At 59.9% G+C, this 57,671-nt stretch carries 45 protein-coding genes and 1 tRNA gene (2 of these 46 only partly in view); 17 read left to right on the top strand and 29 right to left on the bottom strand.

Annotation, left to right across the window (positions count from 1 at the left end; genetic code table 11):
- Together fabF and B5F90_RS03425 are read right to left on the bottom strand one after the other, a co-directional pair.
- Nucleotides 1-98 carry the 5' end (the start) of a beta-ketoacyl-ACP synthase II gene (gene fabF / locus B5F90_RS03420; protein ID WP_087361168.1) on the bottom strand. It extends 1,150 nt beyond the left edge of the window, so the window shows 98 of its 1,248 coding nt (coding positions 1-98); its start codon is at nt 96-98; the stop codon falls past the left edge of the window.
- A 45-nt stretch (nt 99-143) separates the two neighbouring features.
- Nucleotides 144-380 carry an acyl carrier protein gene (locus B5F90_RS03425; RefSeq protein WP_087361170.1) on the bottom strand — a complete coding sequence of 79 codons (237 nt, stop codon included), beginning with the start codon at nt 378-380 and terminating at the stop codon, nt 144-146.
- A gap of 178 nt (nt 381-558) precedes the next feature.
- Between B5F90_RS03425 and pepE the strand changes: the two genes are divergently transcribed.
- The 3 genes from pepE (at nt 559) to B5F90_RS03440 (ending at nt 3,811) form a co-directional block, all read left to right on the top strand.
- Nucleotides 559-1,260 carry a dipeptidase PepE gene (gene pepE, locus B5F90_RS03430; RefSeq protein WP_087361172.1) on the top strand — a complete coding sequence of 234 codons (702 nt, stop codon included), beginning with the start codon at nt 559-561 and terminating at the stop codon, nt 1,258-1,260.
- Between the two features lie 686 nt (nt 1,261-1,946).
- Nucleotides 1,947-2,315, top strand: a complete 369-nt coding sequence (locus B5F90_RS03435; protein WP_087361174.1) for a YraN family protein — start codon at nt 1,947-1,949, stop codon at nt 2,313-2,315.
- Between the two features lie 254 nt (nt 2,316-2,569).
- The gene (locus tag B5F90_RS03440) at nt 2,570-3,811 is read left to right on the top strand and encodes a glycosyltransferase N-terminal domain-containing protein (protein WP_087361176.1); all 1,242 of its coding nucleotides are present in this window, start codon (nt 2,570-2,572) and stop codon (nt 3,809-3,811) included.
- 142 nt (nt 3,812-3,953) lie between these two features.
- On the opposite strand, the gene B5F90_RS03445 is transcribed toward B5F90_RS03440, so the two are convergent.
- Nucleotides 3,954-5,243 carry an L-serine ammonia-lyase, iron-sulfur-dependent, subunit alpha gene (locus B5F90_RS03445; protein WP_087361178.1) on the bottom strand — a complete coding sequence of 430 codons (1,290 nt, stop codon included), beginning with the start codon at nt 5,241-5,243 and terminating at the stop codon, nt 3,954-3,956.
- Between the two features lie 102 nt (nt 5,244-5,345).
- Between B5F90_RS03445 and B5F90_RS03450 the strand changes: the two genes are divergently transcribed.
- The gene (locus B5F90_RS03450; protein ID WP_087361180.1) at nt 5,346-5,927 is read left to right on the top strand and encodes an NUDIX hydrolase; all 582 of its coding nucleotides are present in this window, start codon (nt 5,346-5,348) and stop codon (nt 5,925-5,927) included.
- Between the two features lie 83 nt (nt 5,928-6,010).
- Here the strand turns inward: B5F90_RS03450 and B5F90_RS03455 are convergent, their stop codons facing one another.
- Nucleotides 6,011-6,700: a SagB/ThcOx family dehydrogenase gene (locus tag B5F90_RS03455; RefSeq protein WP_087361182.1), complete on the bottom strand. Its 690-nt coding sequence runs from the start codon at nt 6,698-6,700 to the stop codon at nt 6,011-6,013.
- A 159-nt stretch (nt 6,701-6,859) separates the two neighbouring features.
- On the opposite strand from B5F90_RS03455, the gene B5F90_RS03460 reads away from it, so the two are divergent.
- On the top strand, nt 6,860-7,696 hold the full coding sequence (locus B5F90_RS03460) for a 4Fe-4S binding protein (RefSeq protein ID WP_087361184.1): 837 nt from the start codon (nt 6,860-6,862) through the stop codon (nt 7,694-7,696).
- Nucleotides 7,697-7,788: 92 nt separating this feature from the next.
- On the opposite strand, the gene B5F90_RS03465 is transcribed toward B5F90_RS03460, so the two are convergent.
- The 6 genes from B5F90_RS03465 to B5F90_RS03490 form a co-directional block, all read right to left on the bottom strand.
- Entirely contained in the window at nt 7,789-8,982 is a 1,194-nt protein-coding gene (locus B5F90_RS03465; RefSeq protein ID WP_087361186.1) for a transglutaminase-like domain-containing protein, read from the bottom strand.
- Entirely contained in the window at nt 8,979-9,713 is a 735-nt protein-coding gene (locus tag B5F90_RS03470) for a copper homeostasis protein CutC (protein ID WP_087361299.1), read from the bottom strand. The genes B5F90_RS03465 and B5F90_RS03470 overlap by 4 nt, the downstream gene beginning before the upstream one ends.
- Nucleotides 9,714-9,789: 76 nt before the next feature.
- A complete protein-coding gene (locus B5F90_RS03475) occupies nt 9,790-10,365 on the bottom strand; it encodes an LUD domain-containing protein (RefSeq protein WP_087361188.1) in 576 nt (191 codons plus the stop codon).
- Nucleotides 10,358-11,743, bottom strand: a complete 1,386-nt coding sequence (locus B5F90_RS03480; RefSeq protein ID WP_087361190.1) for an LUD domain-containing protein — start codon at nt 11,741-11,743, stop codon at nt 10,358-10,360. The genes B5F90_RS03475 and B5F90_RS03480 overlap by 8 nt, the downstream gene beginning before the upstream one ends.
- Complete coding sequence (locus tag B5F90_RS03485; protein ID WP_087361192.1) at nt 11,740-12,480, bottom strand: (Fe-S)-binding protein; 741 nt, start codon at nt 12,478-12,480, stop codon at nt 11,740-11,742. Before B5F90_RS03485 ends, B5F90_RS03480 begins: the two co-directional genes overlap by 4 nt.
- 449 nt (nt 12,481-12,929) lie before the next feature.
- The gene (locus tag B5F90_RS03490; RefSeq protein ID WP_087361194.1) at nt 12,930-13,367 is read right to left on the bottom strand and encodes an Hsp20/alpha crystallin family protein; all 438 of its coding nucleotides are present in this window, start codon (nt 13,365-13,367) and stop codon (nt 12,930-12,932) included.
- 217 nt (nt 13,368-13,584) lie between these two features.
- On the opposite strand from B5F90_RS03490, the gene B5F90_RS03495 reads away from it, so the two are divergent.
- Nucleotides 13,585-14,112, top strand: a complete 528-nt coding sequence (locus B5F90_RS03495) for a GNAT family N-acetyltransferase (protein ID WP_087361197.1) — start codon at nt 13,585-13,587, stop codon at nt 14,110-14,112.
- A 225-nt stretch (nt 14,113-14,337) separates the two neighbouring features.
- Here the strand turns inward: B5F90_RS03495 and B5F90_RS03500 are convergent, their stop codons facing one another.
- From B5F90_RS03500 to B5F90_RS03525, 6 genes are all read right to left on the bottom strand, one after another.
- Entirely contained in the window at nt 14,338-15,222 is an 885-nt protein-coding gene (locus tag B5F90_RS03500) for a discoidin domain-containing protein (protein ID WP_087361199.1), read from the bottom strand.
- Nucleotides 15,223-15,266: 44 nt separating this feature from the next.
- The gene (locus B5F90_RS03505) at nt 15,267-16,409 is read right to left on the bottom strand and encodes a DUF1735 and LamG domain-containing protein (RefSeq protein WP_087361202.1); all 1,143 of its coding nucleotides are present in this window, start codon (nt 16,407-16,409) and stop codon (nt 15,267-15,269) included.
- A gap of 18 nt (nt 16,410-16,427) precedes the next feature.
- Complete coding sequence (locus B5F90_RS03510) at nt 16,428-17,555, bottom strand: glycoside hydrolase family 18 (RefSeq protein WP_087361204.1); 1,128 nt, start codon at nt 17,553-17,555, stop codon at nt 16,428-16,430.
- Between the two features lie 27 nt (nt 17,556-17,582).
- A complete protein-coding gene (locus B5F90_RS03515) occupies nt 17,583-19,124 on the bottom strand; it encodes a SusD/RagB family nutrient-binding outer membrane lipoprotein (protein WP_087361300.1) in 1,542 nt (513 codons plus the stop codon).
- 15 nt (nt 19,125-19,139) lie between these two features.
- On the bottom strand, nt 19,140-22,166 hold the full coding sequence (locus B5F90_RS03520; RefSeq protein WP_087361206.1) for a SusC/RagA family TonB-linked outer membrane protein: 3,027 nt from the start codon (nt 22,164-22,166) through the stop codon (nt 19,140-19,142).
- Between the two features lie 573 nt (nt 22,167-22,739).
- A complete protein-coding gene (locus tag B5F90_RS03525; protein ID WP_087361208.1) occupies nt 22,740-24,785 on the bottom strand; it encodes an alpha-L-fucosidase in 2,046 nt (681 codons plus the stop codon).
- Nucleotides 24,786-25,039: 254 nt separating this feature from the next.
- Between B5F90_RS03525 and B5F90_RS03530 the strand changes: the two genes are divergently transcribed.
- From B5F90_RS03530 to B5F90_RS03560, 7 genes are all read left to right on the top strand, one after another.
- On the top strand, nt 25,040-27,367 hold the full coding sequence (locus tag B5F90_RS03530) for a family 20 glycosylhydrolase (protein WP_087361210.1): 2,328 nt from the start codon (nt 25,040-25,042) through the stop codon (nt 27,365-27,367).
- A 17-nt stretch (nt 27,368-27,384) separates the two neighbouring features.
- Nucleotides 27,385-29,421, top strand: a complete 2,037-nt coding sequence (locus B5F90_RS03535) for a family 20 glycosylhydrolase (RefSeq protein WP_087361212.1) — start codon at nt 27,385-27,387, stop codon at nt 29,419-29,421.
- An 855-nt stretch (nt 29,422-30,276) separates the two neighbouring features.
- Nucleotides 30,277-33,321 (top strand): SusC/RagA family TonB-linked outer membrane protein, encoded by a 3,045-nt coding sequence (locus B5F90_RS03540; protein WP_087361214.1) that lies wholly within the window; start codon nt 30,277-30,279, stop codon nt 33,319-33,321.
- 14 nt (nt 33,322-33,335) lie between these two features.
- Nucleotides 33,336-34,865 (top strand): SusD/RagB family nutrient-binding outer membrane lipoprotein, encoded by a 1,530-nt coding sequence (locus B5F90_RS03545; RefSeq protein ID WP_087361216.1) that lies wholly within the window; start codon nt 33,336-33,338, stop codon nt 34,863-34,865.
- A 24-nt stretch (nt 34,866-34,889) separates the two neighbouring features.
- The gene (locus B5F90_RS03550; RefSeq protein ID WP_087361218.1) at nt 34,890-36,008 is read left to right on the top strand and encodes a glycoside hydrolase family 18; all 1,119 of its coding nucleotides are present in this window, start codon (nt 34,890-34,892) and stop codon (nt 36,006-36,008) included.
- Nucleotides 36,009-36,030: 22 nt separating this feature from the next.
- A complete protein-coding gene (locus tag B5F90_RS03555; RefSeq protein WP_239307734.1) occupies nt 36,031-37,209 on the top strand; it encodes a DUF1735 and LamG domain-containing protein in 1,179 nt (392 codons plus the stop codon).
- Nucleotides 37,210-37,298: 89 nt separating this feature from the next.
- Nucleotides 37,299-38,195: a discoidin domain-containing protein gene (locus B5F90_RS03560; RefSeq protein WP_087361222.1), complete on the top strand. Its 897-nt coding sequence runs from the start codon at nt 37,299-37,301 to the stop codon at nt 38,193-38,195.
- Between the two features lie 122 nt (nt 38,196-38,317).
- Here B5F90_RS03560 and B5F90_RS03565 read toward each other — a convergent pair whose 3' ends face one another.
- Together B5F90_RS03565 and B5F90_RS03570 are read right to left on the bottom strand one after the other, a co-directional pair.
- Nucleotides 38,318-39,367, bottom strand: a complete 1,050-nt coding sequence (locus tag B5F90_RS03565) for a hypothetical protein (protein ID WP_143256095.1) — start codon at nt 39,365-39,367, stop codon at nt 38,318-38,320.
- Nucleotides 39,368-39,371: 4 nt separating this feature from the next.
- Nucleotides 39,372-40,412: a nucleoid-associated protein gene (locus B5F90_RS03570; protein WP_087361226.1), complete on the bottom strand. Its 1,041-nt coding sequence runs from the start codon at nt 40,410-40,412 to the stop codon at nt 39,372-39,374.
- Between the two features lie 156 nt (nt 40,413-40,568).
- On the opposite strand from B5F90_RS03570, the gene B5F90_RS03575 reads away from it, so the two are divergent.
- Entirely contained in the window at nt 40,569-41,510 is a 942-nt protein-coding gene (locus B5F90_RS03575) for a nitronate monooxygenase (RefSeq protein WP_087361228.1), read from the top strand.
- 206 nt (nt 41,511-41,716) lie between these two features.
- Here the strand turns inward: B5F90_RS03575 and B5F90_RS03580 are convergent, their stop codons facing one another.
- The 4 genes from B5F90_RS03580 to B5F90_RS03595 all read right to left on the bottom strand — a co-directional run bounded on the left by B5F90_RS03580 (nt 41,717) and on the right by B5F90_RS03595 (nt 49,576).
- Nucleotides 41,717-42,907, bottom strand: coding sequence for an FprA family A-type flavoprotein (locus B5F90_RS03580; protein WP_087361230.1), 1,191 nt, complete (start codon nt 42,905-42,907; stop codon nt 41,717-41,719).
- 231 nt (nt 42,908-43,138) lie between these two features.
- Nucleotides 43,139-44,713: a hypothetical protein gene (locus B5F90_RS03585; protein WP_087361232.1), complete on the bottom strand. Its 1,575-nt coding sequence runs from the start codon at nt 44,711-44,713 to the stop codon at nt 43,139-43,141.
- Between the two features lie 29 nt (nt 44,714-44,742).
- On the bottom strand, nt 44,743-46,350 hold the full coding sequence (locus B5F90_RS03590) for a RagB/SusD family nutrient uptake outer membrane protein (protein ID WP_087361234.1): 1,608 nt from the start codon (nt 46,348-46,350) through the stop codon (nt 44,743-44,745).
- A 22-nt stretch (nt 46,351-46,372) separates the two neighbouring features.
- Nucleotides 46,373-49,576, bottom strand: a complete 3,204-nt coding sequence (locus B5F90_RS03595; protein ID WP_087361236.1) for a TonB-dependent receptor — start codon at nt 49,574-49,576, stop codon at nt 46,373-46,375.
- Nucleotides 49,577-50,696: 1,120 nt separating this feature from the next.
- On the opposite strand from B5F90_RS03595, the gene B5F90_RS03600 reads away from it, so the two are divergent.
- Both B5F90_RS03600 and B5F90_RS03605 read left to right on the top strand, forming a co-directional pair.
- Nucleotides 50,697-50,769, top strand: a tRNA-Phe gene (locus B5F90_RS03600).
- 249 nt (nt 50,770-51,018) lie between these two features.
- On the top strand, nt 51,019-52,248 hold the full coding sequence (locus B5F90_RS03605; protein WP_087361238.1) for a site-specific integrase: 1,230 nt from the start codon (nt 51,019-51,021) through the stop codon (nt 52,246-52,248).
- A 69-nt stretch (nt 52,249-52,317) separates the two neighbouring features.
- On the opposite strand, the gene B5F90_RS03610 is transcribed toward B5F90_RS03605, so the two are convergent.
- The 7 genes from B5F90_RS03610 to B5F90_RS03640 all read right to left on the bottom strand — a co-directional run bounded on the left by B5F90_RS03610 (nt 52,318) and on the right by B5F90_RS03640 (nt 56,865).
- A complete protein-coding gene (locus tag B5F90_RS03610; protein ID WP_087361239.1) occupies nt 52,318-53,259 on the bottom strand; it encodes a HipA domain-containing protein in 942 nt (313 codons plus the stop codon).
- A 3-nt stretch (nt 53,260-53,262) separates the two neighbouring features.
- A complete protein-coding gene (locus tag B5F90_RS03615; RefSeq protein WP_087361302.1) occupies nt 53,263-53,592 on the bottom strand; it encodes a HipA N-terminal domain-containing protein in 330 nt (109 codons plus the stop codon).
- The gene (locus B5F90_RS03620) at nt 53,592-53,807 is read right to left on the bottom strand and encodes a helix-turn-helix transcriptional regulator (protein WP_044054011.1); all 216 of its coding nucleotides are present in this window, start codon (nt 53,805-53,807) and stop codon (nt 53,592-53,594) included. Before B5F90_RS03620 ends, B5F90_RS03615 begins: the two co-directional genes overlap by 1 nt.
- A 372-nt stretch (nt 53,808-54,179) precedes the next feature.
- Complete coding sequence (locus B5F90_RS03625) at nt 54,180-54,476, bottom strand: helix-turn-helix domain-containing protein (protein ID WP_087361243.1); 297 nt, start codon at nt 54,474-54,476, stop codon at nt 54,180-54,182.
- A 67-nt stretch (nt 54,477-54,543) separates the two neighbouring features.
- The gene (locus B5F90_RS03630; RefSeq protein ID WP_087361245.1) at nt 54,544-54,855 is read right to left on the bottom strand and encodes a helix-turn-helix domain-containing protein; all 312 of its coding nucleotides are present in this window, start codon (nt 54,853-54,855) and stop codon (nt 54,544-54,546) included.
- Nucleotides 54,846-55,184: a DUF3408 domain-containing protein gene (locus tag B5F90_RS03635; RefSeq protein ID WP_087361247.1), complete on the bottom strand. Its 339-nt coding sequence runs from the start codon at nt 55,182-55,184 to the stop codon at nt 54,846-54,848. The genes B5F90_RS03630 and B5F90_RS03635 overlap by 10 nt, the downstream gene beginning before the upstream one ends.
- Nucleotides 55,185-56,388: 1,204 nt before the next feature.
- Nucleotides 56,389-56,865 carry a hypothetical protein gene (locus tag B5F90_RS03640; RefSeq protein WP_087361249.1) on the bottom strand — a complete coding sequence of 159 codons (477 nt, stop codon included), beginning with the start codon at nt 56,863-56,865 and terminating at the stop codon, nt 56,389-56,391.
- A 491-nt stretch (nt 56,866-57,356) separates the two neighbouring features.
- Here B5F90_RS03640 and B5F90_RS03645 point away from each other — a divergent pair, with 491 nt between their 5' ends.
- Nucleotides 57,357-57,671 carry the 5' end (the start) of an AAA family ATPase gene (locus B5F90_RS03645; protein ID WP_087361251.1) on the top strand. Its footprint extends 3,393 nt past the window's final position, so only the first 315 of its 3,708 coding nucleotides appear in the window; its start codon is at nt 57,357-57,359; the stop codon falls past the right edge of the window.

Here is a 57,671-nt window from a genome sequence, read left to right on the forward strand (position 1 = left end):
CTCACGCCCTTTTCAAGGTTGGAAAAATACTCCTCAACATTATTACCGAGCGGGTTGATAGTACCGATGCCCGTAACAACTACTCTTCTTTCAGTCATAAATCTAAGTTTAAAGCTTCCGTGAAAATCCCTTTTCGGGGCAAATTATTTCTTGTGCTCCTCGATGTACTTGATGGCGTCGCCAACGGTCGTAATCTTCTCAGCGTCCTCGTCCGGAATCTGGATGTCGAATGCCTTCTCGAACTCCATGATGAGCTCTACGGTGTCGAGCGAGTCTGCTCCGAGGTGGTTGGTGAAGCTTGCTTCGGGCACAACTTCCGACTCCTTAACGCCGAGCTTGTCAACGATAATCTCGACAACTTTGGATTGAACTTCTGACATAACTTTAAGTTTTTAGTTAAACAATTATTACTAGAAATAGTTCACGTATTTCCAACATAATTTCGCGCAAAAGTAACATTTTTTTTATTACTTTTGACAAAAGGAGCGTTTTTTTTATTCACAACATTTTCGACATTTAGCACAATTGCATTCGCAACAAATTAAAGAACAGATTTTTATGAAATTGCTTCTCATCTCCAACTCGACCAACGCCGGCGAGGAATACCTCCGCTACCCGCTGCCCGAAATCGGCCGTTTTCTCGACGGCGTGCGTGAACTCGTCTTTGTCCCCTACGCGGCCGTGACCTTCTCCTATGCGGCCTACGAAGCCAAGGTGCAGGCGCGCCTGGCCGAGCTGGGCATCCGCGTGCGGTCGGTGCACCGCAGCAAGAACCCCGCCCGTGAAATCCGCAACGCCGAGGCCATCTGCGTGGGCGGCGGCAACACCTTCGCCCTCGCAAAAAAGATGCAGGAGCAGGGGCTCATGCAGGCAATTCTGCGCAAAATCAAGGCCGGAACGCCCTACGTCGGGTGGTCGGCCGGCAGCAACGTCGCCTGCCCCACCATCTGCACCACCAACGACATGCCCATCGTCCAGCCCGAGTCGTTCCGGGCCATCGGCGCCGTGAAGTTCCAGATTAACCCCCACTACCTCGACGCCAATCCCGAGGGACATGCCGGCGAGACGCGCGAGCAGCGCATCTTGGAGTACATCGCCGCCAATCCGCGCCGCTGGGTGGTCGGCCTGCGCGAGGGATGCATGCTGCGCTACGAGGAGGGACGCCTCGAACTGCTCGGCAAGCGTCCGATGCGGATTTTCAAACACGGACGCGACCCCTTCGAGGTCAATCCGGGCGAGGAGCTCGACTTCCTGCTGTAGGCTGAAGAGGGGCGGAGGCAAGGCTTCCGCCCCCTCTTTCTGTCGTTCCGGTCGTTTCCACCCCTTCCGCAGTCCCTGTCACAGACCTCGCCGTCGTTCCGGTCGCTTCCTTCGTCCGCGAACCTTGCCGCCGACCCCGCCTCTTCCGCCGGCCCCGACGCCCCCGGGCCATCTCCCGTCACCGCTCCGCCACCACTTCCGCCACCGCTCCGGCTCCGGCCGGAGAGAGCCGCTCAACAAGGCACCGATGCAACAGCGCCCGCAGGGTTATTCTTCCGAGCCGCCCGAACCGGGAAGAGCCCCCGGCCGATGGCTGCACCCGGCAAACGGCGCGAACGCCCGCTTGCGACAATCGCCCCACTGCCCCTACGTATTTGAGGAATGTCTCTTCCCATCCGCGGAAGCACACCTTTATTATAGGAGCTATACGGATATTATAGGAGCTATACGGAGCGTCAGCGCGGGCACCGAAACGGCCCGGGCTGCATCGGACATCGGACATCGGGCAATCGTTCCCGGTGCGGAAACGGAAGCCGACCGCGGAGCCAAAGCCCTCTGCGGAACTGGAACCGGACTGTGGAACTCCCCCCCAACTGCGGAACCGGAAGCGGAAATTTGCTTTTCGGCAAAAAAATGCCTAACTTAGAGGTGCATTTCGAACCCCACTACCCTTCCGAAAGCGCACCATGGAATCGAAAACGAGCGAAACAGGACGCCAGGGCGAACGGGCCGCCGTCGACTACCTCCGCCGAAGGGGGTACGAAATCTGCGCCCTCAACTGGCGCGAAGGGCGCTACGAGCTGGATATCGTCGCCCGCACGCCGGGCGTGCTCCACTTCGTCGAGGTGAAGACCCGCCGCGAGGGGAGCCTCACCACCCCCGAGGAGGCGATTACACCGGCCAAGTTCCGCGCGCTGAGCCACGCCGCCCGCAGCTACATGGCCGCCTACGCCGTCACGGAGGAGGTGCAGTTCGACCTGGCGGCCGTCACAATGCGTCGCGACGGAAGCTTCGACGTCCGCTTCGTCGAGCAGGCCATGGAGTACAACTGGTGACCGCACGCGCACACCCGTCCGACGGCACGGCAACACTCCGGCCGACCCTTCCGACGGCACCGCCGTGCGAATCAGGCGGATAAACGGCCGGCAATTTTGCATTTCCGCCAAAATATGCTACCTTTGCCGGACTGAAACGGTTGCTTGCGAACCGAAACCGCTCCACCCGGCCCGGATTGCCTCGGACGACGGACGAACGGAGCCCCGCACGGGAGCCAAGGGACGCAAACACAACATCGCAAACGAAGATACCGATGTGGCTCTATAATTTCGGACTCATGCTCTATGCACTGGCCATCCGGCTGGTCTCGCCGCGATACCCCAAGGCGAAGCTTTGGATTGAGGGGCGGAAAAATCTCTTCGAACGGATGGCCGACGCCATCGACCCCAAGGCGCGCATCGTCTGGATACACGTCGCCTCGCTGGGCGAATTCGAACAGGGGCGTCCCATCATCGAACGGCTCCGCAAGGAGTACCCCGAGTACAAAATCCTGCTCACCTTCTTCTCCCCTTCGGGCTACGAAATCCGCAAGAACTACAGCGGCGTGGACTACATCTTCTACCTCCCGATTGACACGCCGTCGAACGCCCGCCGCTTCCTCGACATCGCCCACCCCGAGATAGCCATCTTCGTCAAGTACGAATTCTGGATTAACCTGCTCACCGAGCTGCGCCACCGCTCGGTACGCACCTACATCGTCTCGGCCATCTTCCGCCGCAACTCGATTTTCTTCCGCCCCTACGGCAGCATCTGGCGCCAGGCGCTGGAGAGCTTCGACACGATGTTCGTCCAGAACGAGGAGTCGAAGAGCCTGCTGGCCGAACTGGGCTTCGACAACGTGGTGGTTGCGGGCGACACCCGTTTCGACCGGGTGGCCGAAATCGCCTCGGCGGCCAAACGCATCGAGATTGTCGAGCGCTTCCGCGGCGACGAGCGCCTCTTCGTGGCCGGCTCGACGTGGGGCCCCGACGAGGAGCTGCTCATCCGGCTCATGAACGACAATCCCGACGTGAAGTTCGTCATCGCCCCCCACGAGATGGACGAGGGGCGCATCGCCCGCCTGCTCGGCGAAACGCGCGGCGGAGGCATCCGCTATACGCGCTGCACGCCCCAGAGCGACTTCAAGGGGACACAGCTGCTGGTGCTCGACACGGTCGGCATCCTCTCGTCGGTCTACGGCTACGCCTCGTGGAGCTACATCGGCGGCGGATTCGGCGTGGGCATCCACAACACGCTGGAGGCCGCAACGTTCGGCCTGCCGCTGGCATTCGGGCCCAACTACCAGAAGTTCAAGGAGGCGCGCGACCTGGTGACGCTCGGTGCAGCGCAGCCCGTCACCACGTACGAGGAGCTGCGCGACTGGTTCACCCCGCTGCGCACCGACGAGGAGCTGCTGCGCAAGACGAGCCGCATCGCCAAGGACTACACCACGCGCCATCAGGGGGCCACGGGCATCATCCTCCACACGATTTTCCGCAAGAGCGGCACCCGGTAGCGCTCCGTCCGCCGGAGGGGGGGGGAAAAAAAAACAAAGTCAGCTGCGACAAAGGGCGAAAGCTACAGAGACAAACAAAACAAGGGGACTTCCATACGGGAAGTCCCCTCGCTCTTTTTCTGTCCGGAGGCACACGGGCTGCTCAGCACTTGTGCGTCATGATGTCGAGCACCAGATGGTCCGTCTCGTTCATGCCGTCGCGGCCAATGGCGGTCAGGTTGCGGATGCAGCGGTCGACATCCTCCTCGATGATGCCCTCGACGGGGGTCACGCAGTGGCCGTCCATCGCCATCATGGCCGACAGCACGGCCGTCGAGACACCGCTCGTCAGCTTCATCGCGCAGCTGGGCTTCGCCCCGTCGCATATCATGCCCGTCAGGTTGGCAATCATGTTCTTGACGGCGGCCACCACCTGCTCGTAGCTGCCCCCCATCAGATAGGTGATGCCGCAACTCGACCCCGTGGCCGCCACCACGCAGCCGCAGAGGGCCGACAGCCGGCCGAGGCTCTGCTTGATGTAAATCACCGTCAGATGGCTCAGCACCAGCGCCCGGATGGTCTGCTCCTCCGTGGCGCCACTCTCCTCGGCGTAGACCACCACGGGAAGCGTTGCGGCGATGCCCTGGTTGCCGCTCCCCGAGTTGCTCATCACGGGAATCATCGCCCCGGCCATCCGCGCGTCGCACGCCGCCGAGGTGTAGGAGAGGATGTGGCTGAAGATGCTGTCGCCCATCACCCGCCGCTCGCGTTCGCGGCGCAGCGTCTGTCCCACGCAGTGGCCGTACTCGCCCGTGAAGGCCCGCTCGGCTGCCGCCTTGTTCAGACGGCGCGTCTCGAGGATGAAGCGCACCTCGTCGAGCGGCGCCGTCATCGCAAAGTCCCAGACGCGGCGCAGCGTGAGGGGCACCTCGCCCTCCTCCGCCTCATCCGAGGCGGCGCGTCGGTTGTCGAGCAGCACCTCGCCGTCGTGCTCCACGTAGACGAAGTTCGTATGACCGCCCGCGATGACCGCCACGGCCCGGTGCCCCGAGGCTTCGACCTCGACCTCGATGTAGAGCTTCTCCGTGATGCCCTCCTTCAGACCGATGGAGATGCACTTCCAGTCGATATACTCCCGGCCACGTTCGACCGCCTCGGGCGTCGTGTCGCGAAGCACCTCCAGCTGGTACTCCGAGCGGCCGACCAATGCGCCGAGCGCAATGGCGATTGGGAGGCCTATCATGCCGCCCGTGCCGGGGATACCCACGCCCATGGCGTTCTTGAGGATGTTGGCGCTCAACCGCGCCGTGATTTTTTCGGGCAGGGAGCCCAGCGTCTCGGTGGCACGCGCCACACACAGCGCCACGGCCATCGGCTCGGTGCATCCGATGGCGGGAACCACCTCCCGCTGGATGAGCGCGATGATGCGCTGACGTTCGGACTGAGGAATCATACGGTGTGTTTTTCAGGTTGGTGGGCCGGACCGCGTCCGGCATTCATACAAACAAAGATAGGAAATTTTCCGTATCTTCGCACCACACCCTGCGACACACCGATGAAAAAGCCCGAAAACCGACCCTGGAAGGTCATCACCAGCGAATACCTCGCCCGCCTTCCCTGGTACACCGTACGCCACGAATGCGTCGAACTGCCCAACGGACGCCGCATCCCCGACTACTACGTCTTCGAATACCCCGACTGGGTGAACGTCATTGCCATCACGCCCCGGCGCGAGTTTGTCTTCGTGAGCCAGTACCGCCACGCCCTGGGCGAGACGGACTACGAACTGGTGGCCGGCGTGAGCGAGCCGACGGACGCCTCGATGCTGGAGACCGCCCGGCGCGAGCTGCTCGAGGAGAGCGGCTACGGCGGCGGGCAGTGGCGCGAGCTGATGGTCATCGCCCCCAACCCCGCCACGCAGAACAACCTGACCCACTGCTTCGTGGCCGAGGGGGTCGAGCGCATCGGCGAGCAGCACCCCGATGCGACGGAGGATCTCAGCGTGCACCTCTTCACCGAGGCCGAGGTGCGCGAACTGCTCGACGAGGGGGCCATCCGCCAGGCGCTCATGGCGGCACCGCTGTGGCGCTACTTCTGCGAGTTGGGCGAGCAGCGCTGCGCCGCCGCAAGGCGATAGCAGAGGAGCGGTCGGCAGCACAAAACAGACGAGGAGCACCCCGAAAGAGGCGCTCCTCGTCTTGTTTACGTCAATGTGGACTGCTACCTGCCCACGCTCTGGGCCAGTGCGAAGCAGTAGCGCGCCGGGTCGAGCTCCAGCACCGAGAGCAGCTCGGGCGAGACGCTGCCGCGCGTAATCGAACGCAGGCCGTGGCCCGCCGTATAGAGGTTGACATTCTCGGCATAGCCGGCGGCATCCTGACCGCAGAGGTAGTACTGATGCTCCTCCGGGATGTTGCGCCCCTCGTAGACCGAGCGGTCGCCCACATAGACCAAATTGAGCGGTGCCGTCTCGACGAAGGGCTGCGCTCCCGACACCTTGCGGAAGTCACCCTCCTTGACGCGCACCAGCCGGTGCGCCTTGGCATCGTAGAGGTAGATGCCCTCGGCAAAGAAGGCATAGACGCGCAGCGGATAGAGACCGAGCGCCGAGGGGGCGGTCAGATGGTCGTTCTCAGGACGGTTGATGCCCGCAGCAGCCCACAGCACACCCGACAGCTCCTCGAGCGAGAGGGCTTCGGGGGCATATTCACGCCACGAGCGGCGGTTCTGCAGCGCCTCGTTGATGGTGAGGCCGCCCTTCAGTTCGGGCTTCACGAGGGCAATCGTCTCGGCCATCTCCACCGGAGTACGCACCTCTTCGGGTGCCGTCCCGGAGGCGGCGTTGCCGGCGGAACGCGGGCCGCACGACACGAAGAGTGCCGCTACGGCCAAAGCAAGAAGTTCTTTCATACGTTTTTCGAGTATTGAGGTTCTCCAGCAAAGATACGAATTTCATCCGTTTTCTCGCCTTCGCGGCGTTTTTTTTCGCCGGAACGGGAAATCGCCGCACCTGCAGCGGCCGGCTTCCCTCCAAAAAGGCTACCTTTGCATCAACGACACACAAACGACATGAAACCCGACAAGCTCGTCACCCTCTATTTCTCACCCACCGGCACCTCGCGGCGCATCGCCGAGGCCATCGCCGGCGGAATCCGCACGGCGGAGGAGCCCGCACCCCGCTGCTGCGACATCACCTTCGGCGCCGCTCCCGCCACGGAGCTCGACGCCGACGCTCTGCTCGTCGTCTCCGTTCCGGTCTATGGCGGGCACCCCGCACCGCTGGCGCTCGAGCGCATGGCGGCACTCCGCGGCCACGACACCCCCGCCGTCGCGGTGGTCCTCTACGGCAACCGCGCCTTCGACCATGCCCTCCGCGAACTCGACGCCTTCCTTGCCCAGCGGGGCTTCCGCACCGTAGCGGCAGGGGCCTTCATCGGCGAGCACTCCTACTCCTCGCCCGCCACGCCCATCGCCGCCGGGCGTCCCGACGACCGCGACCTGGGCGAAGCCCGGCTCTTCGGCGAGCGCATCCACGCTAAGCTCTCCGGTGCAGGGGCCGCATCCGTCGACGTCGCACGGCTCCGCACGCCCCACACCCCGCTGCTGCCGCTGCTGCGCTTCATCGCCTTTGCCCTCAGCTACCTCCGCCGCCAGAAGCGGCACCCCGTCGTGCTGCTTCCCCGAACCGACGCCGCACGCTGCATCCACTGCGGCCGCTGCGCCACAGGCTGCCCTACGGGGGCCATCACCCGCGGCCGCGAGGAGGAGACCGACCCTTCGCGCTGCATCCGCTGCTGCGCCTGCGTGAAGGGATGCCCCGTCGGAGCCCGCAGCTTCGAGACCCCCTTCGCCGCCGCACTTGCCCGCAGCTTCGGACGGCCGAAGCCCAACGTCACGCTGCTCTGAGACGCCGGCACGAGGCGCCGCAAACGCCGTAAAAAAGGGAGGCCCGCACGATGCGGAGCCTCCCTTTATCGTTGGCAGCCGGTGACTGCACGCTACTCCCAGTAGCCGTCGACGGTCATCGGAGCGTCGCCCACCTCAACCTTCATCTCGACCGGACGGTCGGCGCCGTTCGTATAGCGGAAGAGGTAGCTGTGGTTCTTCTCGAGCAGGAACTTCAGCACGTCGTTCATGTCCTGCGTCGGGCCTGCGGTCCGGCCGCCGCCCACCTGCAGCCCGTCGGCGTTGAAGACGTCGACGTTGGCCGCCACGCGGTCACCCGACTCCGCGGCGTGGCGCGCATCGCGGAACATGCGGAACGAGACCCACACGTGCGTTCCCTGCTTCACCTGCTCGCTCTCGCGCGAGGCGCTCAGGTCGATGTAGCGCTGCGAAACATTCACCGCATGCACCTCGCGCGACGACTCGCTCCACACCATGGGGAACCAGTCGCCCGTCGGACGGAACGAGACGGCATAGACGGCATGCGCACGGTCGTCGGGCGAAGCCTTGCCGGCGTCGGCGAGGAACCACGCCTCGTTGAGCCCCGCATAGTAATACTCGGCAAAGTGCCACTCGCCGTCGAGCCACACCTCGGTCCAGCTGTGGTTGCCGCGGTTGTCGTGCCAGGCTGCCGTGCCGGCAAAGCGCGCCGGTACGCCCACCGCACGCAGCGCATCGACCAGCAGCACCGAGAGCCCCGTGCAGGAGGCCATGTGCTGGCGCATCGATTCGGCGGGGCTCTGGTTGGTCTTCTCGCGCAGGGTGTTGTAGTCGACCTGCACCTCGTCGCGCAGGCTGCGGTTGACCGCCTCGAAGGCCTCGCGCAGGGTCTTACAGCCGGCCACGCGGGGAGCGAAGCGCCGGTAGAAGTCGGCGCGCCAACTGTCGCGCACCTCGTCGACGGCCGCATAGGGAAGCACCTCGTTCAGGAAAATCGAGTCGGGCAGCTTCTGCGCCCACTCAAACTCGCTCCGCGCCCGGCAGGCGTAGTGCACATCCTCGCGCAGCAGGTCGAGCGACATCGTGTCGCGGTCGCCCCGCGGCATCCAGGCAATCAGGTAGGCCATCGCCTCGCGCTCTTCACAGGGCGTGTCGCTCAGCAACGCACGCAGCGAGTCGGCACGCGGCGTCTCTTCGAACGCCGCATCGAGCAGCGGGACGTAGGAGGCGGGAACACCCCGTCCGTAGGGATTCGGCGTACAGGCGCAGAGCACGACGCCGAGCAGCAGGAGCAGTTGTCTTTTCATGGTTCAAGTTGGGTTAGTATCTGACGGACGAGCTCTTCGTCCGCATCGGTTACCACATATTCGGGCACCTCGGCGCAGCCCCCCATCGAGACGGCAGGGTTGCGGTAGCGCATCGCGCTCTCGCGGCTGCGGCGGGCGCTGAAGTGTAGGGCATCGACCCCCGTTGCGGCCAGCAGGCGGGCATTCGAGGCGTTGACGCCGCTGCCGGCCATGACCTCGATGCGGCCGGCCGCCCGGGCGACCAGCGCACGCAGCTGCTCGATGCCTTCGAGCGCCGTATTGCGGCCTCCCGAGGTGAGCACGCGGCGGCAGCCGCAGGCGATGAGCGCCTCGAGCGCCCGCTGCGGGTCGCGCACCATGTCGAATGCGCGGTGGAAGGTCACCTCGAGGGGTCCCGCCTCGCGCACCAGGCAGGTCGTACGCTCCACGTCGACCTCGCCGTCGGCCGTCAGCAGCCCCAGCACCACACCGTCGGCTCCGCACTCGCGGGCGAAGCGTATCTCGGCGGCCATCAGCTCGACCTCGTCGTCGGTATAGAGAAAATCGCCGCCGCGCGGGCGAATCATCACGCTCAGCCGCACGCCCCCGAGCGAACGGGCGTAGCGCAGCAGTGCGGCCGAGGGGGTGGTGCCCCCCTCGAGCGGGGCGGAGCAGAGTTCGATGCGCGACACGCCGCAGCGGCGGGCCACGTCGCACGCCGCACGCGTATAGGCACACAGTTCGGTTGTAATCATCGGAAAAAGGGTTGGCGGTATTCGGTCGATAAAGGTACGAAAAGCGCGCGAGAAATCCAATCCGCGCGGCGCACTACCGCAGCAGCACCGTCACCGACATGGGGCCGTGGGCGCCGAAAACCAGCGCCTGCTCGATGTCGGCCGTCTTCGAAGGACCCGAGACGAAGCAGCCGTAGTCGAAGTCGGCCACCTCGGGCCGCACGACCGCCTCGTGCATCGTATCGACCAGCGCGTCGCGCGGAATGACGATGAGCAGCGCCGTGGCACCGAAGTAGAGCGCCTTGTGGCGGATGTTCTGGCGAATCCATACGGCACCGTTCTCGGCCACGCCGAAGCAACCCTCGACAACGGCCAGCTCGACGTCGACCAGCGAGCGGGCATCCTCCGCCTCGTCGGGATTCATCGTCGCTCCGGCATCGGGCATCGTCGAGGCAATCTGCCGCACCTCGGGATAGCAGCGGCGCACGGCAGCGGCGAGCGATTCACCCTCCTCGACCCATACGGCCCGGCCCCCGGCAGCGGCGAGCCGCTCGGCGAAGGTGGCCGCACGGTCGTCGAAACGCTGCGGCGTGAAGTCAAACTGGGGATAGGGGTATTCGGGCATGCCGTCACGGGCGATGCGCTCGAGAATCTTCGCTTTGCTATTCATGGTCGGTCGTTTTTTCGATTCCGCCCCGCTTCCAGAGGGCATTGAAGGTATGGGGTGCGAAACGGGGCATGGCACGTCCCGGAGCACACCAGGGATTCAACCCGTTGTCGAGCATCCACGCCGGGAGGTGTTCGGCCACGCGAGCCAGCGCAATGCCGCCGTAGAAGCAGCGCGGCGAGCGCATGATGACATCCATCACCTTGACGGCCGCCTTCTTGGCGGGGTCGGCCAGATGGTCGCGGTCGAGCTGCTGGCGCCAGAGGTAGATTTGTTCGCCCAGGTCGATTTTCGCCGGGCAGACGTGCGAGCAGGAGTAGCAGAGCGAGCAGGCCGAGACGTTGCCGTGGTGGAGCTTGGGCGAGCGCAGCATCGAGAGGTTGATGCCCAGCGGTCCGGGGATGAAGTAGGAGTAGGAGTATCCGCCCGAACGGCGATAGACCGGGCAGGTGTTCATGCAGGCGCCGCAGCGCAGGCACTTGAGCATGTTGCGGTGCGCCTCGTTGGCCAGCCACTCCGTACGGCCGTTGTCGACGATGATGACGTGGATGCGCTTGCCGGGGGCGGGACGGCGGTAGAGCGAGGTGTAGGTGGTCACGGGCTGTCCCGTACCCGAACGGGCCAGCAGCCGCGTGAAGACGCCCAGCGACCGCATGTCGGGAATCACCTTCTCGAGCCCCATGATGGCGATGTGCAGGTCGCAGAACGAGGTGCCCAGGTCGGCATTGCCCTCGTTCGTGCAGACGGCCAGGGCGCCCGTCTCGGCGACGGCGAAGTTGACGCCCGTCATCGAGATGTCGGCCCCGAGGAACTTGGCGCGCAGGTTGCGCCGCGCCGCATGGGTCAGGTAGGTCGGGTCGCTGTTGCCCGGTTCGGTGCCCATCTCGCGGGTGAAGAGCGCGCCGACCTCCTCGCGCCGCACGCCGATGGCCGGCAGCACGATGTGGCTCGGGGGAAGCTTCAGAAGCTGCATGATGCGCTCGCCCAGGTCGCTCTCGACGGCATCGACCCCGCGCTCGCGCAGGTAGGGGGTCAGGCCGCACTCCTCCGAGAGCATCGACTTGCTCTTGATGAGGTTCTGCCCGCCGTGCTCCTGGACCAGGCGCCACACCGTGGCGTTCATCTCGGCGGCATCCTCGGCCCAGTGGACCTCGATGCCGTTGGCCGTGGCGTTGCGCTCGAAGAGTTCGAGGTAGTGGCCCAGACGGCTGAGCGTATGTCGTTTGATGGCGGATGCCGTCTCGCGCAGCGACTCCCACTCGGGAACCGAATGCGCCATCCGGTCGCGCTTTTCGCGCACGGCGTAAAGCGCCCGGTCGTGCCACGCCATGCGTTCGGCGTCGGCTACGAACCGCTTTGCTGCTTTGGAATGGCTGCTCATGAGTGCGAATTGAGAATTTCGACAATGTGGATGGTCTTCACGGGGAGCTTCTCGTGGTCGATGACCCCCTGCATGTGCATCAGGCAGGAGGAGTCGGCGCCCGTGATGTATTCGGCGCCCGTTGACATGTGGTCGCGCACCTTGTCGCGTCCCATGGCGCACGACACGGCGTTCTCCTCGACGGAGAACATGCCGCCGAAGCCGCAGCACTCGTCGCGCCGCGCGGGTTCGCGGACCTCGATGCCGTCGACCATCTCGAGCAGGTCGCGCAACTTCGAGAGGTAGGGCTCGTGCCGCTCGCTGGGCGACGAAAGGCCCAGCCGGCGCACGCCGTGGCAGGAGTTGTGGAGGCTCACCCGGTGGGGGAAGCGGGCGTCGAGCCGCTCGGGGCGGACGACGTCGTGGATGAATTCGCAGATTTCCCAGATGCGCGAATCGACGCAGGCATGCTCGTCGTAGTGCTCCAGCAGCCGGGGATAACCCTCCTTGACGAAGACCACACAGCTGGCCGAGGGGGCCACCACGTAGTCGAAGCGTGCGAAGAGGTCGTTCATCCGTTCAGCCAGCGGTTTGGCATCCTGCTCGAACCCGGCGTTGGCCATCGGCTGGCCGCAGCAGGTCTGGTCGAGCGGATACTCCACGTCGCACCCCAGCCGAACGAGCAGCTCGTAGGAGGCGCGCGCCACCTGAGGGTAGAGCGCGTTGATATAACAGGGGATAAAGAGTCCGACTTTCATCGATTGTTCTTTGTAATGTTACGGATATGTTTGTCTGTATGGCGCAAAAACCGGCCTCAAAGATAGCGTAAATTGCGCCAACTTGGTATCGAACGGCCCGATTTTCGCCGTTGCCGGTCGATTTTTCCCGGCACTGCGCCGCCATCGGAAGCAACCGTCGGGCACGGGCGCCGGATGCCGCAGGAGCGCTTCCGGCCGAAGCGCGCCAGGCGGTCGACATCCCCGCCGCCGCGCTCAATTCCGCCCCCGGTGCACCACCCCGCTACCCCGAGGCGGCAATGAGTCGGTTCGTGCCCCAGCCCAACTCCGCAGCGACCTCCCCCTCCTCCGGCCCGGTCCGCATCGACAAAGGCGCGGCAACCGCCCGCTCCCGGTCCGGCCCCGCAGGGCACAAAAAAAGGGAGAATCCCCTTGCAGGAATTCTCCCTCGTTCGGCTTGGCTGCGACGATTATTTGATTTCGATGCGACGCGATGCAGGAGCCTTCTCCTCGACCTTCTTCTTGGGAATGTCGATGGTCATCACTCCGTGCTCGACCTTGGCCGAAATCTTCTCGGTCTCGACGTTGTCAGGCAGCAACAGGCTCTGCTGGAAGCGGCTGTACGAGAACTCGCGACGCAGGTAGGTACCCTTCTTCTTGGGATCCTCCTCCTTCTCCTCGTTCTTCTTCTCCATCGAGATGACCAGCTCGTTGTCGGGGTTGACGTCGACATGGAAGTCTTCCTTGGTCATGCCCGGCGCTGCCACCTCAATGCGGAACTCGTCCTCATTCTCGATGATGTTGACGGCCGGAGAGGTCGTGTTGCGCTTCTCAAGCCACTCATTGTCGAAGAAATCATTGAAAATACTCGGCAACCAATTCTGATTGTTACGTCTTGCAGGTACCATAGTTTTGTCCTCCTATTTATTTTAGTTCAACATTTGCTTTTTTGGACCCGCCCCTTTCGGAGCGGCTTCGCCCCCAATATGGTCAAATGCCGTGCCAGAAGGCCAAAGCGCACAGTGTGTCACAAATTGTCACAAAAGCGGACGATTCGTCATGACAAAGGGAGACTCTGCACGCCATTTCGTCGCAACTTGGCCGAAGAATCGCTACCTTTGCGGCATGACACACGACCAACTTCTGTTCCGGCCCGCCGCGGAGGCCGACCTCGGGCGCATCATGGAGATTATCCGCGCGGCGCAGGCCCGCATGCGGGCCCGCGGGAGCAGCCAGTGGCAGAACGGCTACCCCGCTGCGACGGACATCCGGCGCGACATCGAGCGGGGCTACGGCCATCTGCTTGCGGAGGCGGAGACGGGGCTCACGGTGGCCTACGGCGCCGTGCTCTTCGAGGGCGAACCGGCCTACGAGGCCATCGAGGGGCGGTGGCTGACCACAGGCCCCTACGTCATGGTCCACCGGCTGGCCGTGGCCGAGGAGCGGCTCCGACAGGGCGTGGCGCGCCGGTTCATGCAGCGCGTCGAGGCACTGGCCCTCACGCGCGGCATCGGCAGCTTCCGCGTCGACACCAACTTCGACAACGCCGGCATGCTCGCACTGCTCGCCGAGGCGGGATTCGTCCGCTGCGGCGAAATCCGCTACGGAGCGGAGCACCGCGAAGCCTTTGAGAAGGTGCTGCGCCGACAATAGCCGCCCCCCCACACCAACAGCCGCCTTCCTTGCCGTCAGACAGGGCGCCAAGGCCCCAAACAGGCGATTCTGCCGCCGCTGCCGCCTCCGGCCGTCGCTTCCTGCCGCCACGGTGCAGAGGTCGTACAACAGCCCCATACGGCCGCCTGCGGGGCACCTGCAGGGTAACAAAAAAGGAACCGTCTCCCGTTCGGAAGGCGGCTCCTTGAATGAATGCCCGATTGGCTACTGGGCCTCGTAGAGGAACATGCCGGTGATGTCCGTGCGCGAATTCGGAGCAAGAGCCGTATAACGGAGGTAGCGGCACGTCACGGGCTCGATGAAGCTCCAGTTCTGCGTTCCGCCCCAGACGTCAAGCACACCGTGGCTCGTCCAGTTCGTCCCGTCGGCCGAGGTCTCCACCTCAATCTGCGTGGGAGCGAAGGCCGAAGCCCAATGGGTGGTCTTGGCACCGATGAGGGTGTGGGTTGCCGCCATGTCGACCATCACCCACCAGGGTGCGGAGTTCGAAGCCACATCGCCGCCGGCCGTGCCCTTCAATACGTTGGCGTCACCCTCGATGCCATCCATCTTCGAGCATACCCAGTTCGTACGGTCAATCTGCTTGGGGTTGGCCGGAGCCTCGGCCTTGAGATTCAGATAGGCGTTCTTCGTGATGTCGAGCGTCAGCAGATTCTGACGCCCCAGCTCCACGCCGGGGGTCTGCGCAAGGGAGACGGCAATCGAATACTCCGCCTTGTCGCGCATATCGGCGGCAAAGCTCCAGTCGGAAACGGAGAGTGTCACGGGAGCCGAGACAAGCTCGCCGGCCGGAACGGTCACCTCCTGTTTCGAAAGGGCAACCGCATTTTCAGGCAGCGTCTCACTGGCAACAACATCAAACGAGAAGGTCAGGTCCTTCGCCGCGGCCTTGTTCAGGCCGACGCTGAAGACCAGCGACGCGTCGCCCGTGATGCCCGCAGCCGTATGGCTGAGCGTCACCGACTTGTCGAGGATACCAAGATGCTCAGGCACCAGGTAAGCGTATGTTTCAAACCACGAGGTGTCCCCTTCGTCGTCGCTGCAGGCCGCAGCCCCCACACCGAGGAGGGCTACAGCTGCAAACGCCATGTATTTCTTTCATATCCGTTTTCAATTTACATTACCGTTAATGACTATTTGCCGTCGAAACGCTGGTTCTCACGCCACGTCAGCGGAGCGCTGGCATGGGCATGACGACCGTTCGAGGTGCAGTCGCTGCAGATGTCGCCGCTGCCCTCGTCCATGCGCCAGTAACCCACCATGTCGTCGGTCGGCGCAATCGAATAGTAGCGGTTCGACTCAATCTGGCTGGCCGAGATGCACTTCTTCCAGAAGCGGACCTGCGCCATCATGCAATGGTTGCGGAAGTAGGTGGCACCCGAGCATACCATCTGGAGGTAGTCCACGGGAACCGAACCGCCCTTGGTCTGGAGCGTCACATCCTTCACACCGTTGACATAAATCGTCAGCAGACCGGCCGTATCGAAGGTAATGGCCACATGCGTCCACGTCTCGGGCGTGAAGTGCGATACGGTATTCACCTGCGTGCCGAGCGTCTTGATTTGCAGCAGGTCGAAGTCAATCATCGCATCGCCGAAGCGGATGTAGATGTCGTTCGAATCGAAGAGCGCCTGGTTGTTGATGGCAAAGCCGTCCATCCATACCCAGAATTCGAGCGACCACTCGTTGAGGCTGAGTCCCCAGTTGCGGGCCATCTCGCCGCTTCCGTCAAGCGGCTCGCACTTGAGGTGCGACGTGTAGTCCATGTAGGGAACCGACTGGACAAGAGGCTGGTCGCAGAGCACCAGGTACTTCGACGAAGAGGGCAGCGAGTTCATCTGCGGCGAAACGACCTTGAGCGGCAGGGCATACTGGGCGCCATCCTCCGCCTCGAAGGGCTTCACCGTGATGACCATCGCGTCACCGCTGGTGAATCCGGCCTGGATGACACCCTCGGCCGGCATCTCATAGTACTCGGCCGGAAGCACCTGATAGCTGCTTGCATTGGCCGCATTGTAGGTTTCGAGCAGCGTCGGGTCAATCTCCAGCTTCACCGTGACATCCGACGAGAGCGGACGCGAAAGCGACGGGGTAAGCGTCACCGTCACATCCTCGGCATCGACCGTAATCTTGCTCGACGTGAGGCCCTTGGAGCTGAATGCCTCCTTGATGTAGAGCCCGTTGTCAATCGTATCGTAATTGGCATCTTCGCACCCCGTACCCAGCACGGCCGCCAGGCAGAGGGCTAATCCGATATAGATTCTGTTCTTTTTCATAACCTTTTGCTCGCTTTGTTATTTCATGGGAGGATTCATGATGGCCGAAGCCTCACGCAGATAGGGGTACTCAATCGAGTGGCCGGCAAGACTGTACTCATACTCCATGTGGTAGGTTCCGACACCGCCCTTGCGGTAGCCGTACTGCGACTCCCACATGGCCATGCCCTTGAGCGAATTGACCGTCTGGCCGTCGCGCGTGGTGTGGGTCACACCGCCGTCGGCAGCGTAGCTCTCGAAGTTCTCGCACCAAATCAACCGCTCGGTCACCATCTGCTTGAGCGCCTCGTCGTCCCCGACCTCAAGACCCCGGAGCAGCTTCTCGTAGCGGGAGTCCAGATTCGAGTAGGAGTAGCAGGCGTAGGCCTGGATGATGTAGTAGTCGAAGTAGTCGCGCGCATCGGGATGCATGTTCTGCGGTTCGCCGTCGATGACCAGCAGGCGGTCCGTTCCCGATTTGGGTCCGAGGTACTTGCCCAGCTCCTTGACGAAGGTCAGGAAGTTCGTGCGCTGGCGGTTCGTTTCGGGGTCGCCCGAGTCGCCGAGGTACGGACCGGCAATGTTGCCCGGCGAACCGTAGTTGGCCTCGTAGTCGAAGTCGAAGCCGTCCCAGTCGTACTTGTCAATCGTATCGACAATCGACTTTGCATATTTGGCGATGGCGGCATCGATGGCGGCCTGGTCGCCGTCCACCCAGCCCCAGAAGTCCTTCACCGCCGCATCCTCGCTGGCAAAGCCGTTGGCCTGCCAGTTGTCGCGCACCGACTGGGGAGTCGTCTGGTCACCGCAGTTGGCCACGATGAAGCAGATGGTCACACGCGTGCCCTTCTTGCTCTTCACTTCGCGCTTGTCGGCCCACTTCTCGGGCGAAAGGCCATACCAGTTGCCCCACATCGAGACGAAATCGACGCTGTCGGGCAGACCCATCAGACAGTTGACGGGCGACGCACCCTGACCGGTCCAGTTGCCGAACCAGCCGAAGGTCACCGAATGGTCGGTCTTCTTCCACTCGCGCAGCTGCTCGTAATACTCGGCGGGGCGAGGTTCGAAGTAGTTGTTGGGCTCCGCTTCGGTCCAGTCGCTGCAGCCCGCCACAAGCGCCGCGGCAAATGCCAGGATGCCCAGATTCAATATCTTCTTTTTCATAGTCTTGTTCGAATCTAAGGTTTATACTCAATTCTTCTTGGCCCACCACAGGTCGGTGTTGTCCGAATCCTGACCGTTGCTCAGCATGCCGACGGCCGCCGTCACGTTCGCGTTGTTGGTCTGGTACTCCGAGAGCGAGAAGCGCAGACGGCGCTGCTGGCGCTCGTTGGTCACGCCCTGCGTCGACTGGTTGTTGTAGGCCGGGAAGAGGTAGGGATAACCCGTGCGACGGAAGTCGCACCACCCTTCGAGTCCGTTGGGGAAGTTGGCAATCCACTTCTGGGTGATAATCTGCTCGAGGTGCTCCTCGTTGGACGAAACGGCGCTCCAGGCAATGGGTATCGTACTGCGGTTATTGTAGTTGTAGGCGCTGTTCTTCGGGTCGACGTAGTTGCCCGGCTTGGCCGTGCTGTTGGCGATGTAGTCCTCGGCACCCTGGGCTCCCACCTCGGAGAAGGCCAGACGGATACCCTCCTCATACCAGTGCTGTGCCGTGCCGCCCATGTCCCAGCCCAGCAGCGCACCCTCGGCACGCAGGAAGGCCACCTCGGCGGCAACGAAGAAGGGGATGGGGGTGGTCGAGGTTACGTTCCACTGGGAGTACTCGGCAAAGTCGGCCTTGTTGGCGCCGGCGATGCCCGAACGCACGCCGATGTAGCCGGAGGTGTCGGCAACGGTAGCCTCGGTGAAGAGCTTCTCGCGACGCGGGTCCTCGTAGCCGTTCATGTAGGCGGTGATGGAGGCATTCAGACGAGCCTCGCCCCAGCCCGTACCCACCTGGTAGAAACCGTTCGGGAAACGACCGTTGAGGTTGTCATAAGCGCTGTCGCTGTTCGAGGTCATCACGCCAATGGGATGGTTGATGGCCGACAGGGCCTGCTGCTTGGCGTACTCGGCATCGACGCCCGAGATGCGGATGGCCATGCGCAGCTTGAGCGAATTGGCGAACTTGACCCACTTCTCATAGTCACCGTTGTAGACACGGTCGTAGCCCGACATCGGACGGTAGTTGGGGTCGATGGCGTTGGAGAGCTCGGCGATGGCGAAATCCAGGTCGTCGAACATCTTGTGCCAGGCCGTCTTCTCGTCGTCGTAGGGGACGGCATACTTGCCGTTGGTCACCTGCGAATAGGGCAGCGGGCCCTGGAGGTTGAGCACATACTGCATCACGGCCACGCGGTGCAGCACCGCCAGCGCATAGTACTGGCCCTGCTTCTCGGTGTAGTTCTCCACCTGGAAATAGGAGGGATAGAACTTGGTGTAATACCAGTCGACGGTCCACTTGTTCCAGTCGTCGTCGATGTTCCAGGTCGAATAGAGCGTCGAACGCGACCAGCTGTGCGGCGCGGTGATGTATCCGCCGAAACAGGCCCAGAAGGTAGCGTTCCGCTGGTAGGGGTTCTCTTCGGGCGACGCGAAGCAGTCCTGCATCTCCGCGAAGAACTGACGGACGTCGAGCGTCGTCGGTTCGTAGGGGTTGGTGTTGTATTCGTCGAAGTTGCTGGTACATCCGGCTAAGGCAAGCGGCAGCAAAGCAACGCCTACAATATATTTCAATACCTTTTTCATAATCGGGAACATTTTTTAGAATTGGAGTTTGACGCTGAAACCTAAATTACGCGTGCTCGGGAGCATGAAGTAATCGTAGCTCTGGTAGTAGTTGTTCGTCGTCGAAGCGGTCACCTCGGGGTCGAACGGAGCCTTGCAGTAAATCATCCACAGGTTGCGGCCCACGAACGAAACGGTCATCCGCACCTTGTCGCGGAACCACTTTGCGGGAAGCGTATATCCCAGCGAGAGCTCCTGCAGACGGACGTTCGTCGCACTGTAGGCGTAGTAGGCGCCGTAGCCGGCGATTCCCTGATAGTAGGTCTTGGCATCGACCTTGCCGTAGTTGACCGGCACGCCGCCGTTGTCGCGCGCCCTGCCCGAACGCTCCGATACGCCGTACTGGTCGAGGAACGATTCGGTGCTCGAGAGGGCGATACCGCCGATGCGGGCCGAGAAGGTCACACCCAGATTGATGCCCTTGTAGTCGAAGTTGTTGCTCCAGCCCATGTTGAAGTCGGGAAGAATCGAACCCAGCTTCACATCCTTGGCCATCATCGAGATGGCTCCGGTCTGCGGGTCAACCTTGATGTTGCCGTTCGAATCGGTGGCCAGCACGTGCGCGGCATAGACGTCGCCCATCGAGCCGCCCTCCTTGAGGATGACGCGGGCGTCGAGGTTGCCGAAGTTGCCCTGCTCCCAGGTCTCCATCTCGACCACTTCGCCCGTTGCGGGGTTCACGACGCCGCCGCCCAGGCGAATCACCTTGTTCTGGTTCCACGTGAAGTTGTAGTTGGTGCTGAAGGTGAAGTCACCCCACTTGTTGTTGTAGCCGATGCCCATCTCGATACCCTGGTTCTGGATGTCACCGCTCTGGATGGGCACGTAGTCGTAACCCGACGATGCCGACAGCGGCACGTTGAAGGTCTGGTTGGTGGTGTGCGAACGGTAGTAGGTGAAGTCGAACGAAATCTTGTTGAGGAACTTGGCGTTCACACCGACCTCCCACGACTTGGTCTTTTCGGGCTTCAGCTCGTAGACCGGATAACGGGCAAGCGTCTCCCAGTTCTTCGACTCCTCGTTGAAGGGATACGACGAACGCGTCAGGAAGCGGTCGAAGGCGCTACCCACCTCGGCATACGAACCGCGCACCTTCAGGAAGGAGAGCCAGCGCGGAGCGTCGAACATGTTCGAAACGACGGCCGAAAGACCCACCGAAGGATAGAAGAACGACGACTCCTTCGAACCGGCCAGGCGCGAATCCCAGTCGTTGCGGCCCGTAACGGTCAGGTAGAGCATCGAGCGCCAGCCCACCTCGACGTTGGCGAACACCGACTGAACCTGGTCGTGCCAGCCGGCCTGCTTGGGCTTGTACTTGGTCGTGTAGTCGAGGTTGTGGACGGCGAAGAGGTTGGCGTCGCGCAGGTTGCCCGCATGGCCAATCATCTGGTAGCGCTGGTCGTTAATCGAGCCGCCGATGTTGGCCGACAGCGACCAGTCGTTCCACGTCTTGTTGATGTTGAGCATCACGTCGCCGTAGAAGCTCTGGTAGGTGCTCTGCTCGTCCTGATAGCCGCCGTTCTCGCTGGCCCAGATGGCATCCGTCGTGGCGTACTTCTTGAACGTGTAGCGGTTGGTCGTGTTGTCGACCTTGGCACGTCCCGAGATGTCCATCCAGTCGGTAATCTGATACTTGAGCGTGGCGTTGTACATGTAGCGCTTCTTGTTGTTCTCGCGCACCATGCGGTAGGCCACCCAGTAGGGGTTCTGCAGACCGATACCGGCCGTGGTGTAGGGCCAGTACTGCTCGTAGACCTCACGTGCCGCTTTGTAGCGCTCGAAGTTGCGCACCTCGTCGAAGTTGTCGCCGCGCGGGAAGAGGTAGAGCGACGTCAGCGGGTTGTAGTACTGTCCCTGGGCCGTAAGGTTGCGGTCGTTCTGGATGATGTAGCTGCCGCCCACATCGAGCGTCAGCTTGTCCTTGAGGAACGATGACGTGTTGCGGAAGGTGAAGTTGTAGCGCTCGTACTTCGTGTTGGGCAGCAGACCCGAGGTATTGGTCGTCGAGGCCGAGACGTAGGTCTGGTTCCGCGAGGTACCCGTCGTGAAGACCACCGAGTTGATGACGTTGGTTCCCGTGTTGAAGAAGTCCTCGGGGTTGTAGCTGCTGTGCTGTCTGGCGCCCCAGCTCTCGAGTGCGCCGGCCGCATTGACGTAGCTGTTCTGGAACTTCGGCATCATGTAGGGCAGCGAGAAGGTCGTGTTGTTCGAGTAGGTGACCGTCGTCTTGTCCTTCGTTCCGCGCTTGGTGTTGATGAGCACCACGCCCGAGGCGGCATCCGAACCGTAGAGGGCGGCTGCCGAGGGACCCGTCAGCATGTTGATGGACTCGATGTCCTCGGGGTTGAGGTCGGCAACGGCGTCCGAACCGGGCTGGTCGGAGAGCACCGAGATGTCGGAGGCGCCGGTCGAGGTGTTGAACATCGGGATACCGTCAATCACGTAGAGGGCGTTGTTGCTCTTGGTCAGCGACTTGGTACCGCGCATCACCACGCGGGCCGAACCGCCGGCGCCGACGGCCGACGAGTTGATGGTCACACCGGCCACCTTGCCCACCATCGAATTCATGAAGTTGGCATCCTTGACCGTCGTGATTTCATCGGACTTGACCTGCTGCACGTTATACGACAGCGCCTTCTCCTCGCGCTTGATACCCATGGCCGTTACGACGACGGCGTTGAGGGCCGTAGCCTCCTCCTGGAGCGTCACGTCGAGCATCGTCTGTCCGACGTAGGGAATCTCCTGGGTCTGGTAGCCGATGAACGAGATGACAATCACGTCGCCCGGCTTGACCCGCGACAGGGTGAAGCTTCCGTCCATGGTGGTCGTCGTACCCGACGAACCGTCCTGCGTGATGACCGTCGCACCGACAATCGGGCCGGCGGCGTCCTTGACGATACCCTGGACGGAGTTTTCGCCTCCGTTCTGGGCGAATGCACCGAATATGCCGACGACAAGGGCCGCACAGCACGTGGCGAGCATTAACTTAATCGATTTCCACATAATTAAGACCGTTAAAATTAAACATAAGCATACTGTTTGGGTGAATCATGGAAAAAGCCGGAACCATGAGGGTTTGGTTCCGTTTTTCCGACAATCGGTGAAGTTTTTTGCGTGTTTGTTCATAATAGGCTTCGGTTTTTATTTATTTTAAAAAGTTATCTCTATTATGCTCGTTTTTTTCAACGTACACTCGGCCCGTTTTTTAATTTTGACATACGCCGCAAAACAAATATACCATTCTTTCTAAATAAAACAAATACCCCGACCGGGACATCAAGGACCGCCTCACCTCAAAATGGCCATCACAATTCAGATTAAACGTTTTAGCAGGCGTAAAAAAAAGAGTCTTTCTTTCCTATATTTTTTTTACTCAGCAACCTTTTTCCCGCTCAAACGGAACGTTTGCGCCACCCGGGATGCAACTCGGAGCGCAACTCGGAGAAAAGCCTCATACGGCGACATTCGCAAACCGGGCAAACGGCGCCCCGCCATACGCCCCTCTCCCGCAGAACGAAAAAAGCGCCCGGAGCCTATTCGGCTCCGGGCGCTTGACGCTCCGGGGAAGGGTATACCCTATTCGGTCCTGACGGAGAATTCGGCGATGGAGGGGGCGTCGCCCGAGGCAAGCGCGCACGCCTCGAAGCGGAGCACGCGGCCCCGCTGCGGAGCGAACTCAACCAGCTGCTCCACCGGATTGTTCACAATGTTCGAAAACTCTCCCTCGGCCACCTTGCGGCCGTCGAGCAACAGCCGGTAGTGCGTGACCACGCCGCTGCCCCAGCGCCCGGCGTCGGGCGTATAGGCAAAGCCCGTAAGGCTCCGCTCGCACCCCATGTCAATCGTGCAGCTCCTCAGGCCCCGGGGCAGGTAGGCCGCCGTCGTGACATCGCCGTCGAACATCTTGGCCTGCTCGCCGGGCTCCAGTTCACGGACGCGGAACGAACCGCAGGGAATGTCGAAACGGCGGGCCGCAACCTCGCTCATGCGGCCGCTCTGCGGGTCACGGACCAGCGCCCGCACCTCGCCCTTGTCCGGCAGCAGGAAGGGGGCCTCGTAACGCGGCGACGAGCCATCGGGCTGCGTGCCGTCGGTCGTATAGCGGATTTCGGCGCCGCGGTCGCCCGCCCGGAGCGTCACCATGCCGCTGCCGTCGCGCACGATGCGCGGCTCCTCGAGCAGCACGGGGGCGTCGTAGGCCTCGACGTTGCAGATGCAGAGCGGACCGCGCGCCTCCTCGAAACGGACACGCAAGGCCCGGCACGTGACCCCCGCAAAGCGGATGATGCGCTTGTAGCCGATGGTCGTCAGCTCCTCGCCGGTCTCGACCGGATGCCACTCCCGGTCGTCGCCGGACCACTCGACGGCGAAGCGCGCCACGCGCTGCCCGAGCGGGATGTACTCCTGCAGCAGGAGGCGGTTCACATGCTGCGGCGCCTCGAAGCGGAAGGTCAGCACGCCCTCCGTCACGCCGTCGTCCGTAGCCCAGTAGCTCTCCCAGTTGCCGTCGGTCGTGCGGCCGGGTGCGAAGCGGCGCGCACCGCCGCGCACGTTGTCGGCCTCGACGTCGGCTCCGGCCAACAGCTCGTGCGCGAACTCGGCGTCGAGCGTCTGCCGCCACGCGACGATGCGGGCCGAGTCGGCCGCCGCGATGCGTCCCGAGCGGTCGACCGGGAAGTTGAGCAGCAGGTTGGCGTTGCGTCCCACGCTCTGGTAGTAGATGTCGACCAGCTGCGAGAGGCTCTTCAGCTGGGTATCCTCGCGCGGATGGTAGAACCACCCGGGACGAATCGAGACATCGACCTCGCCGGGCAGCCAGTGGTCGCCGTCGCGCTCGCCGTGCGTGAAGTCGTTAACGTTCTGGTCACCCGCCCCCTTGACGAAGCTCCAGTTGGTCTGGCCGGCCCAGCCCTCCTCGTTACCAATCCAGCGGATGTCGGCGCACGTGCCGCCGAAGATGACGGCCTCGGGCTGCAGCGAGCGAATCGTCTCCCGGGCCTCCTCGTATCGGTAGTAGCTCCGCGCGTCGATGCTGCGCCGCTCGTCGGCGCCTCCATACCAGCCGTCGCCGCCGTTGGCACCGTCGAACCAGTACTCGAACAGAGGGCCGTAGTTCGTCAGCAGCTCGCGCATCTGGTTGTGGAAGTACTCCACGTAGGCCTCGCGGCCATACTCGGCGTGGTGGCGGTCCCAGGGCGAGAGGTAGATGCCGAAGCGCAGCCCGTGACGGCGGCAGGCGTCGGAGAGCTCACGCACCAGGTCGCCCTTTCCATCGCGCCACGGCGAGCTCTTCACGCTGTAGTCGGTATAGGCCGAGGGCCAGAGGCAGAAGCCGTCGTGGTGCTTGGCCGTCAGCATGACCCCCTTCATGCCGGCCGCCTTGAGCGTGCGGACCCACTGGTCGCAGTCCAGAGCCGCGGGGTCGAAGGTCGAGGCGGGCGTATTGCCGTAGCCCCACTCCATGTCGTTGAAGGTGTTGAGTCCGTAGTGGACGAAGGCGTAGGTTTCGAGGCGCTGCCAGGCCAGTTGCCGGGCATCGGGCACGGGACCTACGGGTGCGGGCGCCTCCACGCGGGAGCAGGCGCCGGCAAGCAGCAGAAGAAGCGGAAAGAGATGTTTCATCGAAGCGGTTTTTGGGTTCGGAGGTCAATCATCCCTCCATTGCCGCCTCCCCGGCCCGGAAGGTCGGGCGCAAAGCGGGCGATGCGGCAACATCGGGACTTCAAAAATAGCGAAAAAATCGCAACGCGGCGCCATCTACGCCCGGGAATCGGCCGACGCCGGGCGAAAAGCGTCCGGAAAGGTTTGGCCCTCCGGCCATATTTTCGTATATTTGCACCATCTGCCTCCGCGCAGCAACCAAACCCAAAACCCTAATGAACAGACTGACTACCCTTCTGTCGTGCTGCCTCTTTCTGGCGGCATGCGCCGGCAACACCCGGAGCTACGACCTGATTCCCTATCCCAATTCGCTCGAACCCCGCTCGGGCGAGTTCCACGCCGCAGGGGCACCCTTCACCTGTGACCCGCAGCTGGACGAGGCGGCCCGCAAGGCCGTCGGGCACTTCGCCGAACAGCTTGAGGCGACCAGCGGCCAGCCGTCGGAGATGAGCGCGGGAGACTCCGCAGCGGAGGGATTCCTCTTCCTCTACGATTCGCTCCAGCCGGCCGAGGGCTACGGTCTGGATGTCACGCGCCGGCTGGTGACGGTGCGCGCCTCGTCGCAGCGCGGCGTGCTCTATGCCATCCAGACGATGAAGCAGCTGCTGCCCGTGGCCATCTACGGCGAAGGACCGGCCGCCGAGACCGTCGCATGGACGATGCCCTGCCTCCGCATCGAGGATGCACCCCGCTTCGCCTACCGCGGACAGCACCTCGACGTCTCGCGCCACTTCTTCCCGGTCGACGAGGTGAAGCGCGTCATCGACATCATGGCGCTGCACAAGCTCAACACGCTGCACTGGCACCTGACCGACGACCAGGGCTGGCGCCTCGAAATCAAGCGCTACCCCCGTCTGACGGAGGTGGGCTCCGTCCGCCGCCATACGATGGTCGGCAAGCAGTGGGGCTCCTCCGACAACACCCCCTACGGCGGATACTACACGCAGGATGAGGTGCGCGACGTGGTGGCCTACGCCGCCGAGAACGGCATCACGGTGATTCCCGAAATCGACCTTCCGGGCCACATGCTCGCCGCACTGGCCGCCTACCCCGAGCTGGGCTGCACGGGCGGCCTCTACGAGGTGTGGGGCGAATGGGGCGTGGCCAAGGAGGTGCTCTGCGCCGGCAACGACAAGACCTTCGAGTTCCTCGAGGGGGTTCTGACCGAGGTCATGGAGCTCTTCCCCTCGGAGTACATCCACATCGGCGGCGACGAGTGCCCCAAGGAGCGCTGGGAGCAGTGCCCCAAGTGCCAGGCCCGCATCCGCGCGCTCGGACTCAAGGATGACGCCGAGTTCAAGGCCGAGCACTACCTCCAGAGCTACGTGACGAAGCGCGTCGAAAAGTTCCTCGCCGACCACGGCCGCCGCATCATCGGCTGGGACGAGATTCTCGAGGGCGAACTCTCGCCCAGCGCAACGGTCATGTCGTGGCGCGGAACCGAAGGGGGTATCAAGGCCGCCAAGATGGGCCACGACGTTATCATGACCCCCACTTCGCGCCTCTACTTCGACTACTATCAGGCGCGCGACGTCGAGAACGAGCCGCTGGCCATCGGCGGCTACATCCCCGTGGAGCGCGTCTACGAGTTCGACCCCTCGTTCGAGAGAGAGCTCACGCCCGAGGAGGCAGCGCACATCCTGGGCGTGCAGGCCAACCTCTGGACTGAATACATTCCCACCTCGTCGCAGCTCGAATACATGCTGCTGCCGCGTGAGGCGGCCCTTGCCGAGGTGCAGTGGTGCCGGGCGGACAACCGCTCGTGGGAGCGCTTCCTGGGAAGCCTCTCCCACCTGACCGACATCTACCGCGCGCGGGGATACAACTTCGCCAAAAATGTCTTCGGCGTGAGCGCCCAGACGCGGAACAACCCCGAAAAGGGATGCGTCGAGGTGACCCTCTTCACGCAGGGCGACGCCCCGATTTACTACACGCTCGACGGCTCGGAGCCCACGGACAAGAGCACGCGCTACACTGCCCCGATTGAAATCCGCACCGGCTGCACGCTTCGGGCCATCGCCCAGCGCGACAACATCGAGGTGCGTCCCTACACGCGCACCTTCACCGCCAACAAGGCGCTCGCCCACCCCATCGTCCTCAACACGCAGCCGCGCGACAACTACCTCTACGGCGCCCCCCAAACGCTCGTCGACGGCTTCGAGAGCGACTTCACCTACTCGAACGGCGACTGGACCGGCTGGTTCGGCGACCCGATGGTCGTGACCATCGACATGCAGGGGGCCTCGTACTCTTCGGTGCGTCTGGGCACGCTCGTCCAGAAGGGCATGGACATCTTCGCGCCGCTGGCGCTCAAGGCCAGCGTCTCGGAGGATGGCGAGCACTTCACCGAGGCGGGCTCGCTCGACATCCCGATGGAGACGGCCGCCGACCCCGACGGGCTGAAGAGCTACACGGTGACCTTCCCCGAAACGTCGGCCCGCTACCTGCGCGTCGAGGCCCAGACCGTCGGCGAGATTCCCGCATGGCACGGCGCCCACGGCAAGAAGGGCTACCTCTTCGTCGATGAAATCGTAGTCGAATAACCCAACCCGACACCCCCATGAAACGACTTGCACTGCTGCTGGCCGCGCTCCTGACGGCCGCACTCCTGCCCGCATCGGGCCACCCTGTCATTCCGGCTCCAGCCTCCTTCACGGAGCAGCCGGGCGAATACCGGCTGACCTCCGGCGCCACCTTCTCCCTGACGGGGGCCGCGCGCGAAGGCGAACTCGCCCAGTATATCGCCTCGCTCCCCTTCGCACTCAAGGAAGCGCCCCGAGGCGGCGCGCTCACGCTGCGCATCGACCCGCGCCGGGTAGCAGCCGAAGAGGGCTACACGCTCGAGGTGACGCCCCGGCGGATTAGCGTCGAGGCGCGCAGCGAAGCGGGCGCCTTCTACGCCCTGCAGACGCTGCTGCAGCTGGCCGGGAAGCAGACCGATGGTTCGTGGCGCATCCCCTGCTGCCGGGTGGAGGACGCCCCCCGCTTCCCCTACCGCGGCATCATGCTCGACGTGAGCCGCAACTTCCAGTCGAAGGAGTTCGTACTCAAGCAGCTGGATGCCATGGCGCACTTCAAGTTCAACCGGCTGCACTTCCACCTGACCGACGGTGCCGGGTGGCGCCTTGAAATCAAGCGCTATCCCCGTCTGACGGAGTTCGCCGCATGGCGCCCCTACCGGACGTGGCTCGACTGGTGGTCGGCCGACCGCCACTACTGCGAGGCCTCGGACCCGCAGGCCCACGGCGGCTTCTACACCCAGGAGGATATCCGCGAGATTGTCGAACATGCCCGCCGGCTCCACATCACGGTGATTCCCGAGATTGAGATGCCGGGCCACAGCGAGGAGGTGCTGGCCGCCTATCCCGAGCTCTCGTGCGCCGGCAAGCCCTACGTCAACTCGGAGTTCTGCCCGGGCAACGAGCAGACCTTCGAATTCCTCGAAGGGGTTCTGACCGAGGTCATGGAGCTCTTCCCCTCGGAGTATATCCACATCGGCGGCGACGAGGCGGGCAAGGGCGCCTGGAAGAGCTGCCCGAAGTGCCAGGCCCGCATGAAGGCCGAGGGTATCACCGACGTGGACGGGCTGCAGAGCTATCTGGTGCACCGCATCGAGCGCTTCCTGAACGACCACGGCCGCCGGCTGCTGGGCTGGGACGAGATTCTCGACGGGGGACTGGCCCCCAACGCCACGGTGATGTCGTGGCGCGGCGCTGAAGGGGGGCTGAAGGCCATCCGCGCGGGCCACGACGCCATCATGACGCCGGGCGAGTACTGCTATCTGGACTATGCGCAGGATGCCCCCTTCACCCAGCCGCTCTCCATCGGCGGCTATACGCCCCTGCGCAAGGTCTACTCCTTCGAGATGAGCTTCCCCGAGCTGACGCCCGAAGAGCAGGCCCGTCTGCTGGGCGTGCAGGCCAACCTCTGGACCGAATACATCCCCACGCCCGAACACGTCGAATACATGCTCTACCCCCGCGTGCTGGCCATTGCCGAGGCGGGATGGAGCCTTCCCGAGCGACGCGACTACGACGACTTCCGGCGCCGGGCACTGGGCGCCGTCGAGTGGCTCCGCGAGGAAGGTTACAACCCCTTCGACCTGGAGCATGAATACGGCGAGCGGCCCGAGAGCCTCGAACCCAGGGAGCATCTGGCGCGCGGCAAGCGGGTGGAGTACCGCACGCCGTGGCACGAGAAGTATGCCGCCGCGGGCGAGACGACGCTCACCGACGGCATGATTGGCGGATGGACCTACGGAGACCGCCGCTGGCAGGGTTTCCTCAACTCGGACGTCGACGTGACGGTCGACCTCGAGGAGCCGACCGAGGTGCACTACGTGGGGCTCACCTTCATGCAGTCGAAGGGCCCCTACGTCTGGGTGCCCTCCGAGGTGGAAATCTACGCCTCGCAGGACGGCGAGCACTTCGAGCGGCTGACCACGGTGCGCAACGACATCTCGACGGAGTGCCCCGACCTGCTCTTCAAGACCTTCGCCTACACGGGCCGCACCTCGGCGCGCTACCTGCGCTGCGTGGCCCGCTCGAACGGCACGCCGGGCGGCTGGCTCTTCCTCGACGAAATCGTGGTGCTCTGACCCGACGCCGTGAGCGCCCTTCTCGGACGCTTCCGGCGCTCCGGAACGAAAGAGAGCTTCGCCTCCGCACCTCCATACCGTCCGGAACCGACAACTGCGACAAACGGCATACGCCCCACGGGAGGGCTTCCCGGAACTTTACGACAGAACCCGCATCGCGATGCAGCGATGCGGGTTCTGTCTGACTTTGTGCTGCCATGCAACCGACGCCCCCTTCCAGAGAGCCGCCAAACGAGACAAAAGGTCCGATGTAGGCTCCGGCGCACGCGGCTGCTATACATATTCGTCCAGCGAAAAAAGAGTTTTCCAGACGCTCCCGGAGAGGCTGTATCTACCAGTAAAAACGACCGAGAGAACATCGCCACGAGCTCCCGACAGGCAGGCAATTCCTAAAAAAGACGATAATAAAAATTTTAAGAAAGTGTTTTGCATCTGTTTCGAAAACAGGCACCTGCTTCCAAATTTCAATCTCAACATCAACACTCCCCGCCGGTTACAATCGTGAAAGCAATATGGAAGTAAAAAACATATTGCGTAACAAAACCCGGGACAAGTAAAATGAAACATCATTTTGAACGAATCGTACACGGTTTTGCAAGATATTACAATATCATTTTGTTATAAATAAAAAAATGTGTAATTTTGTTATAAGGCATAATAGTAGAAAGAGGTCTCGACGGACCACACAATAAACAAAAAAGGTCAACATTCTAAAGATTTATTAACTCAAAAACACCGAAGCCTATAAGAAAAAAACAAAAACCCTCACCGTTCCGTTAGAAGAAACCGATTCCGGTCGCTTCTAAGTTTTATCTAACCTTTTATGCTTATGTTTAATTTTAGACACTCTTAATTATGTGGAAATCAATTAAGTTAATGCTCGCTACGTGCTGCGCCGTTCTCGTTGCCGGCACATTCGGCGCATTCGCCCAGAACGGAGGCGAAACCTCCGTCAAGGGTATCGTCAAGGATGCTGCCGGTCCGATTGTCGGAGCAACGGTCATCACGCAGGACGGCACCTCCGGTACGACGACTGTCATGGACGGAAGCTTCACCCTCAATAAAGTAAAGGAGGGCGACGTGATTGTCATCTCGTTCATCGGCTACCAGACCCAGGAGATTCCCTACGTCGGTCAGACGATGCTCGACGTGACGCTCAAGGAGGAGGCAACGGCCCTCAACGCCGTCGTCGTAACGGCCCTCGGTATCAAGCGCGAGGAGAAAGCCCTGTCGTACAACGTGCAGCAGGTAAAATCCGATGAAATCACGACGGTCAAGGATGCCAACTTCATGAACTCGCTGGTGGGCAAGGTGGCCGGTGTGACCATCAACGCCGGTGCCGGTGGTGCAGGTACTTCGTCGCGTGTCATCATGCGCGGTATGAAGTCTCTGGAGAAGAGCAACGCCGCCCTCTACGTGATTGACGGTATCCCGATGTACAACAACAGCTTCGGCGGCGACGCCGGCGGTACGATGACCGCCCAGGTCGGCTCGGAGAGCATCGCCGATATCAACCCCGAGGACATCGAGTCCATCAACATGCTGACGGGCCCCTCGGCAGCCGCCCTCTACGGTTCGGATGCCGCCAACGGCGTGGTGCTCATCAACACCAAGCGCGGTGCCGAAGGCAAGACCACCGTGACGATTTCAAACACCACGATGTTCTCGAAGGCCTACATGATGCCCGAGATGCAGAACCGCTACGGCACCAGCAATACGACCTTCAGCTGGGGTGACAAAATCAACGGCACGTTCGATGCCAAGGACTTCTTCAACACCGGAACGAACGTAATCAACTCGGTTTCGCTCTCGACCGGCACGCAGAAGAACCAGACCTACATCTCGGTATCGACGACCAACGCCGCCGACATCATCCCCGAGGCCGAGTACAACCGCTACAACTTCACGGCCCGCAACACCACCAAGTTCGCCAAGGACAAGCTGACCTTCGACTTCGGTGCAAGCTTCGTCATCCAGAACAACCAGAACCAGGTATCGCAGGGTAAGTACTACAACCCGCTGCCGGCCCTCTACCTCTTCCCGCGCGGCGACGACTTCGACGAAATCCGCCTCTACGAGCGCTGGGACCCCGTTCGCGGCTACATGGCTCAGTACTGGCCCTACGGCGAGGGCGCTCACTCGCTCCAGAACCCCTACTGGATTCAGAACCGCATCATGCGTGAGACCACCAAGCGCCGCTACATGCTCAACGCCTCGCTCAAGTGGGACATCACCGACTGGCTCGACGTAACAGGCCGCGTACGCATCGACAACTCGGACTACCGCATCACCACGAAGTACTACGCTTCGACGCTGGAGACCTTCGCCGGCGAGAACGGCGGTCTGTCGGACGAGACGCAACTCGACCGCACCTTCTACGGCGACGTGATGGCCAACATCAACAAGACGTGGGGCGACTGGTCGCTCAGCGCCCAGGTCGGTGCCTCGATTAACGACCAGCGCTACGAGCGTTCGGGCGACGCGGGCGACCTGAAGAAGACCAACCTCTTCACGAAGCTCAACCTCAACACCGAGAACAAGTACAAGATTATGCAGAAGGGCTGGCACGACCAGACGCAGGCGATTTTCGCCAACGTCGAGGTGGGCTGGCGCTCGATGCTCTACCTGACCGTCACGGGACGTAACGACTGGGCTTCGCAGCTGGCATACTCGGCCAACTCGTCGTTCTTCTATCCTTCGGTAGGTCTCTCGGCTGTCGTTTCGAACATGTTCAACGCTCCGAAGTGGCTCTCGTTCCTGAAGGTACGCGCATCCTACTCGCAGGTGGCATCGGCCTTCGCCCGCTATCTGTCGAACCCGAGCTACACCTACAACGAGCAGTCGCACGGCTGGAGCGCCCCGACCACCTACCCGAACACGGACCTGCAGCCTGAAATGACCAAGTCGTGGGAGGTCGGTGTGAACGCACGCTTCATCAACAAGTTCAACCTCGACATCACCTACTACCGTTCGAACACCTACGACCAGACGATTTACATGCCGCTGGCCTCGTCGACCGGTTACCAGAACTACGCCGCCCAGACGGGTAACATCCAGAACCAGGGTATCGAGCTCTCGGTCGGCTACAACAACAAGTGGGGTGACTTCCGTTGGGCTACCAACTTCACCTACTCGTTCAACGAGAACAAGATTATCGAGCTGGCTCACGGTATGATCAACCCGCTCACCGGCGAGCAGGAGGACATGCTGGAGATTCGCAAGGACTGGCTGGGCCAGACCGACGTGGCTCCGCGCGTCATTCTGCGTGAGGGCGGTTCGATGACCGACATCTACATCAACCACGAGATTGCACGCGACCTGAACGGCAACGTGCTGATTGACCCCTCGACGGGCAAGCTCTCGATGACCGAAATCGAGCCCCAGAAGGTCGGCCAGCTCGCACCGAAGGGCAACCTCGGATGGAGCAACAACTTCTCCTACAAGGGCATTGACCTGGGTATCGTCTTCACGGCACGCCTCGGCGGCAAGGTTTACTCGGCAACGCAGGGTATCCTCGACTACTACGGCGTATCGGAGGCTTCGGCCGCAGCCCGCGACCGCGGCGGCGTTCCGGTGAACTTCGGTTCGGTGGATGCCCAGACCTACTACCAGACCATCGCAACGGCCGAGGGCGGTCACGGAGCATACTACCTCTACGACGCCACCAACGTCCGTCTGCAGGAGCTCTCGCTGAGCTACACGCTGCCCGCGAAGTGGTTCCGCAACAAGGCTCGTCTGAGCGTGGGCTTCGTAGCCAAGAACCTCTGGATGATTTACTGCAAGGCTCCGTTCGACCCCGAAATGTCGGCCGTTACGGGCAGCAACTACTACCAGGGCGTCGACTACTTCATGCTCCCGAGCATGCGTAACCTCGGATTCAATGTCAAACTGCAATTCTAAACCCGCACGGACCTATGAAAAAAATAGTTAAATATACATTCCTGACGCTCCTGTCGGGTTGGCTTGCGATTGGTTGCACGAGCAACTTCGAGGAGTACAACACCGACCCGTATGCCCCGCAGGAGGCCGACCCGAACATGCTGCTCCCGACGATGGTCGAGGCGCTGATGTATGTTCAGCAGAACGACTCGCAGATGGTCGACCAGATGGTGGGTGCCCTGGGCGGCTACCTCACCTGCTCGAACCGCTGGGGCGGCATGAACTTCGATACGTTCAACCCCTCGGCCGACTGGAACCAGCAGGCCTATAACCTGATTTTCCAGGACATCTACCCCAACCTCTTCAAGATTTCTGAGTTCTCGCAGGAGTCCGGACACTGGTGGGCAATCGCCAACATCGTCCGTGCCGCCGCGATGATTCGCGTGACGGATACCTACGGCCCGATTCCCTACAGCCAGGTCAAGGACGGTCTGATGTATGTACCCTACGACTCGCACGAGGAGGTCTACACGAACATCTTCAACGACCTGCAGAATGCGGCCAAGACGCTCTCGGACTACGCAACGCAGTATCCCTCGTCGAAGCCCTTCACCAACGACGCCATCTACGGCGGTGACTACGCCGCATGGGCACGTCTGGCCAACTCGCTCTCGCTGCGCATCGCCATGCGTACGGGCAACGAGGAGGGTGTGAAGACCGCCATCGCCAACCAGGTGGGTCTGATTACGACCAACGCCCAGAACGCCATGGTGAACCCCGGCGTACAGGGCAACCCCTATCAGCTGGCATCGGCATCGTGGGGTGACCTGCGTGTCAGCTCGTCGATTACCGACTACATGAACGGCTACAAGGACCCGCGCCGTGCCGCCTACTTCACCAAGTGCTCCTTCCCCGGCTATACCGACCAGTACATCGGCATGCGTTCGGGCGAGGCACAGTTCGACAAGGCCAATGTCTCCAGCTACTCGCTTCCCAACCTGACGGCAGCCTCCTACCTGCCCTACTTCGTGGCAGCCGAGACGCAGTTCCTGCTAGCCGAGGCAGCGCTGAAGGGGTGGACTTCGGGTGAAGCAAAGGACTACTACGAGGCCGGCATCCGCCTTTCGATGGAGCAGAACGGAGTCTCGGGCGACGATGTAACGAACTACATTGCCGACGCTGAGAGCACCCCGGCCGACCACACGGGCGACCCGCGCGGCGCAACGTACAACTACGACCGTACAACCACCGTGAAGATTGCCTGGGACGCCGAGACGACCAACGAGAAGCACCTCGAGCAGATTATCACGCAGAAGTGGATTGCCAACTACCCGATGGGCATCGAGGCTTGGGCCGAGTACCGTCGTACGGGCTATCCCGAGCTGGCTCCGTCGCTCGACAACCTGAGCACGGACGGTGTGGATACCCGCCGCGGCGCACGTCGTCTGGTTTACCCCATCTCGGAGCGTGACTACAATACGACGAACTATCAGAACGCCGTAGCCAACCTCCTCGGAGGTCAGGACACGCAGGCCAAGGACCTCTTCTGGGCCAAGAAAGACTAATCACCCTCAAAACAAACTGAAACCATGAAAATCAAGAATATTGGAAAAGCGGCTGCTCTGGCACTCACGGCTCTTGCCATGGTGCACTGCAGCGACTGGACCGAAACGGAGAGTGAAACCATCTTCGAGCACGGTCTGACCGAGTCCAACAAGCCCGAGGCCTATTATGAGGCCCTGCGCGAGTGGAAGAAGACCGACCATGCCATCTCGTTCGGATGGTTCAGCGGCTGGGGCGAACCTGCCACCAACACGACCAACATGCTGATGGGTATTCCCGACTCGATGGACATCGTATCGCTGTGGGGCCAGTGGACCAACCTCACCCCCGGCAAGCTTCAGGACCTGCGCTACGTCCAGGAGAAGAAGGGTACGAAGGTTGTATTCTGCAGCTTCACCTCGGTCATCGGACAGAACTTCACCCCCGAGGAGTACAACGTGGACGAGGCAACGCGCGAAAAGTTCTGGGGCTGGGATGACAACGACCAGACCGCCATCGACGCTGCCATCGCCAAGTATGCAAAGGCGATTGCCGACACGGTCTTCAAGTATGACTACGACGGCTTTGACATCGACTTCGAGCCCAACTACGGCTACGGAGGCAAGCTGGCCAGCCACAACGACCGCATGCATACGCTGCTCGTCGAGCTGAACAAGTACATCGGCCCGAAATCGCCCAATCCCGACAAGCTCCTGCTGCTCGACGGCGAGCCGCAGACGCTCAACGCCGAGAGCGGTCCCTACATCGACTACTTCGTCGTTCAGGCCTACACCGTCTCGGGCGGTTCGCCTTCGGCTTCGGCCACGGGCCGCGAGGACAACATGGACAGCCGTCTGCAGACCTGCCTTTCGAAGTTCTCCTCGACAATGACCGAAGAGGAGATTACCAACCAGTACGTCATCTGCGAGAACTGCGAGAGTGTGACCGACTGTCTGAACGGCGGTTTCTACTGGCGGACACGTGACGGTGTTACGCAGGACAAGGCCGTCTGCCCGTCGCTGGTAGGTATGGCCCGCTGGGAGCCGCTCAACGGCTATCGCAAGGGCGGCTTCGGCGCGTACCAGTTCGGTTACGAGGCTACGAACAGCCCCGCATACAAGTGGATGCGCACGGCCATTCAGGCTCAGAACCCGACAATGAAGTAATTAACGTCAATCAATGAAAACCATGAAAAAAGGATTAAATATCGCGGCCGCATTACTTCTCGCAGCATTTGCCACGGGATGTAACGATGCCGAGTACGGAACGCTCGGAACCCACGCGTTCATCAACGAGAGCACCTCGGCTTCGAGCACGAAGGTCACCATCGACCCCAGCAACGGCGCCGAAGCTCAGCTGACCGTCTGCCTGAGCGAGAAGGCCGACCGCAACTACGACTTCCGTCTGGTAGTGGACGATGCGGTTCTGGCAACCTACAACGCAGAGCAGGCATCGAGCTACGTGACGATGCCTTCGGAAATCTTCACGATGCCCGACAAGATTACCATCGAGGCAGGTTCGTTCAGCGCCAACCCCGTGACGATTCACATCAACCCGATTCCGGCCGAGTACATTGGTGAGACCTACGCTATTCCTCTGCGTCTGGAGAGCGTGGACGGCAACATGCCGACGACCACCAAGACGTCGACCTTCGTCATCACGACCGAGAGCATCATCAGCTCCACACTGCCGATGTTTACGGGACGCACGGGCCTGTCGGCTGCCGGCTTCCCCGTTTCGCTGCCCCAGTTCACCGTAGAGTGCCGCTTCCAGGTAAGCAACACGGCCAACCGCAACCGCGACATCTTCTGCAGCGGCAGCAACATCCTGCTCCGCTTCGAGGACCCGCAGAACTACGACCCCGCAACGGGCTTCCAGGCTCACTCGCTGATTCAGTTCCAGGGTAACGGCTGGTTCCTCAACCCGTCGCTTTCGATTACGCCCAACAAGTGGCAGCACTACGCCATCACCTACGACGGCTCGAAGGTTACCATCTACGTCAACGGCGCATTCGCCGGCAGCAAGGAGGGCACCATTGACCCGAACTTCGAGTTCGCCGGCTGGTTCGGCGGCGGCGGCAGCGATGCCCACGGAACGGGCGACCCAACGTGGTGGGCAGGTTGCAAGATTCTCTGCTCGGAGCTCCGTATCTGGTCGGTATGCCGCACCGAGGCTCAGATTCAGAACAACATGACCACCACCAGCGCCAAATCGGAGGGCCTGGTTGGCTACTGGCGCATGAACGACGGTAAGGGCAAGACCTTCGAGGACTGCACCGGCAACGGCCACACGCTGACCGCCGAGCAGGACCCCGTTTGGGTGGAGAATATCCTCTCGACCGACACCGAGACTGCCTGGCCGGAATAGCCAGCAACACAAATACTGCGCAACCGTAGAGTTGCGCAGTATTTGCTGTAAAAAACACACAACACCAAAAATGAAAAAGATATTCTATAATGAAAAAGATATTCTATTTTGCCTTTGCCTGCGCCCTTGCGCTCGGCGGAGCATCCTGCTCGGATGACAGCTCGTCCGAAGTAAACGAATGGAGTGCCATCTATGTCGGCATCGAGCGCCCGAAGCTGGGCGTCTCCACGCTGACGCTCAATATCAACCACCCGACCGCAGAGGTCGAGGCCAAGGCTTCGGTTCCCGTTACGGTAAAGCTCTCGCGCCCCGCAACGCAGGACATCACCGCAACGCTCGCCATGGAGTCGGACTGCGAAGAGGCCTGGACCTTCGAAACCCTGGAGGTTGTGATTCCCGCCGGCCAGATTACCGCAACGACGACGCTCAACGGCGACTGGTCCTATGCAACCGACGTCGTAAGTTCGCAAACGTGGACTACCAAGATTACCGTCGCGGCAGCAACGCCTTCGAACATTACCCGTCTCTCGACGAATCTGAACGAGCTGACGATTGTCGTAAACAAGGAGCCCGTCGACCTGAAGAACGTCTCGCTGGAGACCCCCTCGGGCAACGAGCTGACCAACCGCTCGAGCTGGACGGTAACGTGCAACGGCACTGAAACGGATACCCTGACCGATGGAGATGCAGGTTCCTACATGTACGTTTACAACAACCTGGAGGTTGTTGTTGACCTCGGCAAGGAGGTAACTGTCACCGGCTTCAAGACGACGAACCAGTGGGGCGATGCCTATGCTCCCGACAAGGTCTCGATTTACACGAGCAGCGACGGCAGCAGCTGGTCGCTCCAGGGCAGCGACATCGAGCTTCCGGCAGCCGGCGACTTCGACTTCTCGTTCACCAAGTCCGTTACGTGCCGCTACCTGAGAATCTATGCGACGGGGCAGAACTGCCTCTTCAGCGAAATCTACATCTACGGCGAGTAGGAGTTGATTCCACGCAAAAAGAGAGGAGGTTCACTTGAGTGAACCTCTTTTTTTATGCCCGCACGCGAGCTGCAGGGCCCCGACCGGGCGACACCGATGCAAAAACGGCAGCGGAAGAGTAATTACGGGATGAGGGGGGCTTTCTCGAGCGGATTGGGCTCGACGTCGAGTCCCTGGAGCATGAAGCGCAGGATGGGGCCGCACTTGCTGCTGCAGGCCGGGTAGTATTCGCCCTGGAGGCGCTCCTCGCTTCGCAGCGAGGCGCCCCACCAGAATTCGGCCATCGCCACGGGGTGCAACCCCGACGTGAAGGCGTACTGAAGCAGCTTCGGGGCGGCGCACTCGCCGGCGCCGGCAGGAGGCACCCGGTGGGGCGTGGCGGCGAATATTTCGTTGAGGTCGCGCACCTCGCCGCGGGCGTTGCGCATGCGGAATTGGGCAAAAAGCCGCTGCTGCAGCTCGGCCGAGCGGCTGTGGCGCTCGACCTTGAGGCGTCGCAGCTCCTCGAGCTGCGGGGCGACGGCCGCCGAGGCCTCGGCAAGCCGCTCGGCCCACTGCCGCTTCAACTGGTGCAGCAGGGCGTGCTCGTGCTGGCTGGCGTGTGTCAGGGCCGCAAGTTCGGCGGCATCGGTTGTCTGCGCCCGAAGCCGCTCCCGCTCTTCGTGAGCGCGCACCTCGGCCGCATGAGCCTCGGAGAGTTCGCTTTGAGACTCCTGCTCGAGGCGGTGCAGCTCGCGCCGGGCCTCGAGCAGCCGGGCATCCTGCTCGAGCGCCGCAACCGCATCGTTGAGCTCGGAGATGGCACGGTCTTCGCGCAAAAAGAAGCCGTCTGGCTGCAGCATGTCATAGACCGGAGGGACGAAGTAGGCATGGTGGTTACTTGCGGCCAGATTACCCGAAAAGGCGGCCAGAAAGCCAACCGCTCCCCCTCTGTCCCGGACAATGAGCACGCCGAACATCTTACCGGCCGCAAGTTCGTCGCGCCACTCAGCGCGCGAAGCGATGTAGGCCTGCACGCTCGCCGAGGCGGCCACGCAGAGCGGGTGGGGACGATAGCAGAAGGGGCAGGTAAAACGCTCGGGAAGCGTTGCCGGGTCAACCTCGACCGGCAGGCGGTGCAGCGGCCACGGAAGGTCGTCCGACGGGGGTATCAACTCTCTGGAAACAGTCACGACGCTACGCCTCCTCCTCGTAGTAGAGTTTGTAGTACTTGCCCCGCTCGTCCTCGCCCTGCTCCAAAAGGTTCGTGTTGCCGTGGACATAGATGTGGAAGTTGCGGTCGAGCTTGATGACGCTCCGGTAGTTGCGCGCCTGGCGCTTGACGGCGGGGTCCGAGATGGCAAACTCGTCCTCGATGCGGATGTCGCGCTCGCGCTCGTACTCCTCCTTGTAGCGGGCGAAGCTCTCGGCCACCTCGGGCTGGCGGATGACCTGCTCCGAGAAGTCGTCGAGCGAGAAGTGCTCCTGCTCGCGGAAGTAGTTCATCGTCTCGTTGAGCAGCTCGGCCTGGTCGGCCTTCGAGACGGAGAACTCCGACGGCAAATGGCGCGTCACGTAGCTGCGACACATCGCCAGCGCATTGTTCGTATTGTGGTAGTTGTCCTGACGCGGACGCACGTGGAGGAAGTCGTCGGTCCAGTAGCGCGCCTCGACGCGGTTCGTATTGTCGACCACCCGCACGACGAAGCCCTGTTCGCGCTCCGAGGCAAGAATGAGGCACCCCTTGTCGAGCCGGTCGACGTTGATGCCGCGAAAGGCCGAGATGTGAAGCCCCTCCTGCTGCTCGCTCACGTCGAGGTACGTATCGCGCGTCTCGGACTTGAAGAGCCCCACCGCGTCGAGCGACTCCCCGCCGAGGCGGCACCCCGAGAAGCAGACAACGTAGAACTCGCCGCCCTTGATTTGGGGATGGCCGCCCGCCTCGTAGAGGTGGCGCGCCAGCGCTACGGAGTGGTCGTAGAAGTGCTCCGCATCGTCGAAAATCCGGCAGGCGAAGCGGTAGACCTCGTTGCACTCCAGGTCGCTCTCGTGGAAGAGGTTGTAGGTCTCCTCGCCCTTGAAGCCCCCGAGGAAGTAGGCTACCAGAATGCGCGTGAGCTCCTCGTCGCCGGTCTGGGTCGAAGGCCCGGGCGAGAGCAGCAGCGGTTCGTCCTTCATCTTGTTGCCCACGAGGTGCAGCGCCAGCGCCTCGATGCGCGTATCGTCGGTATAGAGCATGCGTAATCGGATTTAGACGCTGCAAAAATCGCCATTTTTCGGGGAAACGCCAAATCGAACGCCGAATTCGTGGCGACTCGGCTCCAAAACGAAGTGAGCCGCCGAGCAGAGAAAATCCCCGATTTTTGCTACATTTGCGAAAAACCACACTGCAACATGGAGAACAGAATCTGCCAAATATTCGGCATCCGCTACCCGATTGTCTCGGGCGGCATGGTCTGGTGCAGCGGCTGGCGGCTCGCCGCCGCCGTGAGCCGCGCGGGAGGGCTCGGCCTCATCGGCTCGGGCTCGATGACTCCCGAACTGCTGCGCGAACACATCCGCAAATGCCGCGAGGCGACCGACCGCCCCTTCGGCGTCAACGTACCGCTCATGTACCGCTACGCCGCCGAGCTCATACAGGTCATCATCGACGAACGGGTCCCCGTGGTCTTCACCTCGGCGGGAAATCCGGCCACCTGGACCTCGCGGCTGCACGATGCCGGGTGCAAGGTCGCCCATGTGGTCTCGAGCTCGCGATTTGCCCGCAAAAGCGAGGCTGCGGGGGTCGATGCCGTCGTAGCCGAGGGCTTCGAGGCGGGCGGCCACAACGGACGCGAGGAGAGCTCGACGATGGTCCTCATCCCGCAGGTGCGCGAGGCGGTGACGCTCCCCCTCATCGCGGCCGGCGGCATCGCTACGGGCAGCGGCATGCTGGCTGCCTTCGCACTGGGCGCCGAGGGCGTTCAGATGGGGACGCGCTTTGCTCTCAGCGCCGAGAGTTCGGCCAGCGAGGAGTTCAAACAGCTCTGCATCACGCTGCAGGAGGGCGATACGATGCTCGCACTCAAGCGGCTGAGCCCCACACGGCTTATCCGCAACGCCTTCTACCACCACATGGAGGAAGCCGAGGCGCGCGGAGCCTCGGCCGACGAGCTGCGCGAGCTGATAGGCTTCGGTCGGACACGACGGGGCATCTTCGAGGGGGACCTCGAGGAGGGAGAGCTCGAAATCGGACAAATCGCCTCGCTCATCCGCGACCTGCCGTCGGCAGGCGAGATTGTCGCTTCGCTGGTCGAGGAGTTCAACGCCCGCCGCGCCGCACTTCCGACCCTCTGAGCCTCTGAATCTCCGAGCCGGACACGTAGCGGCCTTTGACCGGAGGCACGCTACCGTTCAGTCCGGCTCCGAACAAAAAAACGGGAGACCCTCTTTCGAGAAGGTCTCCCGTTTGGCTTACTGCCAACGGCTCCACGGACCCGCTGCCCCGCTGCCATCGACCGCGAACACCACGGCACGGGCAGAGGTACACAGCCGCGCGGCTTCTACTGCTCGTTGAAGCGGGCTGCTACCTGCTCGGCGAGCGTCCGGGCGGCGTCGTAGCTGCGGGCGTCGAAGCCCTGCTTCATCTCCACGGGGGTGCAGATGGGCTCCCACTTCATCCGCTCGGCGAACTCCTTCATGCGGCGCACGGCGGCACCGGCCCAGCAGAACGAACCGAAGAATCCGAAGTTACGCGTCGGCACGCAGCGCGCCTCAATCTTGCGCAGCAGGTGTTCCACCTCGGGGAAGAGCTCGGCGTTGTAGGTCGGCGAACCGACGAGCAGCGTATCGTACTTGAAGACGTCGCGCACGACCATCGACATGTCGGCCGTCGTCAGATTGTGCATCACAATCGGCCGCACGCCACGCTCGGCCAGCTCGCGGGCAATCCGCTCGGCCAGCTGCTCCGTATTGCCGTACATCGAGCCGTAGGCAATCACCACGCCATGCTCACCTTCGTAGCGGCTCAGACGGTCGTACATCGAAACCACACGCGGAATCTCGCGCTGCCATACGGGACCGTGCGTCGCGCAGATGGTCTCGATGGGCAGTCCGCCCAGCTTCTGCAGCGCCTTCTGCACCGGAGCGCCATACTTGCCCACGATGCAGGCGTAGTAGCGGCGCATCTCGTCCCAGAAGTGGTCCAGTTCGAGCTGCGAGTCGGTGATGCCGCCGTTGAGCGCACCGAACGTACCGAAGGCGTCGCCCGAGAAGAGCACCTTCGCTTCAGGGCACCAGGTCACCATCGTCTCGGGCCAGTGAACCATCGGGGCGAGGTGGAACTGAAGGGTGTGCGCACCGAGCTGGATGGTGGAGCCCTCCTTGACCTCGAGCGTTCCGTCGGTGATGCCATAGAAACCCGCAAGCATCTGCAGCGTCTTGGCGTTGCCGACAATCAGCATCTTGGGATAGAGCAGACGCAGCGTCCGAATCGACGACGAATGGTCGGGCTCCATGTGGTTTACGATGAGGTAGTCGACCGTTCGGTCACCGAGCACCTCGTGGATGTTCTCGACAAAGCGGCTGCCGAACGCCTCCTCGACCGTATCAATGAGGGCCACCTGCTCGTCGACAACGAGGTAGGAGTTGTACGAGACGCCGTAAGGGAGCGACCAGAGCCCCTCGAAGCGGGTCGTGGTGCGGTCGTTGACGCCCACGTAATGGATTCCGGGAATGATTTCCGTGATTTTCATAACGTCGAAACTTTATTTTGCTGCAAAAATAGCATTTTTTTGCAAACTGAGCTAAAAAACACGAACATAGACGATTTTCCGAGGCGGATTAACCAATTCGGGGCGCCACAGGCTTGGAAGAGCCGAACACAGAACGCCGACAAGACAACGTCCTCACGTCTCCGTCAAAAAAAGACCACTTCCTGGGGAAGTGGTCTTTCATTATCAACTTGTGGAGTGATATTCCTGCCGCTAAAGAGTCTTTTCCAGCGTCTTGATTACCTCAACACCGTCGATGTTCTGTACAAGAACAGCAAACGTGTAAGAGGTGCCGGTTTCCAACTTGATGAAGCCGTTCTCGTAACCATTCTCGGAAACAATCTCCTCAATCTCGGAATCAGACAGGTCTTCACCATACTCGTTGATGATATCCTTGATGTCAATTCCGGAACCCTCAATGACGCTCGTCTTGTTCAGATAAATCTTGCCTGCCGAGATATTGGCACCCTTGATTCGATAGAAGAAGCTCGTCGCCTCGTCGTAGCCCTCGTATGCAGGGATGGTCTCGAGCGTCAGTTCGGGAGCCGGAGCATCGGGAACCTCCTCGCCGCCTGCGTTATACTTGAAGGCAAGAGAGGTCGGAGTACCCGCAACTGCGGCGCCAGCAGCCGTGCCGTAAGGAATGACTACAAGAGTATAGCGACCGGACTTGGCGATGGAAACAAGCAGATTCTCCTCGGCACCCGAGCTCTCCATCTCCGAGCTCTCAATCGTACCGTTGATGATACCTTCAACATATCCCTCAACCTGAGCTGCCGAAGCTACGCCCTCGAAATAGGCATACTTATACGAAGCCACATCATCGTTGGGGGTCAGCTTGAAGATTGCTGAAGAGGTATTGTCCGACGACGTATAGGTACCTACGAACTCAACAGCTACAGTCGGATTGATATCCACGGCACCGGGAAGAACGAGCTTGAACTTGCCCGAAGCATTCGTAGGACGATTGTTGCTGACGGTCGGGATGTTGAGCGAAAGGCCATTCTTGGGGAAGGTAATCACACCATTAGCCAACGTACCCGGAGCGTTGCTGAAGATTTTCAGCTCGCCAAAACCCTCAATGGAGAAGCCCAGAGGCTGCTCGGCGATGGTTACGGCTTCGGGATTCGAGCAATCAAGGGTGATGTAGTAGTCCGAAGCTGCACCCGTAGCATCTGCGAAGTTGTAAATCGCAAACAGACCGGTACCGGCACGGTAGAGGTTCTTCAGACGATAGAGACCCTTATTGCTGTCGGACTGCTGAACCTCAACCTCGAACGATACATTGTCAATACCATAGGCTGCCGTAATGACGTCTTCGGTATAGGTACCCATACCCAGCGAGGTCCAAGGAGCAGGTGCAACAAACGAGAACTCATACGAGCTCATGCCGTAGGGCGACGTGTTCTCCGTATCACCGATGGTAAGCGTGCAGGGATACATCTGGTCCTGCGTCAGCTTCGCATAATCATAAGTGATAACCAGATTGGTAGAGTTCTCACCGGCAGCAAAATCCACCGTCGAGGGAATCGAAAAGAGTGAGCTCTCCTCAGTTGCGAAAATCGAGAAGGAGGCTGCCTCATCGGCGACAACACGGTATACGGGAATCGTAACCGACGAAGAGTTCTCCTCCAGGTTGACCGTCTCGCTCATGTCGGTAGCGAAATAGACCTGCTGACCCGCCGGACGCGGTGCCGGCGTGTAGTCCATCTCCTCCGTGCACGACGATGCGAACATCGTCGTGCCGGCCACGGCCAGAAAATATAATAATTTCTTGATAGCTTTCATGAGTTATCTGTTTTACAAATTACACGTTACTAACGCCACAGGGTACCACGATAGAGAACCGGGTCGGGATTCTGCTGGTCCTTGAGAATCGTATTGGCGCTGACTTCAGCCAGCGGGAGCGGCAGCGTCGTCCAGGGTGCATTGCCGTCGGGGCTGTTATAGCGGCACTCCGCGAAGTGGTTCGTACCGGTATAGCCCTTGAATTGCGGCTTGTCCAGACGCTTGTAGTCGAACATGATGATACCCTCGCCCCAGAACTCAATCTGACGCTGCAGGAAAATCTCATCCTGAAGGCCCTTGCCATCGGAAGCAGCCGAACGGAAGCTCGGGTTTCGGTAGGTCTGCACGAACGTCTCGAGCAGCTGCTTGCCGCGCGAAAGGTTCTGCATACCGGCAGCCTCGGCCTGAATCAGGTACATCTCCTCGACGCGCATGAGCGGGAAGTCGGCAACCGAACCTACGCTGAAGGTAACGCCGTTACCCTCGCCGGGACGGAACTTGAAGCCGGTGTAGGCCTGAATCGAGTTCTCCCACGTCTTCTTGTCGAGCGTCGTCTGATAGTAGGAGTAGGGATACTTCTCACGGTCGGGGTTCACCCACGAACGCTTGCGCCAGTCCGTATCGGGAATCTTGGCGAAGAGCGCCGCATCAATCTGCTTGGCCGAAGACCAGCCACCGGCTGCGCTGTAGCCATAGGTAGCCTCGGGCGACATGAACGATACGAAGTTGCAGATACCGGTCGTTACGACGCGGTTGTCGGCCGTTACGATGATACCCCACATCCATGCAGGCGTCGAGATGTCGTTGAAGCCGGTGGTGGGGCTCATCCACTGAGCCTCGGTCAGCGGCGTGGCACCGCTCAGCTCGATGGCCTTGGTAGCAGCCTCCTCTGCATCCTTCCACTGCTCGCGCTGCAGATATACGCGGGCCAGCATACCGTAGGCAACGGCCTGGTCAACCTTGTTCTTGGCCGGACGCGTGTAACCCTCAAGATACTTGACAGCGTTCTGAAGGTCGGGAAGAATCAACTCATCATAGAGCTTGTCAGTCTCGACGCGGGGATTGCGACGACCCATCTGCTCGGTGGTATTCTCATCGACGATGGGGACCGAAAGACCGTCCCATGCGCCATGCTCCGTACCCTTGTACTCGAAAACGCGGGCCAGATGGAAGTAGGCCATGGCGCGATATACCAGCGCCTGACCAAGGTACTCCTGCTGGGTCGAGGACATGTTCTCGGGGTCAATCTGGCCGATGAGCGTATTGGCCATGTTGATGAGCGAATAGCAGAAGTTCCAGATGAAACGGGGAGCCGCTCCTTCCTGGCTCAGCTCAGGAGTAACACCTCGCCAGTTGAGGAAACCGTTGTCATAACCGTAATCCGTTACAGCCACGTCGGGCGTCAGAGCATCGGTACCCATGCAGATACCGGACCAACCGAAATCGTAGTGCTGTTCGCTGGCGAGTCCCATCGTATTGAATGTCGTGAGCCAGGCATTCATACCGTTTACCAGTGCGGCAGGAGACTCGGCCATCTGCTCGTTGGAAACGTAGCTGGTCGGCAGCTCCTCCTTGATGCAGCCCGTCGTAAGGGATGCAACGGCACCGAACGCAACAAGATATTTCAATATTTTCATATTCGTCCTTCAGTTTTATGGTTTAGAATTTCAGCGTAATACCACCCGAAATCACACGAATCGGAGAGTAACGCGTGTTGCTGACATCGTCACCCGAGAAGGATTGACGCGGGTCAAAGCCCTCACGCTTGGACCAGTAGAAGACATTCTCGCACGAGAGGTAGATACGCAGCGACTCGATGGAGAGCTTCTTGAGCCATCTCTTCGGGAAGGTATAACCGAAGTTGATATTCTGCAGGTTCAGATAGCTTGCATCCTCCAGGAAGCGGTCGCAGTAACCGGCCGTATAGAGGTCCTGGTAACGGAAACGCGGGATATCCGTATTCTTGTGCTCGGGAGTCCACGACTTGAGCACATCGCGGTGGATATTCATACCACCCGACGTACCGGGCGAGCCCATCGTGCTGTAGTAGCCGTAGTCGAAAGCGTAACCGCCAATCGAGTAGGTGAAGTTAACCGAAAGGTCGAAGCCGTAGAAAGCAACCGTCGTACCGAAACCGCCGTAGAGGTCGGGCAGCGAGGTCTTGCCAACCTCCATGTAGTCGGCCTCACTGGTGTTGTTCACCTTCTTCATGCCCTTCGAATGGTCGTTCTTGTCCTCCCAAGCCCAGTACATGGCCTCACCCGTATCGGGATTAACGCCTGCATAGCGCTTGATGTACCAGTTGTAGAGGGGTTTGCCCTCGGCCATCCAGAAGTTGCCGCTCTGATAACCGGCATCATGCTCGATGAGCTCGGCCGGCAGACGGTCGATGACGTTCTTGTAGTGGGTCATGTTGAGGTTCAAATCCCACTGCACGTTCTTCGTGCGGATTACCGTACCGTTCAGGGTCAACTCGACACCTGCGTTGTGCATGTCGCCGATGTTGTCGTAGTAGTACGAATAACCCATCGACAGCGGCACGGGCAGACGGAAGAGCATGTCCGAAGTCTTGCGGTAGAAGTACTCGACCGTACCGCTCAAGCGGCCCTGCCAGAGGCTGAAGTCAACACCGGCGTTGATGTTGGTGTTGGTCTCCCACGTAATGTTGGGATTACCCTTCGTATAGAGCGTACCGGCAACCTCACCACCTGCAGACTGAATCTGCCACAGGTCGGTGTAGCGGTACTCACCGATACCGTCGTTACCCTGCTGACCTACCGAAGCCTTGATTTTCAGCATGTCGACCCAGGGAGCATTGAACCAGTTCTCCTTGTTGATAAGCCATGCGGCGCTCAACGAGTAGAAGTTACCCCAACGGTGGTCGGGATGGAAGCGCGACGATGCATCGCGACGATACGAACCGCTGACGAAGTACTTGTTGTCGTAGTTGTACTCGGCACGACCGAAATATCCTTCGGTGTTGTAGCCGTTTTCATAAGAGGTATTCGTACCCTTAACGATTGCACCAGCCAGCTCGAGCAGCTTGTCCGAGAACATGTTCGACGACGAGGCGTGGAGCACCGAGCTCTTGCGCTTGTAGTTCTCGTGACCAATCATGATGTCGACGGTGTGCTTGTCGTTGAAAGTCTTGTTGTAGCTGAGAATCTGCTGCATGTTGAACGAGAAGAAGCGGTCGTGCTCCTTGCCCAGAATACCGTTCATGTCCTTGTAACCGCCGTAGTAGGGGTTGGTGAAGTTGGTATAGCGGGTCTCGTCGAGGTTGACACCGACGTTGAACTGGAACTTAAAGTCCTTGAGGAAAGTGGCCTCTGCAAATGCAGTACCGGTGAAGGCGTTGCCGATGGCCTGGCTCTCGATGTCGAGCTGCTGGGTGGCAATGGCGTTAGAACCGGTCATCACGGGACGCTGCAGGCCGGCGATACCGTCCTCAGCCTCGCCCGAACCGTAGTCGTAGCGCAGGTGGCCGTACTGGTCGCGCAGGATGTTGCCGTTCTCGTCACGAACGTAGAGCGGGTAGATAGGGCCCATCTGGGTTACCACACCGAAGAGGTTCGATACCGAGTTCGAGCCATAGGAGGCCTCCTCGAATACGCTCTGCGAGTCGTAGTTGGCGTAGCTGGCGTTGGCACCCACCTTGAGCCACTTCTTTACCTGGTAGTCGGCCTTCAGTCGAGCGGTGTAACGCTTCATGTAGGAGTTGGTCACGATACCCTTGTCGTTCATGTAGCCGAACGAACCGTAGAAGCTGCCGCGGTCGTTCGAAGCCGACACGTTGACGTTGTACTCCTGACGCACCGAGGTGTGGAAAGCGGCATCCTCCCAGTCATCGGGAGTCAGCAGGTAGCGGTTGCCGTCCGACGCCGTGTAGACGTTGCCCAGCGTGGCGTTGGGGTTGATTTTACCGTTGGAGCCGATGAAATACTGGCCCTTGGGCACATTGTAAACCTGATAACGGAGGCTGCGAATCAGCTCGTCGTTGGCGTAGCGCTGAGCGGCCGAAGCTCCGTAACCGAGTTCATTGACACCATAATCATACATGGCACCGTAAATCGTCTCGTAGTAGAGAGCCGGATTGTCCACGTACTCGTAGTCGCGAACGGCACGAGAGTTGACACCCACCTTGGCATCGACCGTAACGATTGCATCGCCGCCCTTGCCGCGCTTGGTGGTCACCATGACGACACCGTTGGCACCACGCGAACCGTAGAGGGCCGTCGAGGCAGCGTCCTTGAGGACGGTCAGGTTCTCGATGTCGTTCGAGTTGATGAGGGCCAGGTCACCGTCGTAGGGGATACCGTCGACAACCCACAGAGGGTCGGTGCTCGACGAGATGGAGCCGATACCGCGAATCATCACCTTGGGAGCCGAACCGGGCTGACCCGAAGTGGTCTGCAGCTGAACACCGGGCGAAGTACCCGAAAGCAGCTGAGCGACGTTCGACGTCTGCATCTTGGCGATATCCTCGGATTTAACCACCGAAGCCGAACCGGAGAACGCTTCCTTGCGGGCCGTACCGAACGCCACGACAATCACGTCGTCGATGTCCGTCGTATCCTCATGCAGCGTGACATCGATGCGGGTCTTTCCCGCAACAGGGACCTTCACGGCCTGGTAGCCGATGAAGGAGATGGCCAGTGTGCCGTCTGCCGGAACCGAGATTGCGAACGAACCGTCGGCGCCGGTCGTTGTACCAATCGAGGTGCCGTCAAGAAGAACTGTCGCACCCGCGATGGGACTCCCATCGTGCCCGGTCACTGTACCGGAAACTTGCCGTTGCTGAGCGCTCGCCAAGGCGAAGATGCCCATCGCAGCAATGAACGATAGTACAATTTTTCTAACCATAAGCGTTGTTTTTAATTGGTTTTTTAGAATAAAAGTTCAATGTCAAAGATATGAAACTAATATATAATTTGCAAGTGATTTTTATTAAATAATTTAAGGAATTTACAATTATTTGCGTTTTTTGAAGGCATTAATTACAATTTTTTCTTAGATGTAAAAAATGAGGTTACAATCCGTAACCACCATTTTGACCCATAATAGAGCTATTTCGACCACCGAGCGACGGAGCCGCCCCGCAACTGGCGATAAATCGAACTTAAAACCAACCCTACAGAACAAAACCGGGCTCCCGAAACTTCATCCTGACGCCAGGCAGGGCGTTCGAGCTCGTCACGCAGGTACGAATGTGTAACCAACGTATAAATTTTTGCGGTCCGGATGTTTTCATGACCCCGAAACTGGCCATTTGCCTTGTTGGCGACGTCCCGGACAAGGGCAACCGTCGTGGCAAAGGGGAGTTGGGAAGAGTAGAATGCAAGCACCAGCCAATGCCGGCGCGATTCAAGACCTGCCCCAGCCGGCAGTTGTACCAGCCACTGCCGTTGACCGGAAGCGGACTTGCCAGACAATACGGGAATGGCCCGGAAGGATTACCGCCGCGGAGCCGCCTTATCCGGGAACCCGAAGTTGGCAAAAGCGATTCGGCCGCCCCACTCCTGGCGATGGGCAGCGGTTCAAAGGGGCTCGGAGCTGCCGGGCGGAAACAGAACCACTCACGCGACACAATGCTACCGCACAATGCCGGAATGGAGCCCGCCTCCGGCATTACATGCAACAGACTGCGCAGGCAAGGCCGTTTCCAAAACGCTCGCAAAGGACAAATAGAGGTACACCTATATTATATAAGTTTTAAGCGCAAACCTGCTACCCTTGAGCCGAACACCTCGTTGCGGCAGCGGGAAAATCCGAGCAGGCTCTTCCGCGAAGCATCAGCCAAACGACACTCTGTGCAGAGCAAAAAGCTGTTTTACAGATAGATAATCCGGCAATAAACTCATTCACCAAATAAAAAAGAGACAAAAACGACAAAAAAGAGGCTCGAGGACTTGCAGTTTCGAAAATTATGCCTATCTTTGCACCACAATACGAGAGAAACACACCGTGTAACCTCGTAACGGATGGTGCCATAGCTCAGTTGGTAGAGCAAAGGACTGAAAATCCTTGTGTCCCCGGTTCGATTCCTGGTGGTACCACTTTGAAGAGAAGCAAAAAGTTGCAAAACCCTGATTTCCAAACGAAATCAGGGTTTTCTCTTTTTGTCGGCAGCGCAAAAAACAGCGGTTTTCGGCACCTTTTGGTGGAGCAATCGGTGGAGATGAAAACCACCCCGTTTATCTCCACCGAATTTGCGCCTTTCTCGCTGAACTTCAATATTTTGCATAACGCTAAATCGGGTCAGATTTCCTACATTTGTCGAACCAGTCAAAGAGCAAGTAGGAACCATGAAAAGAGATTCGTTTCGCGTGCTGTTCTTCCTCAAGAAGACCAGGCTGCTGAAAAACGGAGAGGCCTCCGTCTGCATGCGCATCACCGTCAACGGGACGCGCGTCGAGAACAACATCCGCAAGAGCATCGACCCTGCCCTGTGGAGTCAGGCCAAGGAGACGGCCCGCGGCAAGAGCCGCCGCGCCTGCGACCTGAACACCTATATCGAGGAGGCCCGCATCAAGCTGTATCAAATCTTTTGCGAACTGGAGCAGCAGAACCGTCCCGTCACGGCCCATCTGCTGCAGGAGCTCTTCTTCGGGCAGGAGAAGCCGAAAGAGGTCCGCACGCTGTTGGGAACCATGCAGGAGCACAACGACCAGTGCCGGGCGCTGGTCGGCACGGACTATGCGCTGATTACGGTCCGCCGCTACGAGAGTTGCCGGCGTTATCTGGCCGAGTTGATCCGCCAGCGGTACGGGAAGGAGGATCTGCCCCTTGCGGAGGTCAACGGCGAACTGGTCCGTGCCTTTGCCTTCTATCTGAAGACGGAGAAGGGATGCCAGCAGAATACCGTCATCCGCTACATGAAGTGTCTGAAGAAGATTACCAATCTGGCCCGCGCCAATGACTGGATGGCGAAGGACCCCTTCCTCGGAATTCGTTTCCACGAGAAGGAGGTCGTCCGGGAGTTTCTGACGATGGACGAGCTGCAGACCATCTACCGCAAGGAGTTTCCGCTGGAGCGGCTGACGCTGGTCCGCGACGTCTTCATCTTCGCCGCCTTCACGGGGCTGGCCTTCATCGACGTGCAACAGTTGGCCCCGGAGCATATCGTCCGCGACAACAACGGAAATATCTGGATCCGCAAACCCCGTCAGAAGACGAAAAACATGTGCAACATCCCGCTGCTGGATATTCCGCAGGAGATTCTGCGCAAGTATGCCGACCACCCCACCTGCCGGAAGAAGGGCGTATTGCTGCCCGTCCCATGCAACCAGAAGATGAACAGCTATCTGAAGGAGATTGCCGACATCTGCATGATCCGCAAGAATCTGACCACGCATTGTGCCAGGCACTCGTATGCAACCTCGGTCTGCCTGGCCAACGGCGTCAGTCTGGAGAATGTGGCCAAGATGCTGGGGCACTCCAACATCAAGATGACGCAGCACTATGCCCGGGTTCTCGACAGTTCCATCCTTCGGGACATGATGCAGGTGGAGAGAGCCATCTCCAAACTGGGATAGCGGAATGCGCCCTGCTAAATTCACAAAACAGCCCGGGGATAAGTATCTCCGGGCTGTTCAATGTCATGGCTATACCAACCGGCTGATCCTGTCTCGGATGATCCCCTTGTACTCCTCTTTCATCTCTTGCGGCAGGAACGATCGATCCACATATGCGAACCAGACGTCCTGTGACTTCCGAAACTTGTGAAAGATGTTTTCTATAACCTTGTCGCCCAAACCCGAAGCCTGCATGGAAGCGATAAAATCTTCTTTCCGGATTTTCCGCTTCTTGCCATTGAGCGTCAACGCCAGTTCCTCGTTATCCTCCGGCATGACCAGCGCTGTGGAGAGCATGTCGTAAGCCGGAGTAAGCAGATGTTTACCCGGCACCTCGCTATAAAGCGAGAAGTTCTTCAGATGCATGTCGGCATTCCCCGTGATCCACGAAAACACGACCTGCTCCCAAAAGTTGACCTGATCCAGCAAGGGGGTTGCAGATAATCTCCGGATGGTCTTGTCGATCTGTTCATACGAACCTTTGTATTTGTGCTCGGTCAGGCGCCCGGTCAATTGGCACATATCCTCCATGGGTAATTTCACGCCTTGGGAAGTGCGGTCAATACGGCGCGTGATATAGCACAGTTCGCCATCAGCAAAGCGAATCAGGCTGTGAGGCACGACCCTTATTCTGGCCAGTTCGGCCAAATGCATCGTTAAATCCTCCAACTCGGGCAAATGGGCGAATCGTTCGGTTGGTGGTTTCAGAATATACCGTCCCCACAGCCCGACAATCGTAAAACGGTCGACCTCGTTTCGTCCACCCTTGAGAATATCGAGCGACAATTTTGCCTGTACCCCCGTAAGTGTCGTTTGGCTGCGAATTACCTGTCGGGCAAGATCTGTCAGATTTTCGCGCGTGTAGGGCAATTCGGGAGGACACGGAGTCCCGAATATTTTTTGGGAACAACGCTTGTGAAAATCCTTTTCACCCGCGGTCAACTCCCCGTAACAATACAAACATACCGCCATCGATTACTCCTCCTTGGTGATTACGGGTTGAACTCCAACAGCTCCGATACAATCCTTACAGCAGGCCAAAAGCAAGGCCATGCGATCGCGGGCATCGATTTTCCAGTTCCTTTCGGCAATATCCAGCAACCAGCCCTCGGGAATCAACCCGTCAAAAAACGGGAACAGCACTTTATCCCGATAGGGACGATCGCTCAACGGAAGGGTCAGACTCACAGCCTGCGCATCCGGTGCAGCCAAATAACCGGCATCGTATACGAATGTATAACCGTTCTCGTCTTCAGTCAGGATGCCGGCCCGTCGATCCTGAAAAAATACAACTGCCTGTTTCATCATTCATCGGTTTTAGTCATCGGTACGGCTCCCACCTCATAGCCAAACAGATTCAGAATCTGGTTGACCTTGTCAAGACGAAGTGTCGGCTTGCCCTGCTCCAGTTCGCGGATAAAACGCAGTCCCACACCGGACTTCTCGGCAAGTTCCACCTGTGTCAGATGATATTGTCGGCGCATCGACTTGACCGAGTTGGATAGAGATGTCTGTTTCATGATTTATACCCCTTTGGGTACAAATATATCAAATATTTTTCATTTTGTACCCTTACGGGTATAAATTTATATTTAATCATCCCTATTATACCCGATAGGTGGCACATGACACTCCTTTCATCCGGCAGCAAGGTAATGGGCCGGAGCGAAAAGCCAACCTCATGCCCCAAAGGGTTTTCCCCGGGAGAGGTCTCCGCAGATGGAGATGCTCCCCGTGAAAAAGGTTGTCGTATTCGCTCCGGCCCGTTTTGGAAGATGCTACCGATGAAAAGGAGAAAAACTGTGAACGGTGGCATTGTGAGAGATCGGTTGCTCGTGTTCCCTTTCTGTCTTCTGTCTGTTCTGTCTTGTTGCCTCCGTTCTACCCCTTGTCTACCGAAATTCGTTGCGATAACCCTCCTCCAGCATCCGCTCGACATCCGAGGAGCGGTAGAGGATCTTGCCGCCCAGCTTGATGTAGGGAATCCGTCCCTGGTTACGATAATCCTGCAAACTCCGGCGGCTGATCTTCAGCCGCTGCGAAAGCTCCTCGTCCGTATAGAAACTCTCGCCGTCCAACGAAGACTTGCGCTTCGAAAACAACGTCTCCAAAGCCTTGGAAAGACGCTCCAGTGCCTGGAAGTACGAGCGGATCCGCTCGTCATGTTCCGTAATCAATTCATTGCCCATTTTCCGTCTGTTTAATGCGAGATCCGGCTCGACACCACTACGAGTGCCACGATCCGGATCCCGCTGTTTATACCCTGTTTCTGCGCTTCTGTTCGTGTCTGCGCCGTGCCTCCAGCACCGCAAGGAACGACCGCACATCTTCTGACCGGTAGTAGATCTTGTGGTTGATCTGCGTGTAGGAGAGTGACCCGTTGCCGCGAAGGGTCTGCAACGTCCGTTTGGAGATATTCAGCAGCTGGCAGACCTGCTGGTTGTCCAGCCATGGCTCCGGCTCGCCGATGCGGTGCGCATGGCAGAGCGCGTCCATCCGTCGGGCGAACTCCTCGAACCGCGCAAGCATCCGCTCAAAGGTTCGGGATTCTACATTGACTATTCCCATGGCAGTGTCGTTTTAAGATCCCGGGAAAGAGCTTGGATCCGGTTGCGACACCAGACCGTAATCTCCTCGTCAAAGGTTGCGAAGTGGTGTTCCAGCACGCGGTCCAGATAGCTGTACATCGAGATTTTGTCGTTGTCGAGGAGTCGCACGATTCGCTGGATCCGTTGGTGAAACTCCGGACGGACATAAATGGCCTTGCCGTGGAGAGCTGCGGTCTTGACCGGCTGCAGGAAGAGGCGCTCATAGTTCGAAACTTTTCTCGATAAAGTCCCGGAGTCGAGGGACACCGTTCGGCTGTCACCCCGAAGTTCATTCTTCTGTTCTTGCATAATGATTGGCTTTTAAGGTTTCGGGAGCGAATATAGAGGTAGCGGAGGCGTTTTCTCCACCATTCGCGCTCTATGGCAGTGGTTGGCGTCGGTGTGGCACAGGTTGGCGTCGGTAGCAAGCCCAAACAGAGTATTTCAATTGATTTTCGAGGCGTAGAACCATACGCCATAGTGACCTTGATAAGGAGGACATTAGAACGTCCTAGTGTTTTACTTCCCAACATAAAGGGGCCTACTGACATCAACAGATCAAGAAAACAGAAGATCGAGAGATCTTGGCATCAAGATCACAAGGGAACAAGATTATAAGGGCTCTTGAGGTCAAGAGAACATGACGCCTGGAGATCAAGAATCCATGAGTCCAAGACCTCAACAGTGCCTGAGTCCCAGATTTCAAAACTTCTTGAAATCCTGGCATCAAGAACTCTTGAGATCTGGAGTTCTTGACCTCTGGAGTTCGCGAGTCCAAGAGTTCATGATTTCGGGACATCAGAGGTTCTTGACTTCTGGAGATCAAGACGCCAAGACTTCAATCCGTATTGATTTCCTGGCATCACTATTTCATGATGGATTGAGTTCAAGATTTATTCATCCCATTTCACGGCAATTTTGTTCCCGATGTCAGCTTCGGGAACGGGTGGTTCGCCTCTTCAGATTGGCCGGCGAACAAGCGGGAACGGGACGTGATATTCGACCCGTTTTTGGGGGTCAGAAACATTATATGTTTTGCCCCCCGGCAAGCTGTGTTTTCAGTTACGCAAAATTGATTTCGTAACAGAAAACAGCTTGCCCGCAAGGGGGTGGAAAATTCCTCCGAAGTCGTCGTTTTTTACCGGGGCCACCGTGGCCCGACACGAAATTTAGCCGGCGAAGGATTTTCGAAACCCCCTTCGCCAGAAAACAGGGAAGATCCGGCCATTTTGTCGTGGGAAAGTGGCGGTTTATCGCCTGAATCAGACTTCAAAACAGCCCGTTTTCGACCGATTTTCGGTGGTTGAGGATGCAAAATTGCGGACAGATTTCACGAATTTGGACGTGCTTTTAAGCCCTCAATTCATCCAATTGAGAGCCTCTAATCCGACATTTTGCGCTATCAAAAGCAGTGGAATTTGTCCTCTTTCAACGTCCAATTCTGCGGAATTTCGGTCATTCAGAGCCGGTTTTGAAGCGGTTTCAGTACCAATTTTCCCGTGAAACGAGACGTTTATTGCGGGAAACAACGCACCGGTTTGCGCCCCAGTTCCAGCCCGCAAAGGACGTCGAGCGAGCTGGGGCGGCCGTCCGTGCGGAGCGCGTAGACGCTCTCTTCGGCCATTGTGGCGATGGTGTAGTTGCGGGTCTGGGCCGTTTGCCAGCCGGTTCGGCGGGCGTTGCGGACGGCAAAGATCAGGATGCGCTGCTCGGCCAAGGCCTCTTCGACGGCGGGCGGATAGCGGCAGTAGAGGGCGCGCCCCAGGGCCCAGATCACCGGATGGCGAGCTTTCAGCAGGAGTTCGAAGACGGATTTTTCGAGCGGCGACTGGAAACCGCTGATTACGACGCGGTCGGTTGCGCAACACGCCTTGGCCCAGCGCAAGACTTGCTCCTCAACGGCCGGTAAAACGACGCGCGAGGCAAAGAAGGCGACCTTCCGGCGGTCGAGCAGAGCTGGATTGCCCGTATAATCGTAATCGAAAGCCATAAAAAACGTGGGTTGCCGCATTGACTTATCCCACACTCAGGCCTTCGCTGCCCACAACAGAAATAAGCAACACGGACAGCCCACGCGAAACGTGTATCGTGCACATAGCAAGCCAAAGGCCTGCGGGCACAATACATGCGTCCACGAGGCGTCCAGTTACATCTCTTTCTGCTGTTCAAATTTGCGAAGTTTGAGTGTGAAAGAAAACGTAACGAAACGTTCGTAAATATGTCCGGCTCCGTCCGCAGAGGCACGGAACCAATTACAAAAATAGGAAATTAAATCGGAAAACCGCCAACGGCCGCTGATTTTGCGGCAAAATTCACATGAGAAGTTCGGCTTTCCAACAATATTGTTAGACAACATCATTCGCTGTTCGGCATTCATACGACACAAAATCCGGAGGCAACATAAGGTTTTGATCCACATCGGTGTCAGACTGCGATTTTTTGTTAACTTTGTAGAGACTACTCCCCTATTATTTGTCCGACATGAGTGAAGCAAGTTATTTCAAGACCCTTTTGTCCAAGCTGGATCAAGCCGACAGCAAAGGCTTGTCCGAAGTATTAGACAAACTCAATAACCATACAGCCGTCCGCAAGGTGCCTCTTTTCGGGGCTCCGGTCGATGTAGCATACGTCGGCGAGGACCATTCGTTTCTGTTGGTCAAGTTCGATTTCATCGATTTAACCCCGGAGCGTTATTCCTGGCTGGCGGATGAAGAGGGCATCGGGTCCGAACCGCCGTTGTATTTCGCAAAAAGCGAATATCGCATCTCTCCGGTCTATGAGATGCAACGGGCAAAA

The organism is Alistipes sp. An31A (genome assembly GCF_002159425.1).
GTDB classification, from domain to species: Bacteria; Bacteroidota; Bacteroidia; order Bacteroidales; family Rikenellaceae; genus Alistipes; species Alistipes excrementigallinarum.

Coding starts and splice junctions, on each gene's coding strand:
- B5F90_RS03425 (WP_087361170.1), bottom strand. CDS start 380: ATGTCAGAAGTTCAATCCAAAGTTGTCGAGATTATCGTTGACAAGCTC.
- pepE (WP_087361172.1), top strand. CDS start 559: ATGAAATTGCTTCTCATCTCCAACTCGACCAACGCCGGCGAGGAATAC.
- B5F90_RS03435 (WP_087361174.1), top strand. CDS start 1,947: ATGGAATCGAAAACGAGCGAAACAGGACGCCAGGGCGAACGGGCCGCC.
- B5F90_RS03440 (WP_087361176.1), top strand. CDS start 2,570: ATGTGGCTCTATAATTTCGGACTCATGCTCTATGCACTGGCCATCCGG.
- B5F90_RS03445 (WP_087361178.1), bottom strand. CDS start 5,243: ATGATTCCTCAGTCCGAACGTCAGCGCATCATCGCGCTCATCCAGCGG.
- B5F90_RS03450 (WP_087361180.1), top strand. CDS start 5,346: ATGAAAAAGCCCGAAAACCGACCCTGGAAGGTCATCACCAGCGAATAC.
- B5F90_RS03455 (WP_087361182.1), bottom strand. CDS start 6,700: ATGAAAGAACTTCTTGCTTTGGCCGTAGCGGCACTCTTCGTGTCGTGC.
- B5F90_RS03460 (WP_087361184.1), top strand. CDS start 6,860: ATGAAACCCGACAAGCTCGTCACCCTCTATTTCTCACCCACCGGCACC.
- B5F90_RS03465 (WP_087361186.1), bottom strand. CDS start 8,982: ATGAAAAGACAACTGCTCCTGCTGCTCGGCGTCGTGCTCTGCGCCTGT.
- B5F90_RS03475 (WP_087361188.1), bottom strand. CDS start 10,365: ATGAATAGCAAAGCGAAGATTCTCGAGCGCATCGCCCGTGACGGCATG.
- B5F90_RS03480 (WP_087361190.1), bottom strand. CDS start 11,743: ATGAGCAGCCATTCCAAAGCAGCAAAGCGGTTCGTAGCCGACGCCGAA.
- B5F90_RS03485 (WP_087361192.1), bottom strand. CDS start 12,480: ATGAAAGTCGGACTCTTTATCCCCTGTTATATCAACGCGCTCTACCCT.
- B5F90_RS03490 (WP_087361194.1), bottom strand. CDS start 13,367: ATGGTACCTGCAAGACGTAACAATCAGAATTGGTTGCCGAGTATTTTC.
- B5F90_RS03495 (WP_087361197.1), top strand. CDS start 13,585: ATGACACACGACCAACTTCTGTTCCGGCCCGCCGCGGAGGCCGACCTC.
- B5F90_RS03500 (WP_087361199.1), bottom strand. CDS start 15,222: ATGGCGTTTGCAGCTGTAGCCCTCCTCGGTGTGGGGGCTGCGGCCTGC.
- B5F90_RS03505 (WP_087361202.1), bottom strand. CDS start 16,409: ATGAAAAAGAACAGAATCTATATCGGATTAGCCCTCTGCCTGGCGGCC.
- B5F90_RS03510 (WP_087361204.1), bottom strand. CDS start 17,555: ATGAAAAAGAAGATATTGAATCTGGGCATCCTGGCATTTGCCGCGGCG.
- B5F90_RS03515 (WP_087361300.1), bottom strand. CDS start 19,124: ATGAAAAAGGTATTGAAATATATTGTAGGCGTTGCTTTGCTGCCGCTT.
- B5F90_RS03520 (WP_087361206.1), bottom strand. CDS start 22,166: ATGTGGAAATCGATTAAGTTAATGCTCGCCACGTGCTGTGCGGCCCTT.
- B5F90_RS03525 (WP_087361208.1), bottom strand. CDS start 24,785: ATGAAACATCTCTTTCCGCTTCTTCTGCTGCTTGCCGGCGCCTGCTCC.
- B5F90_RS03530 (WP_087361210.1), top strand. CDS start 25,040: ATGAACAGACTGACTACCCTTCTGTCGTGCTGCCTCTTTCTGGCGGCA.
- B5F90_RS03535 (WP_087361212.1), top strand. CDS start 27,385: ATGAAACGACTTGCACTGCTGCTGGCCGCGCTCCTGACGGCCGCACTC.
- B5F90_RS03540 (WP_087361214.1), top strand. CDS start 30,277: ATGTGGAAATCAATTAAGTTAATGCTCGCTACGTGCTGCGCCGTTCTC.
- B5F90_RS03545 (WP_087361216.1), top strand. CDS start 33,336: ATGAAAAAAATAGTTAAATATACATTCCTGACGCTCCTGTCGGGTTGG.
- B5F90_RS03550 (WP_087361218.1), top strand. CDS start 34,890: ATGAAAATCAAGAATATTGGAAAAGCGGCTGCTCTGGCACTCACGGCT.
- B5F90_RS03555 (WP_239307734.1), top strand. CDS start 36,031: ATGAAAAAAGGATTAAATATCGCGGCCGCATTACTTCTCGCAGCATTT.
- B5F90_RS03560 (WP_087361222.1), top strand. CDS start 37,299: ATGAAAAAGATATTCTATTTTGCCTTTGCCTGCGCCCTTGCGCTCGGC.
- B5F90_RS03570 (WP_087361226.1), bottom strand. CDS start 40,412: ATGCTCTATACCGACGATACGCGCATCGAGGCGCTGGCGCTGCACCTC.
- B5F90_RS03575 (WP_087361228.1), top strand. CDS start 40,569: ATGGAGAACAGAATCTGCCAAATATTCGGCATCCGCTACCCGATTGTC.
- B5F90_RS03580 (WP_087361230.1), bottom strand. CDS start 42,907: ATGAAAATCACGGAAATCATTCCCGGAATCCATTACGTGGGCGTCAAC.
- B5F90_RS03585 (WP_087361232.1), bottom strand. CDS start 44,713: ATGAAAGCTATCAAGAAATTATTATATTTTCTGGCCGTGGCCGGCACG.
- B5F90_RS03590 (WP_087361234.1), bottom strand. CDS start 46,350: ATGAAAATATTGAAATATCTTGTTGCGTTCGGTGCCGTTGCATCCCTT.
- B5F90_RS03595 (WP_087361236.1), bottom strand. CDS start 49,576: ATGGTTAGAAAAATTGTACTATCGTTCATTGCTGCGATGGGCATCTTC.
- B5F90_RS03605 (WP_087361238.1), top strand. CDS start 51,019: ATGAAAAGAGATTCGTTTCGCGTGCTGTTCTTCCTCAAGAAGACCAGG.
- B5F90_RS03610 (WP_087361239.1), bottom strand. CDS start 53,259: ATGGCGGTATGTTTGTATTGTTACGGGGAGTTGACCGCGGGTGAAAAG.
- B5F90_RS03615 (WP_087361302.1), bottom strand. CDS start 53,592: ATGAAACAGGCAGTTGTATTTTTTCAGGATCGACGGGCCGGCATCCTG.
- B5F90_RS03620 (WP_044054011.1), bottom strand. CDS start 53,807: ATGAAACAGACATCTCTATCCAACTCGGTCAAGTCGATGCGCCGACAA.
- B5F90_RS03625 (WP_087361243.1), bottom strand. CDS start 54,476: ATGGGCAATGAATTGATTACGGAACATGACGAGCGGATCCGCTCGTAC.
- B5F90_RS03630 (WP_087361245.1), bottom strand. CDS start 54,855: ATGGGAATAGTCAATGTAGAATCCCGAACCTTTGAGCGGATGCTTGCG.
- B5F90_RS03635 (WP_087361247.1), bottom strand. CDS start 55,184: ATGCAAGAACAGAAGAATGAACTTCGGGGTGACAGCCGAACGGTGTCC.
- B5F90_RS03640 (WP_087361249.1), bottom strand. CDS start 56,865: ATGGCTTTCGATTACGATTATACGGGCAATCCAGCTCTGCTCGACCGC.